General features: G+C 42.5%; 41 protein-coding genes, 2 rRNA genes and 1 pseudogene (1 of these 44 running past the window's edge). 26 read left to right on the top strand and 18 right to left on the bottom strand.

Annotated elements, in window-relative coordinates; genetic code table 11:
- Positions 1-1,349 carry the final stretch of an autotransporter domain-containing protein gene (locus tag AAC852_RS18415; RefSeq protein ID WP_340622237.1) on the top strand. The gene continues 1,849 nt to the left of window position 1, outside the view, so only the last 1,349 of its 3,198 coding nucleotides appear in the window; the start codon falls outside the window, past its left edge; its stop codon occupies positions 1,347-1,349.
- A gap of 105 nt (positions 1,350-1,454) precedes the next feature.
- Here AAC852_RS18415 and AAC852_RS18410 read toward each other — a convergent pair whose 3' ends face one another.
- Positions 1,455-5,180 carry an AAA family ATPase gene (locus AAC852_RS18410; protein ID WP_340622236.1) on the bottom strand — a complete coding sequence of 1,242 codons (3,726 nt, stop codon included), beginning with the start codon at positions 5,178-5,180 and terminating at the stop codon, positions 1,455-1,457.
- 55 nt (positions 5,181-5,235) lie between these two features.
- Positions 5,236-6,519, bottom strand: coding sequence for an exonuclease subunit SbcD (gene sbcD / locus AAC852_RS18405; protein ID WP_340622235.1), 1,284 nt, complete (start codon positions 6,517-6,519; stop codon positions 5,236-5,238).
- Positions 6,520-6,819: 300 nt separating this feature from the next.
- Here sbcD and phoB point away from each other — a divergent pair, with 300 nt between their 5' ends.
- The 3 genes from phoB to brnQ (AAC852_RS18390) all read left to right on the top strand — a co-directional run bounded on the left by phoB (position 6,820) and on the right by brnQ (AAC852_RS18390) (position 10,745).
- Entirely contained in the window at positions 6,820-7,509 is a 690-nt protein-coding gene (gene phoB, locus AAC852_RS18400; protein WP_340622234.1) for a phosphate regulon transcriptional regulator PhoB, read from the top strand.
- A gap of 207 nt (positions 7,510-7,716) precedes the next feature.
- Entirely contained in the window at positions 7,717-9,036 is a 1,320-nt protein-coding gene (gene phoR, locus AAC852_RS18395) for a phosphate regulon sensor histidine kinase PhoR (protein WP_340622233.1), read from the top strand.
- A gap of 374 nt (positions 9,037-9,410) precedes the next feature.
- Positions 9,411-10,745 carry a branched-chain amino acid transport system II carrier protein gene (brnQ, locus tag AAC852_RS18390; RefSeq protein WP_340622232.1) on the top strand — a complete coding sequence of 445 codons (1,335 nt, stop codon included), beginning with the start codon at positions 9,411-9,413 and terminating at the stop codon, positions 10,743-10,745.
- A 30-nt stretch (positions 10,746-10,775) separates the two neighbouring features.
- Here brnQ (AAC852_RS18390) and AAC852_RS18385 read toward each other — a convergent pair whose 3' ends face one another.
- A complete protein-coding gene (locus AAC852_RS18385) occupies positions 10,776-11,660 on the bottom strand; it encodes an IS982 family transposase (protein WP_340619422.1) in 885 nt (294 codons plus the stop codon).
- 620 nt (positions 11,661-12,280) lie between these two features.
- On the opposite strand from AAC852_RS18385, the gene brnQ (AAC852_RS18380) reads away from it, so the two are divergent.
- Positions 12,281-13,621: a branched-chain amino acid transport system II carrier protein gene (gene brnQ / locus AAC852_RS18380; protein ID WP_340622231.1), complete on the top strand. Its 1,341-nt coding sequence runs from the start codon at positions 12,281-12,283 to the stop codon at positions 13,619-13,621.
- Positions 13,622-13,748: 127 nt separating this feature from the next.
- Here the strand turns inward: brnQ (AAC852_RS18380) and ggt are convergent, their stop codons facing one another.
- The 3 genes from ggt to AAC852_RS18365 form a co-directional block, all read right to left on the bottom strand.
- Positions 13,749-15,512 (bottom strand): gamma-glutamyltransferase, encoded by a 1,764-nt coding sequence (ggt, locus tag AAC852_RS18375; RefSeq protein ID WP_340622230.1) that lies wholly within the window; start codon positions 15,510-15,512, stop codon positions 13,749-13,751.
- Between the two features lie 209 nt (positions 15,513-15,721).
- Positions 15,722-16,324, bottom strand: coding sequence for a peroxiredoxin C (locus tag AAC852_RS18370; protein WP_047678367.1), 603 nt, complete (start codon positions 16,322-16,324; stop codon positions 15,722-15,724).
- Positions 16,325-16,492: 168 nt separating this feature from the next.
- Complete coding sequence (locus AAC852_RS18365) at positions 16,493-17,116, bottom strand: acyl carrier protein phosphodiesterase (protein ID WP_340622229.1); 624 nt, start codon at positions 17,114-17,116, stop codon at positions 16,493-16,495.
- A gap of 106 nt (positions 17,117-17,222) precedes the next feature.
- Here AAC852_RS18365 and queA point away from each other — a divergent pair, with 106 nt between their 5' ends.
- The 13 genes from queA (at position 17,223) to AAC852_RS18300 (ending at position 31,839) form a co-directional block, all read left to right on the top strand.
- A complete protein-coding gene (gene queA / locus AAC852_RS18360) occupies positions 17,223-18,332 on the top strand; it encodes a tRNA preQ1(34) S-adenosylmethionine ribosyltransferase-isomerase QueA (protein ID WP_340622228.1) in 1,110 nt (369 codons plus the stop codon).
- 112 nt (positions 18,333-18,444) lie between these two features.
- Positions 18,445-19,569, top strand: a complete 1,125-nt coding sequence (gene tgt, locus AAC852_RS18355; protein WP_340622227.1) for a tRNA guanosine(34) transglycosylase Tgt — start codon at positions 18,445-18,447, stop codon at positions 19,567-19,569.
- A gap of 208 nt (positions 19,570-19,777) precedes the next feature.
- On the top strand, positions 19,778-20,116 hold the full coding sequence (gene yajC / locus AAC852_RS18350) for a preprotein translocase subunit YajC (protein ID WP_340622226.1): 339 nt from the start codon (positions 19,778-19,780) through the stop codon (positions 20,114-20,116).
- Between the two features lie 29 nt (positions 20,117-20,145).
- Positions 20,146-21,993, top strand: a complete 1,848-nt coding sequence (gene secD / locus AAC852_RS18345; RefSeq protein ID WP_340622225.1) for a protein translocase subunit SecD — start codon at positions 20,146-20,148, stop codon at positions 21,991-21,993.
- A gap of 10 nt (positions 21,994-22,003) precedes the next feature.
- A complete protein-coding gene (gene secF / locus AAC852_RS18340; RefSeq protein ID WP_340622224.1) occupies positions 22,004-22,972 on the top strand; it encodes a protein translocase subunit SecF in 969 nt (322 codons plus the stop codon).
- Positions 22,973-23,172: 200 nt separating this feature from the next.
- Positions 23,173-23,622, top strand: coding sequence for a transcriptional regulator NrdR (gene nrdR / locus AAC852_RS18335; protein ID WP_038262912.1), 450 nt, complete (start codon positions 23,173-23,175; stop codon positions 23,620-23,622).
- A gap of 11 nt (positions 23,623-23,633) precedes the next feature.
- Entirely contained in the window at positions 23,634-24,767 is a 1,134-nt protein-coding gene (gene ribD, locus AAC852_RS18330; RefSeq protein ID WP_340622223.1) for a bifunctional diaminohydroxyphosphoribosylaminopyrimidine deaminase/5-amino-6-(5-phosphoribosylamino)uracil reductase RibD, read from the top strand.
- Between the two features lie 98 nt (positions 24,768-24,865).
- Positions 24,866-25,336, top strand: coding sequence for a 6,7-dimethyl-8-ribityllumazine synthase (gene ribH / locus AAC852_RS18325; protein WP_323864363.1), 471 nt, complete (start codon positions 24,866-24,868; stop codon positions 25,334-25,336).
- 29 nt (positions 25,337-25,365) lie between these two features.
- Positions 25,366-25,782, top strand: a complete 417-nt coding sequence (gene nusB / locus AAC852_RS18320; RefSeq protein ID WP_047678391.1) for a transcription antitermination factor NusB — start codon at positions 25,366-25,368, stop codon at positions 25,780-25,782.
- Between the two features lie 101 nt (positions 25,783-25,883).
- Complete coding sequence (gene thiL, locus AAC852_RS18315; RefSeq protein ID WP_340622222.1) at positions 25,884-26,930, top strand: thiamine-phosphate kinase; 1,047 nt, start codon at positions 25,884-25,886, stop codon at positions 26,928-26,930.
- A complete protein-coding gene (gene pgpA / locus AAC852_RS18310; protein ID WP_340622221.1) occupies positions 26,923-27,435 on the top strand; it encodes a phosphatidylglycerophosphatase A in 513 nt (170 codons plus the stop codon). The genes thiL and pgpA overlap by 8 nt, the downstream gene beginning before the upstream one ends.
- A gap of 416 nt (positions 27,436-27,851) precedes the next feature.
- Positions 27,852-30,674 carry an aldehyde dehydrogenase family protein gene (locus AAC852_RS18305; RefSeq protein WP_340622220.1) on the top strand — a complete coding sequence of 941 codons (2,823 nt, stop codon included), beginning with the start codon at positions 27,852-27,854 and terminating at the stop codon, positions 30,672-30,674.
- Entirely contained in the window at positions 30,655-31,839 is a 1,185-nt protein-coding gene (locus AAC852_RS18300) for an MFS transporter (RefSeq protein WP_479715109.1), read from the top strand. Before AAC852_RS18305 ends, AAC852_RS18300 begins: the two co-directional genes overlap by 20 nt.
- Positions 31,840-31,903: 64 nt before the next feature.
- Here AAC852_RS18300 and pcp read toward each other — a convergent pair whose 3' ends face one another.
- The 10 genes and pseudogenes from pcp to rfaH all read right to left on the bottom strand — a co-directional run bounded on the left by pcp (position 31,904) and on the right by rfaH (position 42,452).
- Positions 31,904-32,551 carry a pyroglutamyl-peptidase I gene (gene pcp, locus AAC852_RS18295; RefSeq protein ID WP_340622218.1) on the bottom strand — a complete coding sequence of 216 codons (648 nt, stop codon included), beginning with the start codon at positions 32,549-32,551 and terminating at the stop codon, positions 31,904-31,906.
- A 49-nt stretch (positions 32,552-32,600) separates the two neighbouring features.
- A pseudogene (locus AAC852_RS18290) lies at positions 32,601-33,619 on the bottom strand (DUF979 domain-containing protein).
- On the bottom strand, positions 33,616-34,359 hold the full coding sequence (locus AAC852_RS18285) for a DUF969 domain-containing protein (protein ID WP_340622217.1): 744 nt from the start codon (positions 34,357-34,359) through the stop codon (positions 33,616-33,618). Before AAC852_RS18285 ends, AAC852_RS18290 begins: the two are co-directional and overlap by 4 nt.
- Positions 34,360-34,819: 460 nt before the next feature.
- Complete coding sequence (locus tag AAC852_RS18280; RefSeq protein ID WP_340622216.1) at positions 34,820-35,500, bottom strand: helix-turn-helix transcriptional regulator; 681 nt, start codon at positions 35,498-35,500, stop codon at positions 34,820-34,822.
- Positions 35,501-35,533: 33 nt separating this feature from the next.
- Positions 35,534-36,214 carry a helix-turn-helix transcriptional regulator gene (locus AAC852_RS18275; protein ID WP_340622215.1) on the bottom strand — a complete coding sequence of 227 codons (681 nt, stop codon included), beginning with the start codon at positions 36,212-36,214 and terminating at the stop codon, positions 35,534-35,536.
- A gap of 725 nt (positions 36,215-36,939) precedes the next feature.
- The gene (locus tag AAC852_RS18270; protein WP_340622214.1) at positions 36,940-38,124 is read right to left on the bottom strand and encodes a MalY/PatB family protein; all 1,185 of its coding nucleotides are present in this window, start codon (positions 38,122-38,124) and stop codon (positions 36,940-36,942) included.
- Positions 38,111-39,565 carry a Na+/H+ antiporter NhaC gene (gene nhaC, locus AAC852_RS18265; protein ID WP_340622213.1) on the bottom strand — a complete coding sequence of 485 codons (1,455 nt, stop codon included), beginning with the start codon at positions 39,563-39,565 and terminating at the stop codon, positions 38,111-38,113. Before nhaC ends, AAC852_RS18270 begins: the two co-directional genes overlap by 14 nt.
- A gap of 39 nt (positions 39,566-39,604) precedes the next feature.
- Entirely contained in the window at positions 39,605-40,606 is a 1,002-nt protein-coding gene (locus AAC852_RS18260; protein ID WP_340622212.1) for a LacI family DNA-binding transcriptional regulator, read from the bottom strand.
- A 224-nt stretch (positions 40,607-40,830) separates the two neighbouring features.
- Complete coding sequence (locus tag AAC852_RS18255; protein ID WP_340622211.1) at positions 40,831-41,562, bottom strand: helix-turn-helix transcriptional regulator; 732 nt, start codon at positions 41,560-41,562, stop codon at positions 40,831-40,833.
- 401 nt (positions 41,563-41,963) lie between these two features.
- Positions 41,964-42,452, bottom strand: coding sequence for a transcription/translation regulatory transformer protein RfaH (gene rfaH, locus AAC852_RS18250; RefSeq protein ID WP_340622210.1), 489 nt, complete (start codon positions 42,450-42,452; stop codon positions 41,964-41,966).
- Between the two features lie 566 nt (positions 42,453-43,018).
- Here rfaH and ubiD point away from each other — a divergent pair.
- Positions 43,019-44,491: a 4-hydroxy-3-polyprenylbenzoate decarboxylase gene (gene ubiD / locus AAC852_RS18245; protein WP_340622333.1), complete on the top strand. Its 1,473-nt coding sequence runs from the start codon at positions 43,019-43,021 to the stop codon at positions 44,489-44,491.
- A gap of 10 nt (positions 44,492-44,501) precedes the next feature.
- Positions 44,502-45,203 (top strand): NAD(P)H-flavin reductase, encoded by a 702-nt coding sequence (gene fre, locus AAC852_RS18240; RefSeq protein ID WP_340622209.1) that lies wholly within the window; start codon positions 44,502-44,504, stop codon positions 45,201-45,203.
- Between the two features lie 296 nt (positions 45,204-45,499).
- On the opposite strand, the gene fadA is transcribed toward fre, so the two are convergent.
- Complete coding sequence (gene fadA, locus AAC852_RS18235; RefSeq protein WP_340622208.1) at positions 45,500-46,663, bottom strand: acetyl-CoA C-acyltransferase FadA; 1,164 nt, start codon at positions 46,661-46,663, stop codon at positions 45,500-45,502.
- Between the two features lie 11 nt (positions 46,664-46,674).
- Positions 46,675-48,861: a fatty acid oxidation complex subunit alpha FadB gene (fadB, locus tag AAC852_RS18230; protein ID WP_340622207.1), complete on the bottom strand. Its 2,187-nt coding sequence runs from the start codon at positions 48,859-48,861 to the stop codon at positions 46,675-46,677.
- Positions 48,862-49,132: 271 nt separating this feature from the next.
- On the opposite strand from fadB, the gene pepQ reads away from it, so the two are divergent.
- From pepQ to AAC852_RS18200, 6 genes are all read left to right on the top strand, one after another.
- Complete coding sequence (gene pepQ / locus AAC852_RS18225) at positions 49,133-50,467, top strand: Xaa-Pro dipeptidase (RefSeq protein WP_340622206.1); 1,335 nt, start codon at positions 49,133-49,135, stop codon at positions 50,465-50,467.
- Positions 50,467-51,078 (top strand): IMPACT family protein, encoded by a 612-nt coding sequence (locus AAC852_RS18220; RefSeq protein ID WP_340622205.1) that lies wholly within the window; start codon positions 50,467-50,469, stop codon positions 51,076-51,078. Before pepQ ends, AAC852_RS18220 begins: the two co-directional genes overlap by 1 nt.
- A gap of 37 nt (positions 51,079-51,115) precedes the next feature.
- Positions 51,116-52,567, top strand: a complete 1,452-nt coding sequence (trkH, locus tag AAC852_RS18215; protein ID WP_340622204.1) for a Trk system potassium transporter TrkH — start codon at positions 51,116-51,118, stop codon at positions 52,565-52,567.
- Between the two features lie 35 nt (positions 52,568-52,602).
- Positions 52,603-53,145 carry a menaquinone-dependent protoporphyrinogen IX dehydrogenase gene (gene hemG, locus AAC852_RS18210; RefSeq protein ID WP_340622203.1) on the top strand — a complete coding sequence of 181 codons (543 nt, stop codon included), beginning with the start codon at positions 52,603-52,605 and terminating at the stop codon, positions 53,143-53,145.
- A gap of 390 nt (positions 53,146-53,535) precedes the next feature.
- Positions 53,536-55,078 (top strand): 16S ribosomal RNA (locus AAC852_RS18205).
- A gap of 361 nt (positions 55,079-55,439) precedes the next feature.
- Positions 55,440-57,671, top strand: a 23S ribosomal RNA gene (locus AAC852_RS18200); the annotation flags it as partial.

Below are 57,671 nucleotides of genomic sequence, written 5' to 3'. Positions count from 1 at the left end.
TCGCTCTTCTGAACAGTAATAACCTTCTTTCCCGCGATAATCTTGCTGACGATAAAGCGCATAACCTGACAGGTCGGCAGTATAATATTCTCAGCACAGAAAAAGATGTCAGCGGGCGTTTTGATAAAGTTGATTCTAACTATCTATTTTTGAACACTAATTTGTCATATCAACCCAGTAAAGTGACGCTCAATATAGTACGTAATAATACCGCTTTTGCCGATGTAGCACTGACGCAGAATGAACGTTCTGTGGCTGGTGCTGTTGATTCCCTCGGTGCTGGTAATCCGGTTTACGAGAGTATTTTGCCTTCTACTTCTGCTGATCAGGTTCGTCCTGCTTTCAAACAACTTGATGGACAGATCCATGCGGACATAACTTCTGCTCTGGTGAATGAAAGCCGTTACTTGCGTGATACCCTGAATGCCCGATTGAGGCAGGCTGAAGGTCATTCGTTATCATCCGGTATTTATGTGGAGAATAATAACGTAGATAGTAATCATGCAGATGGTAATCACGGAGAGAATAAGGGAGCCTGGGTTCGTTTGCTTGGGGCATGGAGCCATGGCTCCGGTACGCTTAATGCTACTGGCTATCAGTCCTCCACTTATGGAGTACTACTCGGAACTGACGGTTCGATTGATAATTATAGTCATTTTGGTATCGCTACTGGTTATACCCGTACCTCTCTTGATGGTGGCTACCATACCAGTGCCGACAGTAATAATTATCACATCGCTCTTTATGGTGATCGTCGCTTTGGTGATCTGACACTGCGTACCGGAGGTGGATACACCTGGCATCGCATTGATACCAATCGTCCTGTCAACTATGGCTATCAGCACGATCGCGGGGAAGCAAAATATGGTGGTCGGACGGCACAGTTATTTGTTGAAGCTGCGTACAATCTGCCTATAGCTCCGGTAAATCTGGAACCGTTTATGAATCTTTCTTATGTTGGTTTCCGTAATAATGGTATTAACGAAAATGGTGGCCCCGTAGCGCTTCAGGCCGATAAACAACATACAGAAGCAACGCTTTCCACACTGGGATTACGTGCTAACCATGATTGGCAGACCAAGTGGGGAGCTACTGTTGCCCTGCATGGTGAGTTAGGTTGGCAACACCAGTATGGTGAGCGTGAACGCGCGGTGAGTTCAGCGTTTCGTGGAAGTAACAAAACGTTTGTTACCCACAGTGTTCCGGTTTCGCGTGATGGCCTTGTCTTGAAGGCAAATGCTGAAATGACAGCAGGCAAACATGTGTCCTTTACGCTAGGTTATAGTGGATTGTTATCTTCCGCTCATCAGGACAATAGTGTTAATGCCGGTTTTGTCTGGCGGTTCTGACGATGGGTGTATAACTAATATTCAGAACAATTATCAATATTGCACCGTAAAATCCGTCTCTGGACGGGTTTTACGGCAGGCAAATTCCCTTATGGTCTTGTTATATCAACTCCTGTTATGGCAATGAACACGGAATTCTGGCGATAACTTACTGACCCCTAATCCATTCATTTTTTCTACTTTGATCTGCACAGGGATACGCTCTTTCATCGCTTCAACATGGCTGATAACACCGATGGTTTTTCCTGTTGCATTCAGGTGATCGAGTGCATCCAGAGCGATATCAAGGGTTTCTGAATCCAGAGTACCAAAGCCTTCATCAAGGAACAGGGATTCTATCTGAGTTTTGTTGCTGACCAGATCAGACAGAGCCAATGCCAGTGCCAGACTGACGAGGAAACTTTCACCACCTGAGAGGGTTTTGGTATCTCGAATTGCATCGGCTTGCCAGGTATCGACAATCTGTAACTCCAATCCACCATCATCTTTGCTTTGTCGTTTACGCTGTAAATAGTAGCGGCCGTGTAATTTTTCTAACCGAATATTGGCCAGATAGACTAAATGATCCAATGTTAGCCCTTGAGCAAAACGCCGGAACTTGGCACCATCAGCGGAGCCGAGTAAGTTATTGAGATAACTCCAGTCGTCGTAATTTTGTTGTGAAAGGGCAATTTGTGTCAGTAGTTCCTGTTGCTGATGCCGACGATTAGTATCGCTGTTGAGCCGGTTTTTTACTGCGCCTTGTAGCTGATTATTTTGTTTCAGTTCATCGGCGATATTAGCCAAGAGTTCGGTTACTTGTGACGGTTCGTATTGTTCCAGCAGTAACGGTGATTTTTCTCTATGCCGTTGTAATATAACTTCTGATTCATGATATCGTGTTTTAGCTTGCAGGCTCTGTTTGGTAAGTTGTTCTTGTAATTGTTGCAGAGCTTCTCGCTGTTCAGGCTTCAGTAAAGCTTGCGCAAAAGCAGCTTGATTAGAAAAACCTTGTTGTTGCAACCCTTGCTGGAAAGCGTTGGATGTTAATTTACACTCGGTTTCGGCAGTGTGACAGCTTCGTTCAATTTCACTGGCTGCACCCGTTAATTGATTCATTTTGTCCTGTAACTGCTGCAAAGCTGTCGTCGCTTGTTTATAGGCGGTATCCAATTTATTCGTCTTTTGCTGTAATTCCTGACGGGCGGCACTGATGGATTGTTCACCAAATAATTGATAACGCTCTTGTTGTGTTTTTTGCAATAACAGTTTTTGCTGTTGTTGCTGTTCACTCAATGCTTGCAGTTTATCGGTCAGTTTATCTTTTTGCTTTTTCAGTTCGTCAAGTTTACTTTGCAGGGCTGCCTGTTCCCGTTGTAATTGTTGCCACTTTTCTCGCGAAGTGTGATAGTTTTTTAATTCGTTATCACGTAGCTGTAGCCAATTCTCAGCCTCCGGCGGTTCCGGTAATACAAATGGCGTATCATGTAATTCGAAGGTTAGCTGTTCTGTTGTGGCTGTGTATTCTGCTTCTGTCTGGCGCAGTTCATCTGTATTTTCCGTTAATTGTTTCTGATAAGTATCTTGTTTGACCCTTTCCAGCGCGATTTCTTGCTCGTACGATTTGTACTGTTCACGATGATTCGATAGTGATTTTTCCGCAGCCTGATACTGTTTTTCAGCTTGTAATAGTGCTTCGTACTGTTTCTGGTGTTGTAGATAAGCCGCTTTCCGTTGATCAATAAAATGACCTATATCCCCTGTTTCTGCTGATAATTCATCTACTGTAAATTCAGAGGATTGTAGCTGTTGATAATGGTACTGCCATTGTTTAATTATCTCTGCCAGTTGAGATGTGAGGTGTGCAATGGATTGCTGTAATTGTTCACTTCGCTCTCGCTGAAGCTGCTGTTTTTGCTGTAAAGCAGAGCGTTCTCCTTGTAGCTGTTCTATTTTCTGGCTCAGAACTTTCAAGCGCTCTTCTGATTTTGGCAGGGTGATATTTTGGTATTCGGTGATCAAAGGGTGATGTGTTGCCCCACAAAGCGGACAGGCTTCGCCTTCCTTCAATTGGTTGCGTTCTTGTTCCAGGCTGATGATCCGCTGTTCCAGGCGAATACGTTCAGCCAAATCCTGATGATGTTGCTGTGCTTCTGTTAATTGCAGTTCAAGAGCGGTTATCTGAGTGGGTAAAGGTTCCAGTAATGCCTGAGTTTGTGCGAGTTGTGTCTGATTATCTGAAATCGTTGCCTGTAATTGCTGGATCTGGGACTGCAAAATCTCCAGTTGGTTTTGTGAACTGAGTTGTGATTGGTAATCTGATAACTGTTTTTGTAATTGTTCCAATGGGTGAATTGCTTGCAAGCTACTCAGTTCTTTTTCGGCAAGGATCAGTTCATCCTGTAATGGCTGGTTTTGTGCAGCTTGTTGTACCAGCGTCGTATTTAAGGCATTCAGATGCTCATTCGTACAGGTTAGCTCAGTGGTAATTTGCTGGTTTTTTTGTCTGAGTCTGGTTATCTGAATTTGTTTTTCTTTCTGGCGAGAAAAGAGCTGTTTCCATTCAGGTAGTTTACTCTCCAGCTTACGAAAATAAGCGTGTTCTTCATAGTATGTTTCCAGCGTTTTTTGTTCTTTATTCAGTGTGATGTACTGAGTTTCCGTCACTTGATATTGAGACAATATTTCTGTCAGTTCACGATTATATGCAGTAACCTCTTTCTCTTGAGTGAGCAAATCTTTCGATTGAATTTCAATCTTATGATCGAGTGGCACAATGTGCTCAGCAATCAGTTTTTCCTGTCGCATATGATGCTGTATATGCTCTTTTTGGGCATTTTCCAGTTCAACCTGCTTTTGCTGGGCTGGTTGTAATAAAGAACATTGTTGTTCAATCTTATGTGCTATTTTTCTGTGTTGCTCATCCAGCCGCTGCTTTTCATTAAAAGCCCGATTTTGAGCATCCCACAATGGGCGAAGTTTTTCGGCAGGTTCACTGGCAGCCAGTTGTTGTAATTGGGGGTAGGCATCTTGCATAGCCTGCTCCGCCTGTTGAAAAAGTAATTTGTTATTAGTTAATGCTTGCTCTAATTCATGTTGTCGTACGAGCCAATGTTCAGTTGTCTGTAAGTCTTTAAGTTGTTGGTTGAGATGAGTTTCTGCAGCGATAAGCTGGTGTTGCTGATTTTGGTATTCTTCGATCTGTGCCGGCGTTAATAACTCAATTGAAGAAGCCTTTGCTTGTTGGATAGTTAATTCAGATTGGGCTTCTTTGTGGCGTTGATAAATTTCCTGCGACAGGATGCCGTAAATTTCTGTACCAGTTAGTTCTTCCAGTAAATCGGCACGGTCTTTATCATCTGCATTTAAGAATGCAGCAAAATCACCTTGTGACAGGAGGATAGATTTAGTAAAGCGGTCGAAATCAAGACCCGTTATTTCAGCAATTTTCTCTTTTTTATCCGGTATCTTGTCAGCTAGAATCTTGCCTGTTTTTTTGTCTGCTAATTCTCCTTTCGGGGGCTGGAGTTTGCCGTCAGCTTGATTGCGGGCACGACGCTGGCTCCAGAAGGCACGATAAGCAACCCCTTTAACTTCGAACTCAACTTCTGACAAGCATTCGGCTGTATGGCGGGTCATTAATTCATTCTGATTGGCTGAAATGGTGTTGAGCCGCGGGGTTTCGTGATATAAGGCGAGGCAGATAGCATCCAATAGGGTAGTTTTTCCTGCACCTGTCGGACCAGTAATAGCAAATAATCCGTTGCTGGCAAAAGGCTCTGCTGTGAAATCAATTTTCCATTCACCCTGTAGGGAATTAATATTTTTTAGCCGTAAGCTAAGAATTTTCATACTATTGCATCCTACTATTTTTTCTGAGCCATTGTTTTTGAGCGATTGTTTTGAACTATTGTTTTGAACTATTGTTTTGAGTTCTAGTTTCCGAGCTATAGTTTTTGCATTGCTGTTCCTGAGTATATTGCTGAGCAATATCGTCCAGTGTTTGCCTGAACAGGGTTATCAGGCGTTGTTTCTGCGGTTGATCGTCAATTTCAGCTAATGCCAGCCGTCTTTCGAAAACTTCGTATACACTCAATTCGGTAAGTGTCTCTTTGTTTTTTTCCGACAGTAAGATTTGCCGTGTGGTTTTACTACGCCGTAGCAGGATAATTTCGACAGGCAGATCGACAACCATAGACTGAATGCGTTTCTGAATATCATGCAGATAATCTTGAGTTGCAACTTCAATATCCAGCCAAACAGGACGTTCTCCCTGATAGTCACTGAAAGTTTGTAATTGTTCCTCTATTTGCTGCAAATTCCCCCGAATTAATTGCATGGGCTGATAAGCAGGAATGGGTAACAGGGTGACTCCATTGAACTTGCCCTTCTTAAATTCAACCAAACAGACGCTTTTCTCTTGACCGACTTCATCGAAACTTAAGGGGATGGGTGAGCCGCTGTAACGAATATGTTCAGCCTGATTGATCAGTTGTGGGCGATGAATATGCCCCAGAGCAATATAGTCAGCAGGAGGAAAGGCCTGAGCGGGGAAGGCATCCAGTGTGCCAATATAAATCTCCCGGACAGAATCCGAGGTAGAAGCCCCTACAGTGGTCAGATGCCCGGTTGCGATAATAGGCAGAGGGTGACCGAGTTGTTCCCGTAATAGACGAGCCTGCTGATAGAGCTGATGATAGTGTTCCGTGATAGCATCTTGTAGTGCCTGCTGTTTCTGGATGGCTGATTGCCCCGCTTGACTTATCATGATATCCCGTGGGCGCAGATAAGGAATGGCACAGAGAATGGCGCCAGGTTGACCATTTTTGTTATTCAGTAACTTAATTTGTTGCTGGATATCAGTTTCTGCACAAGCAATGACGGTGGTATTCAGGTAAGAAAATAAGGTCTTTGATTCATTGAGTGTGGCGACGGAATCATGATTTCCACCAAGAATAACGAGCTGACAGCCAGTGGGTTGTAAGTCCACGACAAACCTGTTGTATAGCTCACGGGCATAACTGGGTGGAGAGCCCGTATCAAAAACATCTCCGGCAATAATCAGGGCATCAACTTGATATTCATTTATTTGCCCAATAAGCCACTGTAAGAAGTGCTGATGCTCTGCAGCACGATTTTTGGTAAAGAAATATTGCCCAAGATGCCAGTCTGACGTATGAATGATTCGCATGTTTTTTTACTCTGTTCTTCTTACTTTTCTTGTTTTGCTGTTTCAGCTTTCCGCTTATCCGTCCGGCTATTAATTATAATGAGTGCTCAAAGGATGTCGTGTGTCATTACGATTTCATTCGCAGGTTTTCGAGCAGCTTCGCAATCACAATGAAATATGGCAGCTATGTAATAAATTCCCTGCAATGTTGATTACAGTTTTATGATGAAGACAGAAGGAATTCATAAAACTGTAATAAAATTGACTCACAATGAATTACTGTGAGTTTTGCTGACGTCAATAATATTGGCAGGATTAACCATGGTTAGACGTATTTTGGTTGTTGAAGATGAAACCCCTATTCGTGAAATGGTGTGTTTTGTGCTGGAGCAGAATGGGTATGAACCTGTTGAAGCAGAAGATTATGATACAGCTATCGGGCGTCTGTCGGAGCCTTACCCTGATTTAGTGTTATTGGACTGGATGCTGCCTGGTGGCTCAGGAATACAAGTTATTAAACAAATGAAGCGCAGCAATAATACCAAAGATATTCCTGTCATCATGGTGACTGCAAGGGGGGAAGAAGAAGATCGGGTTCGTGGGCTTGATGTTGGCGCAGACGATTACATCACTAAGCCATTTTCTCCGAAGGAATTGATTGCTCGTGTTAAAGCTGTGCTGCGTCGTATATCTCCCATGGCAGAGGAAGATATTATCAATATGGACGGGTTAATGTTGGATTCCGTATCTCACCGAGTTTCTAGTCAGGGGCAGGATGTGGATATGGGGCCAACAGAATTCAAACTGCTCCACTTTTTCATGACACATCCTGAACGTGTTTATAGCCGTGAACAGTTACTCAACTATGTATGGGGAGCGAATGTTTATGTGGAAGATCGTACTGTTGATGTGCATATCCGTCGATTACGTAAGGCGCTTGAAACCGGTGGACACGATAAAATGGTACAAACTGTTCGTGGTACAGGTTATCGTTTCTCCACCCGTTATTAATCTGTCTGGTTTTTATCGCTTGGATTTTTGTGGATAGATTTTGTGTGGATAGATCTTATGTGGATAGGTTTTATGTGGATAGGTTTTATGTGGGCAGATTTGTTGAATATCACTTAGTGAACAAAATCAGATGAAAAAAATCAGGTAAAAATCTAAGTAAACCAAATGATTATGATAAGCATTTAATTTCATGCTGGAGAGAGTCACGTGCTGGAGCGGTTATCCTGGAAGCAGTTAGTACTGGGGCTGTTTGTTTTTTGTCTGCCTGCGATTATTTTATCTTTCTTTATTGGTCGTCTGGCGTGGTTGCTGGTGGTTGCATTATTGCTGGCTCTGGTATGGCATGGTTACAACTTGCTGAAATTATCAGACTGGCTCTGGCTGGATCGCAGTATGTTGCCTCCATCAGGTCGTGGAGGGTGGGAACCCATATTTTACGGCATTTATCAGTTGCAGCAACGTAACCGTAAGCGTCGTCGCGAGTTGGCATTACTGATAAAACGGTTCCGTAGCGGGGCAGAATCATTACCGGATGCACTGGTGATGATGACAGTGGAAGGTAATATTTTCTGGTGTAATCGCTTAGCTCAACATTTATTGGGGTTCCGTTGGCCTGAAGATAATAGGCAGCCTATTTTTAATTTGCTTCGCTATCCTGATTTCAGTCGCTATATGACTGCGGGCGATTTTACTTACCCTCTTTCCATCGAATTAAATAATAGTCATCTGGTGGAATTTCAGTTAATGCCATATGCAGAAGGGCTACTATTGATGATTGCCCGTGATATTACACAAAAGCGGCGATTGGAAAATTTCCGACGCGATTTTTTTGCCAATGCCAGTCATGAGTTGAGAACACCATTAACAGTACTGCAAGGTTATCTGGAAATGATGCAGGATCAGGAGCTGAGTAGAGAAACAAACCAGAAAGCGATCAGGATAATGCAGGAACAGATCCGAAGAATGGATGGTCTGGTTACACAACTATTGCATCTCTCCCGAATTGAAATCGGATCGCAGGTGGATATGCATGATGTTGTTGATGTGCCTGCTATGTTGGCTTTATTGCAGCAGGAAGTGCTGACACTGGCAGATAATCGGTATGATATTGCGTTTGATATCGATGAAAAACTGCGGGTTTTCGGGAATGAAGAACAACTGAGAAGTGCAATGTCGAACCTCGTTTACAATGCGATAAACCACACAGTGGAAGGTACTCGTATTGTAGTTAGTTGGTCTAGATCCTCTCAGGGAGCACTGTTCAAAGTCGAAGATAATGGTCAAGGGATCAGCCAAGAGCATTTACCCCGCCTGACTGAGCGTTTTTATCGGGTTAATCGTGCTCGTTCACGACAAACAGGTGGAAGTGGGTTGGGGTTGGCGATCGTGAAACATGCTTTGCATCATTACAATACACATCTCGATATTTCAAGCACTGTAGGGCAAGGCTCAACATTTAGTTTCTTGTTGCCTCAGCCGCTTATTGTCTCTGATATAGGTAAACTGATTAAAAAATCAAAAGGTTAATGCAATTTAATGGTAATAACACGGGCAAAAAAATGATTTATTAATCAATGTGAATAAAAAAAGTGCAAATCATATAGTGTGTATTCAATGATAGATGATAATAATCACTAGTTTTAAAAATTAGTTTGAGATATTACTCTGCTTTTTGGTTTGTTGCTTGCCTTTTAGCGCTATAAAAGTTTTACTTGGGGGCAGTTGTTGGCGATTCTGGCTGTTCTTACCACTACCATTCTGTGTCTTGCGAGTATCAAGGAATATGATACTTATCACTGACTGTTAAACCAGGATCCTGTTTCGCCAGTGAAAATTCAAGTATTTGCAATAGTTACTATTGCATATGCAATTCTTTCAGTAACAATAAGTTAACAATCACTATGACATACCGTTTATCATCTAAGGATATTTGGGCATTAGGCTTTATGACTTTTGCTCTGTTCGTTGGTGCGGGAAATATCATTTTTCCACCTATGGTTGGCTTGCAGGCAGGGGAGCATGTTTGGGTCGCTGCCGCTGGCTTTTTGCTTACTGCTGTAGGTCTACCTGTCATTACCGTTATTGCTTTGGCGAAAGTAGGGGGCGGGATTGAAGCACTGAGTTCCCCTATCGGTAGAACTGCGGGTTTAATACTAGCGACTGTCTGTTATCTGGCTGTTGGCCCGTTGTTTGCAACACCGAGAACTGCGACCGTTTCTTTTGAAGTAGGTATCGCTCCGTTAGTAGGTTCCGGAGAACTTCCGCTTTTCATTTACAGCATAATCTATTTTTTATTGGTGGTTCTGGTTTCACTTTATCCGGGCAAATTACTGGATAGCGTTGGACATGTGTTGGCACCCATCAAAATACTGGCATTGGTAATTCTGGGCGTTGCAGCCGTGTTATGGCCAGCGGGCCATTCTATTCCTGCTATTGAGACTTATCAGGAAATTCCGTTTTCAAATGGTTTTGTGAATGGATATTTAACTATGGATACACTGGGCGCAATGGTATTCGGTATTGTTATCGTTAATGCTGCGCGTTCCAGAGGGGTGGAATCTTCTTCATTGCTGACCCGCTATACCATGTGGGCTGGTTTGATCGCAGGGCTTTGTCTGGCTCTGGTTTACCTTTCTTTGTTCAAATTGGGGGAAGGTAGCGGCATATTAGTACCAAAAGCTGACAATGGTGCGACTATCCTGCATGCTTATGTTCAGAGTGTTTTTGGTAACTATGGAAGCTTTTTCCTTGCGGTATTGATCTTCATAGCCTGTATGGTAACCGCAATAGGCTTAACCTGCGCTTGTGCTGAGTTCTTCAGCCGTTATCTGCCGCTCTCCTATCGCACACTGGTTTTGAGCCTGGGGTTGTTTTCCATGCTGGTTTCCAATTTGGGTTTGAGCCATCTGATTACATTTTCAATTCCAGTGCTCACAGCAATTTATCCGCCTTGTATTGTACTGATATTATTGAGTTTTACGATCCGTTGTTGGCATAACTTCACCCGTATTCTGGCTCCCGCTATGCTGGTCAGCTTGGTGTTTGGGGTTTTGGATGCCATTAAATCATCTGGGTATTTATCACACTTACTGCCTAAATGGGCAACTCATCTGCCGTTGGCAAATCAAGGGCTGGCATGGTTAATACCGACTCTGTTGTCAGTGGTAGTATTTGCTATTTATGATCGCATTGCGGGAGAAAGCAAACTTCCAAAGCATGAAATCCAGCGGGGATAATGTTGATATACTAATTAACCCCAATTCCGCTTAAGCTATTACTGAAATATCTTCTTCTGAGTAGAAAATTTTCAGTGATGGCTTTTTCTCTTTAAGGCAGTAAGCAATCAATCCCGTTAAAATGGTTAACAAAAAACCGGTTATACTTCGGTGACGAGAATGTTCTAATTGAGAGCCGTTTTTTAATTGTCCATTAATCGTTTCAATGATAAAACGCTTTTTAAGCATAACCTTATCCCACTCAGCCAGTGCAAGCGCTTTCATGTTGCGGCGCTTTTTCGTGATAAAGGTGATATCCGTTTTAGCTAAATCATCCGCCAATTCCTGACTCAGATATCCTTTGTCGCCGTAAAGAGAACCCGTGAGATCTTTTGATAATTCGCGTACAGGCTCCCTATCATCCACATTACCCGGGGTCACTTTAAGCGCTAAAATTTCGCCCAGATGGTTAATAATCAGGTGTAATTTGAACCCATAGAACCATCCCATTGAGGTTTTTCCGCGTTGCGCTATGCCCTGAAAGACCTTATGACGAGGAATACGGATGTTATGACAAACGCGCAAACTCGTGGAGTCGATAAAAGCAATGCCTGTCGGTTTTCCTTTTAATTGAGTCAGATAACTGGATAAGGGGACCAAAACGGACGGGGCAACGCTGATAAAACGGGTATAACTGAGCAAGGAGGGGAAGTCGCGGTGATGGTATTGCCAGATATGCTCCAAATAAAAGTTTTTAAAATCACGGTAATGCGACCGCTGAAAGAGGATTAAAATTGTCATGATTTCACTGGGATACATGCGGCCTTGTCTGCGGCGCAGGCGGTATCCGTTATCGAGACAAAACTGCGCCCACTGGGGGATGAAAAGACGACAAAAGTCGTCGACATCGCAGAAAATTTCAACTAACTTGTCCATGGCCTGTTCCTCCCCGGAGTCGTTTTAGGCTTTCACCAAAACTTTCAGAATTCAGGTTAATTATTAATTCTTCTGTAAGAAAATAATTCGGGCGGCATAAATCAATGCCGCTCTGATGCCTGTTGGCTCTGTCTTTCCTATAAAGTAATAACAATATCTATCAATAAATATAAAACTAAATTCCACTAGATATATCTAATAAATTTGTTGTTGATGAATTCAATAATTATTAGAAGATGCTTGGTTGGTAAATTCGGGGTTATTGATGAAAATGAATAAAAAATGCAAATCATATATTATGTATTCAATTATAGATAATAATAATCACTATTTTTAAAAACTAGTTTAGGATATTATTCTGCTTTTTGGTTTGCCACTTGTCTTTTGGCGATATAAAAGCTTTACTTATGGTCAGTTATTGGCGATTCTAGTTGTTACTATCATTTTGTATCTTACGGGTATCATTGAATATAAAACGCTCCCCACATTAAAGTAAGAATTTAGTCTCACCAATGAAAATTTCAGTAATTGCGATAGTTACTTTATTTACATGCGTAACTAAATATATAGCATTTACTATTTCATATTTAATATTTAACAATAATTTATTATCAAACACTATGGCACATCGTTTATCATCTAAAGATATTTTGGCATTAGGTTTTATGACCTTTGCCCTGTTTGTTGGAGCGGGGAATATTATTTTTCCGCCTATGGTTGGTTTGCAGGCGGGTGAGCATGTTTGGATTGCTGCTGCTGGTTTCTTGATTACTGCGGTAGGCCTACCAGTCATCACCGTTATTGCTCTGGCGAAAGCGGGGGGCGGAATTGAAACGCTGAGTTCTCCTATCGGTAAAATAGCGGGTTTAATACTGGCGACTGTTTGCTATCTGGCTGTTGGACCGCTGTTTGCAACACCAAGAACTGCAACTGTTTCTTTTGAAGTGGGTATTGCACCGCTGACAGGAGACGGTAAGCTTCCGCTTTTTATTTATAGCGCCATCTATTTCCTGCTGGTGATCCTCATTGCACTTTATCCGGGGAGATTACTGGATAATATCGGACGTATACTGGCACCTGTCAAAATGCTAGCGCTGGCTATCCTGGGTATTGCAACATTATTGTGGCCTGCTGGTAGCCCTATCCCTGCCTCTAATACTTATCAGGAAATCCCATTCTCAAATGGTTTTGTGAATGGATATTTGACTATGGATACACTGGGGGCAATGGTATTCGGTATTGTTATCGTTAATGCTGCGCGTTCCAGAGGAGTGGAATCCTCTGTATTGTTGACCCGTTACGCTATGTATGCGGGTTTGATTGCGGGGCTTTGTCTGACTCTGGTTTACCTCTCTTTGTTCAAATTGGGGGAGGCGAGTGGAACGTTAATACCAACAGCTCAAAACGGTGCCGAGATCCTGCATGTTTATGTTCAGAATACTTTTGGAAATTATGGGAGCTTCTTACTGGCGATATTGATTTTCCTTGCCTGTATAGGAACAGCAGTCGGTTTGACCTGTGCTTGTGCTGAGTTTTTCAGCCGTTATCTGCCGCTCTCTTATCGTACTCTAGTTTTAAGCCTGGGATTGTTCTCTATGCTGGTTTCTAATTTGGGTTTGAGCCATCTGATTGCGTTTTCAATTCCGGTGCTTACGGCAATTTATCCACCTTGTATTACACTGATATTGTTGAGTTTTACAAATCGTTGGTGGAATAACTTTACCCGTATTCTGGCTCCCGCTATGCTGGTTAGCCTGGTATTTGGGATCCTGGATGCGGTTAAAGCGTCTGAGTATCTGGTTCACTTATCGCCAACATGGGCAGAATATTTGCCATTGGCAGAGCAAGGGCTGGCATGGTTAATGCCGACTCTGGTGTCTGTCATGGTGTTTGCTATCTACGATCGCGTCGTAGGCTCAACAAAAATCCCAAAGCATGAAGTTCAGCAGGAGCAGCTTTGACAGTCGATAAAACTATAAATTGGTCTAACTAAATTGGTCGCAATCTGATTGAAGTTCATTCGTTATTTTAGGGGCATTTATTGCCCCTAAAATAATTTATTAATTGTTCTTCTTTAGTTGCTAATAATTAGTAGCCAATAGCTGCGCCAGCAGGTCGGCGTACATCATTGGCACCATAGATATATCCTTCACGAACTTTGCCTGAGACGGAGGAATCATTGCCTGATGAATTGGCTGGAGAAACACCGACAGCACCCGGTAAACCTATCATAATTAATTCAGTTGCACCCCATGGAGTCTGCTCTACCATTTTGTACCCCATTTTTTTCAGTAAATTTAAGGTGTCTTGCGAAAGGCCACGTTGTTCATAATAGACTTCATCTGGCAGCCATTGATGATGAATACGTGGGCTATTAACCGCTTCTTGTGGAGGCATACCAAATTCGATGATATTCAAGGCAGCCTGTAAGGTGATAGAGATAATTCTTGAACCACCCGGAGAGCCTAAGATCAGAAAGATTTTATTATCTTTGGTCACTAGTGTCGGGCTCATGGATGATAGTGGGCGCTTACCAGGGGCGATGGAGTTGGTTGCTCCTTGAACCAATCCATACATGTTCTTTTCCCCAACCTTAGTCGTGAAGTCATCCATTTCATCGTTCAGGAAAAAGCCAGTACCTGGAGCGATGACAACAGCACCAAAGCGCCCATTAATGGTATAAGTTGTTGATACTGCGTTACCATCTTTATCTACGACAGAATAGTGGGTTGTTTCTGGTTTTTCGTGTGGGCCAATACCTGGTTGAACCAGTTTTGACGGTGTTGCTTTGTTTGGCTGGATCGCTTTTCTGATAGATTCTGCATAGCTTTTACTTAATAGACGATCAAGCGGATTTTTGATAAACGCAGGATCACCAAGGTAAGTATTTCTGTCTATGTAGGCGTGACGCATAGCTTCCGTCAATGTATGGATATAGGCGGCAGAGTTGAATCCCATGGATTTGAGATCGTAACCTTCAACAATGTTCAATATTTCGCACAGTGTGACGCCACCGGAGCTGGGAGGAGGAGGAGAGATGAATTTATATCCGCGATAGCTACAGGTGACGGGTGTGGTTTCGGTGATAGTGTAATTGGCAAAATCAGTTGCTGTAATGATCCCTCCAGATTTCTTTGAGGTTTCCTCAATGACTTGTGGAATTTTACCGTGATAAAAAGCATCTGGCCCTTGTTTGGCAATCATCTCCAGCGTGTTGGCTAAATCAGTCTGAACCAGTTTGTCTCCTGGTTGAAAAGGTGTTCCATCTTTGCGCAGGAAGATGCGGGCAGCTTCTGGATCTTGAGTAAAGCGTTTGACAGTGGTGTCCATAATATCCGTATCACCGCGGGTCAGGATATAACCTTCACGTGCCAGCTTGATTGCCGGTGCCATGACTTGCTCTCGGGTTAACGTACCGTATTTTTGCAGTGCGGTATCCAGTCCCATAACTGTGCCGGGCACACCGATGGCTTTATAACCATATAAGCTGGCACTTTTAATAACATTACCCTCTTTATCCAGATACATATCGGCACTGGCAGCCGCGGGTGCTGTTTCACGAAAATTAATGAAAGTATCTGTACCATCTGCCAGATGGATGGTCATAAAACCCCCTCCACCGATATTCCCGCAGCAGGGGTTGACCACAGCTTCTGCATAGCCCACAGCAACCGCGGCATCAATAGCATTACCTCCCATTTTGAGGATATCAACACCAACTTGTGATGCCAGATGTTGTGCACTGACTACCATGCCTTGTTTGGCTTCAACAGCAAGTTCGGAAGCAGCATAAAGAGTAGAGGATACGAATAACGAGACAGCGATGAGCGGGATTTTCCATGTCTTGGACATTTTTGCTCCTTATCTTCGGTTTGTTGAATAAAAGCCCTAAAAAATTATAAGGTCTTTGTTAATTATTTGTGATATTACCTTATAGAAAACCTGGGATTTTGGGAAGGTGAATTTTTGAGCGCCTGTCAAAAAAACCAGCCGATAGTACGGCTGGTTTGAAGGCTCCGTTAACAATGTGAAGCTATTAACGGATTGAATACTGACGGAGATTACAGTTTGTCAGCATTCTTGGTCAGGTATTTAGCTACGCCTTCTGGGGAAGCGCCCATACCTTCTTGACCTTTGGCCCACTGTGCAGGGCAAACTTCGCCATGTTCTTCGTGGAATTGCAGCGCATCAACCATGCGCAGCATTTCGTCAATGTTCCGGCCCAGTGGCAGATCGTTAACAACCTGATGACGAACAACACCATTTTTATCGATCAGGAAAGAGCCACGTAAAGCAACACCCGCTTCTGGGTGCTCAATACCGTATGCTTTCATGATGTCACGTTTGATGTCAGCAACCATTGGGTATTTGACTTCGCCGATACCGCCTTCGTTGATTGGGGTCTTGCGCCATGCGTTGTGAACGAATTCAGAGTCGAAAGAAACACCGATAACTTCAAAACCACGTTTTTGGAATTCTTCATAACGGTGATCGAAAGCAATCAGCTCTGAAGGACAAACGAAAGTGAAGTCCATTGGCCAGAAAAAGATAACGGCTGGACGACCATTCAGATGTTTTTTCAGGTTGAAGTTATCAACAATCTCACCGTTACCGAGAACCGCAGCAGCTGTAAAGTCAGGGGCTTGGCGGGTTACTAAAACCATAATTGACTCCTGTGATTTTAAAAGATTCTACCCTTAGGTATTTGTGGAAACGGGCTACAGCATAAGGAATTAGGTTATAGCAATAAAGGATAAAATACCAATTAATATAATAGGTTTTACCTATTGATAATCTATTTTTAATTCCTTTTCACCTACAATAAGATAAAACTATTTGGTAAAAGTGCAAGGTTCTGGAGAAATTTTCTGTTCCAGTAAGCGCTTGTCTGCGGCTAAGACCATCATTTGAGGGTAAAACTGCCAAAATAGTGCTTCAAAATCAGAGTAATGATGTTCAACATCTTGGTACGATCCCGCCAGTGCTGATAATTTCGGTCGTCTCCTAGCCATACCTTGCAGGACATTAGCAATACATGTCAGATCAGCGTAACGGATCAACAAATTTTGTGACCAGAGATATTGGTTCAATTCCTGAAATTTTTCAGGAGTGGAATCGAGATGGGGCTTTATTTGGTGGTGGGCAAGGTGAACAAATTCCGGTAAAGAGTAATTTTTTTCAAGTTTATTCCAGTGTCGGGATAGAAAATGATCCCAGGTGATATCAAGAGTTATAGGTGCTACACGCCGATATTCACTACGGAATAACGTCCGGGCTTCGATGACCAAAGGGTGATTATCGGTCAGGCTGTCTATTCTACGGTGCAGACGAATACCCGATACAATATCGGCGCTGAATAAGCCTTCTGGGGAACCACGGACAAAATCTGCCATTAAATTACCCAGTAAAGAGCTTTCGGATAATGCTGCCAAATGCAGGTGTGCGAGAAAATTCATGGGGAAGAGTATAGCGTAAATAGTGAAACTAATATGCTTCTTTCTTGCACCATTGTCTGTGCAGCACTAGACTAGTCCGCCTGTTTTTTTGAATGATACAGATAAAATGCGTGTCGCTGATTTTACATTTGAACTGCCAGAAGAGCTGATTGCTCATTATCCCCAATCACAGCGCAGTGGCTGCCGCTTGCTCTCCCTTAACGGGGAAACAGGCGAGCTGACACACGGCATTTTTACTGATGTGCTGGATAAATTGGAAGCGGGAGATTTGTTGGTTTTCAATAATACCCGAGTTATTCCTGCCCGCTTGTTTGGTCGTAAGGCAACAGGTGGCAAATTGGAAGTTTTAGTAGAAAGGATGCTGGATAATAAGCGAGTACTCGCTCATGTTCGTGCATCTAAGGCACCAAAAGAAGGTGCAGAGTTGATCCTTGGCGAGGATAAAGCGCTTGGTGAGAATGCTTTTGGGGCAAATAACGGCATCAAAGCGACAATGTTGGCACGCCACGATGCTTTATTTGAAATTCGTTTTGATGACAAGCGAGATGTATTGACCATTTTAGATGAAATCGGTCATATGCCGTTACCGCCTTACATTGCTCGCCCTGATGAAGAGGCGGATCGGGAATTATATCAAACGGTATACAATGAACGTCCGGGAGCGGTTGCTGCACCAACCGCCGGGTTGCACTTTGATGAGCCACTTTTGGCTGCCTTGCGTGAAAAAGGCGTAGAAATGGCTTTTGTCACCCTGCATGTGGGAGCAGGAACTTTTCAGCCTGTACGTGTAGAGACAATCGAAGACCATGTTATGCATGCTGAATATGCAGAAGTACCACAGAACGTTGTTGATGCTGTACTGGCGTGCAAAGCGCGTGGCAATAAAGTGGTGGCAGTGGGAACAACGTCAGTTCGTTCGTTGGAAAGTGCAGCCCGTGCTTGTCAGGATGGTCTTATTGCTCCATTTTTCGATGATACCCAAATCTTTATCTATCCGGGATTTGAATATCAGGTTGTTGATGCACTGATTACTAATTTCCATTTGCCAGAATCTACATTAATCATGTTGGTTTCTGCATTTGCGGGTTATAAAAATACCATGGATGCCTACAAAGCAGCAGTAGCTGAGAAATATCGTTTCTTTAGTTACGGTGATGCGATGTTTATTAATCGTAATTCTCTGGCTGCAAAAGAACGATGGCTCCAAAAGAAATAAATTATGGCTTCAAAAAAATAGTAGCAAAAAAAAGTTTCGTCACTCCAGCTCTGCTGGTTTGAACAATTTTTAAACATCGCATCGGACTGTTTTTCTGATGTCTGGAGGTTAAGTGAAATTTGAGTTACAAAAGACGGACGGGCACGCTCGCCGTGGTCGCCTGATTTTTGATCGAGGCTTAGTAGAAACACCAGCGTTTATGCCTGTGGGAACTTACGGCACAGTCAAAGGCATGACACCGGAAGAGGTTAAAGAGACAGGAGCTCAAATCCTGTTGGGAAATACTTTCCATTTGTGGTTACGTCCAGGCCAGGAAATCATGAAACTGCATGGCGATCTGCATGATTTTATGCAGTGGCAGGGCCCGATCTTGACTGATTCTGGCGGCTTTCAGGTCTTCAGTCTTGGGGCAATGCGTAAAATCAAGGAAGAAGGCGTGCATTTCCGCAATCCTATCAATGGAACGCCCGTTTTCCTCAGTCCGGAAAAATCGATGGAAATCCAATACGATCTGGGTTCCGATATCGTCATGATTTTTGATGAATGTACACCATACCCTGCGGATTGGGATTATGCCAAACGCTCTATGGAAATGTCATTGCGCTGGGCAGCACGCAGTCGTCAGCGTTTTGATGAGCTAGGCAATAAAAATGCGCTGTTTGGTATCATTCAGGGCAGTGTTTATGAAGACTTGCGTGATGTCTCTGTCAAAGGGTTGGTGGAAATTGGCTTTGACGGTTACGCAGTGGGTGGTTTAGCTGTGGGTGAGCCAAAAGAAGACATGCATCGCATTTTAGAACATGTTTGTCCGAAAATTCCACAAGATAAGCCACGCTATTTGATGGGAGTGGGTAAACCAGAAGATTTGGTTGAAGGTGTTCGTCGCGGTATCGATATGTTTGACTGCGTTATGCCAACTCGTAATGCCCGAAATGGTCATCTTTTTGTGACAGACGGTGTGATCAAGATCCGCAATGCGAAACATAAAGAAGATACATCTCCATTAGATGAGCATTGTGATTGCTATACTTGCCGAAATTATAGCCGTGCGTATCTGCATCATCTTGATCGCTGTAACGAAATTCTTGGTGCAAGGCTGAATACAATACATAATCTAAGGTATTATCAGCGCTTGATGGCCGGGATCCGTAAAGCCATTGAAGAGGACAAACTGGAACAGTTTGTTGAAGAGTTCTATCAGCGGATCGGTAAACCCGTTCCAGCGTTAAATGTATAATTTGGCGTGACTAACCAGCCTCAATGTGTGTAGCATATTGGGCTGGTTTTTGATCGAGCCATTATCGATTTTCGATGGCAAATTTTTCGAGAACTATTTTTTCGCAAACCATTTTTCGGAAACCACTTTTTGAAACTTGTTTTTGAAAACTATTTTTTAAAATACATGCTTCGCAAATGATGTTTTCGATAACAATGAGGGATATTTGATGAGTTTTTTTATTTCTGAAGCTGCGGCAGCTGCTGGTGCGCCAGCGCAAGCTCAGGGAAACCCATATTCTCTGATTATCATGCTGGTTGTTTTCGGTTTGATTTTCTATTTCATGATTCTGCGTCCGCAACAAAAACGCACCAAAGAACATAAAAAACTGATGGATTCCATCTCCAAAGGAGATGAAGTACTGACTTCTGGTGGTTTGGTTGGTCGTGTCTCTAAAGTGTCTGAAACTGGCTACATTGTAATTGCCCTGAATGACACTACAGAAATAACTATCAAACGTGATTTCGTCGCTGCCATTTTGCCGAAAGGTACAATGAAGGCTATTTAATTTTCCGATTTTCCCGAAGGGAACTTGCCGTGTTGAACCGTTATCCTTTGTGGAAGTATCTGATGCTGATCGCTGCGATCCTCATCGGTCTGCTTTATGCACTTCCCAACCTTTATGGTGAGGATCCGGCTGTGCAAATCACTGGCGCACGAGGTATCGCCGCCAGTGAAAAAACGCTGGACCAAGTCCGTAATGTTTTAGATAAAGAACAGATCAAGAGCAAATCCATTGCACTGGAAAATGGGGCAATTCTTGCTCGTTTCAATAGCCAGGATATTCAACTCCGTGCTCGTGAAGCTTTAGTTTCTGCATTGGGTGAACAGTATGTTGTGGCATTAAATCTTGCCCCTGCGACCCCAATCTGGCTAAACACAATTGGCGCTGAGCCGATGAAGTTGGGCTTAGACCTGCGCGGAGGAGTCCACTTCCTGATGGAAGTGGATATGGACACTGCCATGAGTAAACTTCAGGAACAGAATATTGATAGTCTGCGTTCTGAACTGCGCGACCAAGGCATTGCTTATTCCACTATCCGCAAGGCTGAGAATTACGGTGTAGAAATTCGTTTCCGTGATAATGATGCCCGCTCGAAAGCAGAAAGCTATCTTGTACCCCGCCACCGCGACCTGGTGTTTTCGACAGGCGCTAACAGTACCTTGAAAGCAGTCATGAGTGATGAACGTTTGCGTGAAGCTCGTTCCTATGCTGTACAGCAGAACATCACTATCCTGCGTAACCGTGTTAACCAACTGGGTGTTGCTGAACCTTTGGTACAGCGTCAAGGTGCTGACCGTATTGTCGTTGAATTACCAGGTATTCAGGATACTGCCCGTGCGAAGGAAATTCTTGGAGCAACTGCAACGCTGGAGTTCCGTTTGGTAAATACCAACGTTGACCAAAGCGCTGTTGCATCAGGCCGTATTCCGGGTGATTCAGAACTAAAATATACCCGTGATGGTAGCCCTGCTGTGCTGTACAAGCGTGTTATCCTGACGGGTGATCATATTACCGATTCAACATCGGGTACTGATGAAAACGGGTATCCCCAGGTTAATATCTCCCTGGACAGTGCCGGTGGTACTGCAATGTCTAACTTCACCAAAGATAACTTACAGAAGCCTATGGCAACGCTGTTTGTGGAGTATAAAGACAGCGGTAAGAAAGACGCTAACGGCCGGGCAATTCTGGCTAAGCACGAAGAAGTTATCAACATCGCAACTATTCAATCCCGTTTGGGTAATAATTTCCGTATTACCGGGATTAATAACCCGAATGAAGCGCGCCAATTGGCATTATTGCTGCGTGCAGGTGCTCTGATTGCCCCAATCCAGATTGTGGAAGAGCGCACAATTGGGCCAACTCTTGGTATGCAGAATATTGAGCAAGGTCTTGAAGCCTGTTTGTGGGGATTGATTTCTTCTGTATTGTTCATGGTGATTTACTATCGTAAATTTGGCTTGATAGCGAGTAGTGCGCTGTTGGCAAACTTGGTCTTGATCGTCGGTATCATGTCCTTGCTACCGGGGGCGACACTGACGATGCCGGGTATTGCAGGTATTGTATTAACTTTGGCTGTTGCGGTGGATGCGAACGTTTTGATAAACGAACGTATCAAAGAAGAACTGCGCAACGGGCGTAGCGTACAGCAGGCTATCCATGAAGGTTATAAAGGTGCTTTTTCCAGTATCATTGATGCCAACCTGACGACGCTGATTACCGCCGTTATCTTGTATGCAGTAGGAACGGGTTCTATCAAAGGATTTGCGATCACAACCAGCATCGGTGTAGCGACGTCAATGTTCACTGCCATTGTAGGAACACGCGCAATCGTGAACCTGTTATATGGTGGTAAGCGTATCAATAAGCTGTCAATTTAAGGAGCACGTTGTGGCACAGGATTACTCTGTTGAACAATTAAACTATGGGCGTAAAGTCATCGACTTTATGCGCTGGGACAACGTTGCCTTTACTGTTTCGTTTCTGCTGTTAGTTGCTTCTATCGTAATGATAGCAACTCGCGGGTTTAACTGGGGGCTTGATTTTACCGGAGGTACGGTAATTGAGATTAACCTGAGTAAACCGGCTGATCTGGATAAAATGCGTGAGAGCCTGACGAAAAATGGTTTTGCAGATCCACTTCTGCAAAACTTTGGCAGCAGCCGTGACGTAATGGTTCGTATGCCGCCAGTGACTGGTAATGCAGGTCAGGAGCTAGGCAATAAAATTATCTCGGTCATCAACGCAGAGATTGATAAAGATGCGGCTGTTAAGCGAGTTGAATTTGTTGGCCCAAGTGTGGGAAGCGAGTTAGCGCAAACTGGGGCAATGGCGCTATTGGTGGCACTGATCTGTATCCTGATTTATGTCGGATTCCGCTTCGAATGGCGTCTGGCGTTAGGGGCCGTTATTGCGCTTGCTCATGACGTTATCATTACATTAGGTATATTGTCGTTATTCCACATTGAAATTGGCCTGACCATTGTGGCATCGTTGATGTCCGTTATCGGTTATTCATTGAACGATAGTATTGTTGTCTCGGATCGTATTCGTGAGAACTTCCGTAAGATACGCCGTGGTACGTCATATGAGATCGTAAACGTTTCTCTGACTCAGACTTTGAGCCGTACGATAATGACTTCAGCAACAACATTATTGGTGGTGCTGATGCTTTATATCTTCGGTGGCGAGATGCTGAAAGGCTTTTCACTGGCGATGTTAATTGGGGTTTCCATTGGTACAGCATCTTCTATCTATGTTGCATCTGCGCTGGCGCTGAAACTCGGTATGAAGCGCGAGCATATTGTTGTGCAGAAAGTGGAGAAAGAAGGGGCAGATCAACCTTCCATTCTTCCTTAATCACTTTTTCTGTGATGACATAGTTTTTGTGATGACATAGTTCTTACTGGCTAGTTTTTAATGACCAGCTTTTAATGAGCGGTTTTTAATGAAATAGTTTGTCTTATTCAAACACCCTGTGAGTACTTACTGACAGGGTGTTTTTCATTATCACTTCAAGGTAAACTGTCTATCTGTTCGGTTAACTGTCAGGAAACAATATGCATTGCCCATTTTGCGCAGCCGTTGATACTAAAGTTATTGATTCCCGTCTGGTAGGAGATGGCTCACAAGTGCGCCGCCGCCGTCAGTGTCTCGAATGTCATGAACGATTCACCACGTTTGAAATTGCAGAACTGGTGATGCCAAGAGTCATAAAAAGTGATGATATGCGGGAGCCTTTCGACGAAGAGAAATTGCGTCGTGGCATGCAGAAGGCACTGGAAAAGCGCCCTGTCAGCTCTGATGATGTGGAAATGGCGATTAGCCACATTAAGTCACAGGTTCGGGCTACGGGAGAGCGTGAAATTCCGTCTAAAATGATCGGCAATTTCGTAATGGATGCGCTGAAAAAACTTGATAAAGTGGCTTATATCCGTTTCGCATCTGTTTACCGTAGTTTTGAAGACATTCGGGAATTTGGTGAAGAGATCGCCAGACTACAAGATTAAAGGCCATCACTATGACTCTTGATGAAACATATATGTCCTGGGCGCTGGAACTGGCGTATCAGGGGCGTTTTACGACATCCCCGAACCCGAACGTGGGTTGTGTCATTGTCAAAGATGACCAAATAATAGGGGAAGGTTTTCATTTACGTGCGGGTGAACCTCACGCAGAAGTTCATGCTCTTCACATGGCTGGTGACAAGGCAAAAGGTGCAACGGCCTATGTTACCCTTGAGCCATGCAGCCACCATGGTAAAACTCCTCCTTGTGCTGATGCTTTGATTGCCGCAGGTATAAGTCGTGTTGTGGTGGCAATGCAGGATCCTAATCCACAAGTTGCAGGACGTGGTTTATATAAATTGCAGCAGGCAGGTATTGCGGTTGAACATGGTTTAATGATGGAACAGGCCGAAATACTGAATAAAGGATTTCTCAAGCGTATGCGCACTGGATTTCCCTATCTGCAATTAAAACTGGGAGCCTCATTGGATGGGCGTACTGCATTGGCATCGGGTGAAAGTAAATGGATCACTTCATCGGAAGCACGGCAGGATGTACAGAAATTGCGCGCACAATGCAGTGCTATCCTGAGTTCCAGCGCGACGGTGTTAGCAGATGACCCTTCACTGACGGTTCGCTGGAATGAACTGGATGCAGAAACTCAGTCTGTTTATCCTCAAGAACTCTTGCGTCAACCGGTCCGTATTATTGTGGACAGTCAAAATCGTGTGATGCCACAACATCAAGTTGTTCAACAATCAGGGCAATGTTGGTTAGTGCATACTGACTCGGTAGATTCTGAAAAAGATGAACAGTGCTGGCCTGAAGATATTGAGCGGGTTATTGAAAGGATAGTATTGCCGGCACACGGCGCTGGTGTTGATTTGGTTCTGCTGATGATGCAGCTTGGCAAACGTCAGATAAATTCGGTCTGGGCTGAATGTGGGCCAATGCTGGCAGGTGCTTTGCTGTCTTTGGGCTTGGTTGATGAGCTGATCCTCTATATCGCTCCAAAAGTATTGGGAAACAGCGCTCGTGGGCTGTTTGCTATCCCTGAACTACAAAAATTATCGGATGCGCCAGAATTTACGCTGCTGGATGTACAACAGGTTGGGCCTGATGTGCGTCTTCGTTTACGACCGCGCTAAGTGCTCTGATTTAACTTTGAACATAAATCAAGACGCAGAGAAAAAGAATGTGATAAGATCCGCCCCCCTGCGGATATTAATAAGATATAAGGAAGGCTATGAACATAATCAAAGGTGTTGTTGCAGCTCCTGAAGCACGCATTGCGATTGCGATTGCCCGCTTTAACAACTTCATTAATGACAGCCTGCTGGAAGGGGCCGTGGATGCGCTGGAACGCATCGGTCAGGTTTCTTCAGACAATATCACCGTAGTATGGGTTCCGGGAGCTTATGAGCTGCCGTTGACAGTTAAGGCACTGGCTGAATCCGAAAAGTATGATGCGGTTATTGCTTTGGGCACTGTTATCCGTGGCGGTACGGCTCACTTCGAATATGTTGCCGGTGAGTGTAGTTCTGGCTTGTCCAGTGTGGCAATGTCCAGCAATATTCCTGTCACGTTTGGTGTTCTGACAACCGAAAATATTGAACAGGCGATTGAACGTGCGGGTACTAAAGCGGGCAATAAAGGAGCTGAAGCTGCCTTGACCGCATTGGAAATGATTAATGTAATTAAAGCCATTAAGGCTTAAGTTTTTTAGTTTTAATTAAGGGGAATTTTGTGAAACCTGCTGCTCGTCGTCGTGCTCGTGAGTGTGCTGTTCAGGCAATTTATTCATGGCAATTATCCAAAAACAGCATCGCTGATGTTGAATTGCAGTTTCTGTCAGAGCAGGATGTAACCGGTGTTGATGTCACCTATTTCCGTGAATTGTTGTCCGGGGTCGCGGTGAATGCTGCAAAATTGGATGCCTTGATGGCTCCGTATCTTTCCCGCCAGCTTGAAGAGTTAGGTCAGGTGGAAAAAGCTATCTTGCGCGTTGCGATGTTTGAACTAAGCTTTCGTGATGATGTTCCCTACAAAGTGGCTATTAATGAAGGTATCGAATTGGCAAAAACGTTTGGTGCCGAAGATAGTCATAAATTCGTGAATGGGGTATTGGACAAAGCTGGCCCGGTAGCACGTAAAAAAAAGTGATTGCTTGCCAATAGCCCCTATTATAACTAGATGATTTTAAACATAAGGCCGGTTTCCCCGGCCTTATGTACACATCGTCAGTCACTTTTTGGAATTCTATTATGGCATGTGGTGAATTTGACCTCATTGCACGTTATTTCAATCGCCATGTTATCCGCCGACGTGATGTGAATCTAGGGATTGGTGATGATTGTGCGCTGATGACCGTTGCAGAAAAGCAAGAGCTGGCAGTGACAACGGATACGTTGGTTTCTGGTATTCATTTTCTTCCTGATATTGCGCCGGAAGATCTGGCGTATAAGGCTCTGGCTGTCAATATCAGCGATCTGGCTGCGGTAGGAGCAGATCCTGCCTGGGCATCGTTGGCGCTGACTTTGCCGGCTATCAATGAGGATTGGTTAAAGCGGTTTAGTGATAGTCTGTTTGAACAACTGAACTATTACGGAATGCAGTTAATTGGTGGAGATACGACCAAAGGCCCGATGAGTTTGACTCTGACTGTACATGGTCTGGTTCCGGCTGGCAGAGCATTACGTCGTACCGGTGCCAAAAACGGTGATTGGATTTATGTGACAGGAACTTTGGGTGATAGTGCAGCAGGGCTTGCCTTATTGCAGGATCGCCTGACAATCGAAGAGACAGCAGTCCAAAACTGGCTTCTCAAGCGTCATCTCCGTCCACAACCTCGGGTTTTGCAAGGACAGGCATTGCGTGATTTAGCCTCTTCTGCTATCGATTTATCCGATGGCTTGATTTCTGATCTGAACCATATTCTGATTGCCAGTCAATGTGGTGCGCGTATTAACCTGGATGCACTGCCTTATTCTGAGGCGATGCAGAAATATGTCCCGCCACAGCAGGCATTAAGTTTGGCATTAAGCGGTGGTGAAGATTACGAGTTGTGCTTTACTGTGCCTGAACTGAACCGTGGTGCATTAAATATGGCTTTGGCACATACAGGAGCCAGTTTCTGCTGTATCGGGCAGATCAGACCAGAATCAGAAGGTATTCGCTACTTTAATCATAATGAAGAGATCGAGCTGGATCTGAAAGGATTCGACCATTTTAAAACCGAGAAAAAGCCGGTAGAAGATTGCCAGGCATCTGAGCGTGAAAAGAATGACCAAACGGAGGGAACTCATGGATGATGCAAAACGCCGTTTGAGGATGAGTAATCCGTGGCACTTGCTGGCTACCGGATTCGGCAGTGGTTTATCGCCGATTATTCCGGGCACTATGGGCTCAGTTGCTGCTATCCCATTCTGGTTATTGTTGGTACAGTTACCTCAATGGGGGATCTGGCTGGCTATTCTGTTAGGCACAATTATTGGCTGTGTTATCTGCCAGAAAGCAGCCGATGCTATGCAGGTTGAAGATCCGGGGTGTGTGGTCTGGGATGAGTTCATCGGAATGTGGATCACATTAATGGCGATCCCTGTCCTCAACTGGCAGTGGGTTTTAACGGCTTTTGTGATATTCCGCGTTTTCGATATGTGGAAACCGTGGCCAATTCGCTGGTTTGACCGTTACGTCAAAGGTGGGGTTGGTATTATGCTGGATGATATTATCGCAGCGATTTTTGCCGTGATTGTTATCTGGTGGCTGAATTTTTATCAACTATTGACCTTTCTGAACCTTCCATTTTTAGTGTAGTGATAACTAATTGATTAGCCACTGTGTGCAGTGGCTAATTTACTTCTAACATTTGTCTTATTCTTTAGTTGAAGGATGTTAGGAATTATCAATTCTGTTAAATATAATTTGTTGTTATTTTATTTCTTAGAAATTATTTCTTAAATCTTTTTATGTTCTTAATTTTCATTCGAATCAGGTTATCAAAAAATAAACTATCTTATAAAATAACAATAATAAAAGACAAATAACTCGTTGACTTCAAAAATCATAGGCGTATTATTTTTTTCAGTTGAATCCAAACCACAACAACCTTATTAAATTTTGTTATATTTATTTTCATCGAAAATGGTTTGAGGATGAAATAATCGTATTTTTAATCTAGTTTATATCCGTTGCAAAAAATATATAATCATTCGTATAGGAGTTGATTATTTATGAAATGGTATGTTACGGAAGCATCAGAAATACATGATACAATTCCCTACGGAAAGGAAATCAATATTGGTGCTGGATTTGGTCCAACAGGAATTCCTCATATAGGAACACTTTGTGAAATAATTCGTACCAATTTAGTAAAAAAAGAACTCAACAAATTGGGTAGAAAAGTTAATTTTTATCTTATTTCAGACGATTTTGACCCGTTCAGAAGAATACCAACTAATGTACCTAATTCAGAAAAGTTAAAAAGTTATTTAGGTCTGCCGGTAAATAAAGTTCCAGACCCATTCGGCGTATACTCTTCATTCTCGGAGATGGCGGAAAAACGATTATTGGAATTTGTCAAAGAGTATGATATAGATTGCAATATAATAAATAATTCTCTGGCTTATAGTAATGGAGACTATAACGATACAATTAAAGTGTTTCTGAGAAATTTTTCAATTATCAATCAGATATGCAAAGGGTCTACAGGTTATTTAAGGCAGAGAACATATAACATCATAATGCCTATTTCTGAAAAAACAGGGAAAGTACTTGAGCATATTGTCATAACAAATGTAAATCCAGATGATGGAGAGATAACCTATTATATACCTTCAGAAGAAATAGTGAATAAACCTGGGTATGAATATGGTGTAGAACTTCGAGAGCTTTATCAGGATGAAATATTAGATCAAGAGCAAACAATTTCAATATTAAATGGCAAATCTAAACTCCAATGGAAAGCTGACTGGAGCATGCGTTTGCTGCATAGAAATATTCATTTTGAAATGCATGGAGAAGACCTGACAGGTTCAGCAGTTGTTGCTCGTCAGATTTTCAGTGCATTACATAAACCTACTCCACGTTTTTACAAATATGGACTTTTTCTTGACTCTTCTGGGGAAAAAATATCTAAATCAAAAGGTAATGGCTTCTCTCTGAGTGATGTCAGAAATCTCCTTACACAAGACGCCATTCAAATTTATTTATCAAAAGATCCTAAAAAAGCCACTAGATTTTATATAGAACAGTTTCCTGGATTGAATGATCAAGTAAATATTTTGAACAAAAATAAAAAACGCTTATCTTTTTTAAAGATATCCAGGATATTAAAAGCATCAAAGCCAACCAGCCTTGCATCAGCAAGAAAATTTCTTGATTTATATAAAAGAGATGGGGAAATTATATCGGAAAATGAACTAACAATTAGCTATAATTATTACTTAAAAACCAATAAAAATGATAACAGAGGGTTAACAACAAACAAAGAGAAGCAGTATTTTTCTGTTATCACAGAGTCGATAAAATCAGGAAAATACTTTTGTAAGGAAGATATAATAAAACTTATATTTGATACCTACGAAAATCATTTCCCAGAAAAGGATAAACCACAAATATGGAATTTACTTTATAGGGGGTTATTTGGTGATATCTGTGGCCCAAGAATAAAGACATGGATAGCAGTAAATGATATAAAAGAAATAATTGAATGTTTTGATAATCCACAAAAAATAAAAAAAGAAAATGAAACAAAAGAAAGTGGTGCGATAAAAACAGAATCATCTATTGTAAGAAATTTGTATAAGGATGAAAAACCACATATGACAAAATTATTCGGTGAAATTAATTTTCATCAAATTAGGGAAAAATGTAATGTTTTATCTCATGAGTTGAAAAAACAGACAAGCTCCCTAATTGACGCTTTTTCTGAATACCAATGTAAAATCGTCACTGAAGATGAGATTTATCGCGCAGTAGATCTTTTAGAAAATATTGAAAAAAACGAAAAATTTTTTCAAAAGAAAGTCTACGGCATTACATCATTTCTTCCTCTGAACCAACCAATTTATGCTTCTGTGTGTTTTGGTTTTATACCTTCTCTTATGGCTGAAAATATTTGTATTCGTCCACCTACAGCGATGCATCCCCATTATAAAAAATTTGAAAATGTTATTGATCTATCGAAAATATCTGAATCATTTTCAGTTTCCTATGAAGATAAAGAGTTATTTTTAAGTAAAAGAGTAAAAATAACCGATGCTGTTATTTTTACCGGTACACCAGAGAATGCAATTAAAGTTCGCAAACATTTTAGAAAAAACACATTGTTTATCTTAAATGGGGCAGGACATAATCCTCTTATTGTATCAAAGGATGCGGATATAGATTTAGCTATCGAAAGTGCCAAACGAGTTGTGCTCTATAATCAAGGGCAAGATTGTGCCGGTCCCAATTCTATATTGGTACACAATGATATATATGATGTGTTTAAGGATAAATTAATTTTTAGTTTGAAAGGAATTGAAGATAAAGTAGGTCCTTATTCTGATTATGAAAATATAGTAGGCCCTAACAGTGATATTGATCACAGTATAAAGATTGCATCAATATTTAAAATGAACAGAAGTTATTGTACCTATGGTGGAGAAATAAATCCTATAAATGGTATGATAAAACCGACTGTATTTGAAAAACCTCTCGTTTTAGGCGGTAATTACAAAGAGTTTTTTGCTCCTGTTTTCTTTTTGCAAAGATATCAGCTAGATCAAGAATTAATAGATTATTTTTCTCATCCAAGTTACTCTGCTAATGCTATGTACATTTCTTTATTTGGTACAAGCGATTATATTAGCTATGAATTAAGCAAAAAGTTACACTTACCGGATAGTATTCTCCACAATACTGATTTACATTTGGAGGAACATGGTTATCTTCCATATGGTGGACAGGGACCCGCTGCATCATGCCTTTGGTATGATGGTAATAGAATTAATGGAAGTACATTGCCGCAAAGGGATATATATCAGTATTTGGTTGAACCGTACAACAGGTAAAAAAGTAAAAATGACTGCCAGCATTAATAAATCATATATGGTATCCATTATATTGGGAGCATCTCTCGTAGGATTAGCAATGGGATATACATTGCCAATGGTCAGTTTAAAGCTGGCAGGACAAAATCACGCTTCAACGACTTTGGGTATAGTGTCAGCATTACCTGCGGTGGGAATGCTGATTTCTTCTATGATTATTCCAACATTGACTCGTTTATTTAAATTAAATAATTTATTGATTTTTGTTTTATTATTACTTGCCGTTTCTACTTTATTTTCCACTTACATAAACCAAGTATATTACCTTGCTATTCCCCGATTCTTGATGGGGTTTGCTTGTGGTATCATTGTGGTGGTTGGAGAATCCTGGATCAGCGATAATGCTAGTGATAACTATAAAGGAACATTGATGGGATTATACACCTCAGTATTTACCGGATGTCAATTACTGGGGCCATTATTGATTTCTATCGTTGGTATTATCTCACTTATTCCTGCAACATTACTGAGCTTATTCTCCATTGTTTGTATTGTAATTATTTTAATAAATCCTTCAGCATCCTTATCACAACGGACAGAAAAAAATCAAGAAATAAAATATTCTGCCTTGCCATTAATTATGTCTGCGCCCTGTCTTATGATTGGTGTTTTTTGTTTTTCGTTTTTTGATGCAGCGACATTATCCATGTTTCCACTATATGGTTTTTCATTGGGAATTCAAGAAAAAGTCACCATTACTCTGATAACAGTAATTTTTCTTGGTGATGCAATTTTTCAAGTTCCTATAGGGTGGCTTGCAGATAAAACTAATCATCAAAGAATGCATATTATTTGTGGAGTGGTTTTTATTCTTACCTTATTAGCATTACCATTTACTGTAAATTCTATATTTTTATGGCTTGATATTATCATCATGGGAGCATTCGGTGGCGGGATTTATACCTTATCATTAGTGAGAGCAGGGAAAAAATATTCAGGCCAGACACTAATTACTATAAATTCTCTATTTGGCATTATTTGGAGCATTGGCAGTCTTATGGGACCTTTAATGACGGGTATCTCAATGGATATATTTAACGAAAAAGGGTTTATTATTGTCCTTGTTCTGGTCGGATTAATGTTTATATTTTCACACTTGATCCCTAAAAACCTGTATAGCTTATAAGCCTCAAGTTGCAGCCAATCAAAGCTGCAGCTTGAAATAGAGGGCATACAACGTAGTGGCAAACTTAATGAGTTGTACCACCTGTCACAACAATATCCGATTTATTTTTCCAGGCTATTTCAATGGCTGTTTTCAATGCGATAGTCACTGTTTCCAGAGACATACTTGGCATCTCTATATGCTCTGCTGCTTGTTGCGGTAAATAAGGAACATGGATAAATCCTCCACGAACAGCAGGGTATTTATGTGACAGATAATGTAATAAGCCATACATCACATGGTTACAGACAAAAGTGCCGGCTGTTTGAGAGACAGACGCTGGAATACCTGTTGTCTTCAGTTCATTGACTATTGCTTTGATAGGGAGGCTGGAGAAATAAGCCGCAGGCCCTCCGGCAATAACCGGGGTATCAATTGGCTGTTTACCTGCATTATCAGCAATTCTGGCATCGTTGATATTGATTGCAACCCGCTCTACACTGATATTTGGCCTGCCTCCTGCCAGCCCGACGGAAATCACCATTTCCGGCTGATGCTTATCAATGGCGGCGTAAAGCTGTTCCAGTGAAGTATCAAAAATACAGGAGAGTTGCTGAGTTTCAATACTTGCATCGGCAATTTGGTTGCCTTGCAGTGGTTTTATTGCTTCCCATGAAGGATTGATGGTTTCGTTCCCAAAAGGCTCAAACCCAGTGATTAAAATTGTTTTCATAGCTGTTTCCTGTCGTTATTTTATAAATATGTATTTATAACTAATTGTTTTATATGAACATCAGAAAATAGAGCAAAAAAACATTGGTAATCAGCAAGATACATCCCGTAGGAATTTGTGCCTTAATAACGGCATTTCGATCAGGTAACTCTAATAGCGCGGCGGGGACGAGATTAAAATTTGCTGCCATGGGTGTCATCAACGTACCACAATAGCCGGAAAACATCCCGATTGCTGCCATCACTGCCGGATTGCCTCCATGTTGCAAGATCAGAATAGGAATACCAATCCCCGCTGTCACAATGGGAAAAGCAGCAAAAGCATTTCCCATGATCATGGTCAGTAACGCCATGCAAAATACATAAGCCATTGCAGCGATAAATCGGTTATCGACAGCCAGATAACTCTCTGTCAGATGAGAAATAATCGTGCCCACTCCTGCGGCAGTAAACAATAATCCGAGAGTTGCCAGAATTTGCGGTAAAATGAACACACAGCCGATAGAGTCCAATAATCGGCGAGTTTCTTGCATAGGCTGCATGATTTTTTCATGGGTGATATATATGGCGATGACCAATGCGATCAGACAGCCAAGGCTAATAGAAAACAGTGTGACTAGCGTCGTATGGTTACCTTCGCCGAAAATTGCTTGTTCTAAGCCTGGGACATGATTGAACAGCAGCACGCCAATCATAGTAATAACGGGAATAAGCAGAGCAGGTAAAAATAAGCGATTGCCAAGACGAGCTGCACTTTCCTGCCGCTGTTTTGGTGTGGATTGGTGGTAATTACCTAAACGTACTCCACCAAACCCAGCTAGCAAAGCCATTACAACCACCAGCATTCCTACTCCGATATGAACAGTTCTGTCGCGTGAGTTTCGTTGCTGATCCAGATCTCTAACAGACGGTAGCTCCAGTCTCCCAATAGAAAAATAAAGCCATAAAGTCCCCAAAATAGGCCGGTAGTCAAGCGACGGGGATTGGCTTTATCGCGCCAGGACATCACAGTAATAATAAGTAAAATAACACCCGCTAAATAGTAGAGATACTGTAATTGAAACATTATCTTGCCTCCTTACTGGCCTGCTTTATCGGGTTTAAAGATGCATGGTTCAGGGAAGCAATTTCTTTGGCAAGCCGATTATCAAGGCGATATAGCCTAATTGAATGAATTAAAAAAGCACAAATAGCGGTCGGAATACCCCACATGGCGATATGCAGAGGTTCAGTCTGGATGCCTGCGGAGTTCAGCATAAAATTATGCATAAAGATAATAGCACCGAAAGCGACAAAAATATCTTCACCAAAAAATAATCCGGTATTATCCGTTGCAGCGGACATAGCACGGATCCGGTAACGGACATGGTCAGGCAAATCACCATATTGATTCTCGGCAGCCCCTTCTGCCATAGGCGCTAACAGTGGACGAACCATTTGTGGATGCCCACCCAGACTGGTTAATCCCAGAGCAGCAGAGGTTTCACGTATAAATAAATAGATGATCAATAGACGTCCTGTTGTGGCGCTCTTGATATGGGCAATTGTACGTTGGGCTTGTTCTTTTAACCCATGCCTTTCCAGCAGGCCGATGATGACTAAGGGTAGTAAAATCGTCAGAGATAGATTCAGTGTATTAAGAAACCCGGAGCCGAGTTTTTCCAGAATATCGAGAATTGGCATACCAGCGGCTAACCCAGTAACCAGCCCTGCAATTGTTACAATTAAAACAGGATTAAGCCTCAGAATAAAACCGACTATGATGACTGCGATCCCGATTAAGGGCCAGAAATTGATTGTGTACTGCATCTTTTACTTCCCCTTTGGATAAATGAAGTGTTGTTCTATTGTTGGTTTAAATTGCATGGATTGTTGTGTAATTGTTTTAAATTGTTGAACAATAAATAGGTCGCGATCAAAGAATGATCAATGCAAATTTGCATCAGATTGCAAAAATGGAATGCAGATCACTTATTGGTTGAAAAACAGTTTATTTAATAGTGCTACTTTGCTAGCTGGCGAGAGGTAAAACATCTGATTGGCAGAAAAGATCCTAAATAGCAATAGCAGAAGAAATATATTCTTTATAAAAATAAAGATATTTTGGGGAAATAATGGTAATCCTCTTTAAGATCAATATCCGTGACATTACACGGACATTCGATATGAGTATTAATACTGTTGCGTATTTTTAGAAATTTTCATTGTAATATAGAGCTATAATTCAGCCTGATTACTTTCTGTTGTGAGTATTGCCAGTATTTGAAATTCAAATGAAAATACGGCTTTCAGGTTGTAAAAACCTTTCAGGTACATAGAGATCGAAATTATTTAATCGACAGTATTCTTCCAATTGTTGAGCGGAGCTAACACCAACTTTTCTATATATTTGTGCTGTATAATTTTCAACAGTACGATAGGAGATATTTAATATTCTACCAATTTGTTTGCTAGTATATTTATGCAAAGAGAGAAAAATGACATCCCATTCTCGTTGAGTAAATAAATGAGTAGGTGGCTGAAACATGATAGAAGCAGGAAGTTTTCCATGATATAAGCGGGTTAATGAATAATCTTGGGCTTTCCATAAGTGGTATATAATTCCTATACAGTCACCATTTTCATGATAAATAGGTGATTTTTCACAGAAGTAAGACGATAATGTTTTCGTTTCTCCCCAAATATGGGTTTCGAGTGAAACATATGATTTTTCTTCAGCCATTACTTTCTGGTCATGGTGAATATATGCTTCTGCAAATTCAGCACCATCCCAGGGAAGCTCGTCATCATAAAATCCTTCAAAATCAAATGAATCAGAAAATCCTTTAATCGCATTCAATGCTTTGTTACCATAAATAAAACATGAGTTTTTATCTTTTATTCCCCAGGGATCGTTACTTGCTGCTAGTGTATTAATTATTTGCGGTGAAATGATGGACTTCTTACTCATATCAATATTCCTTTTTATGCTTGAATAATATGATCAACTTAATCCTATACTACCAATAGTGAGGTGTCTTTCAGGAATATAGTGTTCAAGATTCTGTTCTTTGCAAAATTCTTTCAGATTTACATGTCTTGAAAGATTAAATTTTTGATAAATGGATAGTATATAATTAACAACTTCTTTCGTCGTTATGTTTAATTCTTTGCCGATTTTATTTTCATCCAGAGAACGTAAAAGTAGAAATAGAACCTCCCATTCAGTTTGTGTCAGTATATTATTGGGAGGTACGAATTCTAACGTTTTTGGTGTAACTCTATCGTAATAATAAGAAGCAGAAAAGTTGTGGATTTTGTATAAATGAAGAGTGATACCAATACAATTACCTTTGTCATCATAAAGTGGATCTTTATCACAAAGATACGATTGTTTAATTTTGTCTTTTCCGAATAAATGAGTTTCCATTGTAGTTACGCGTTGCATCGTTTGCATAACCTTTTTATCCTGATAATGGAATTCCTTTTCATATTCCGTAATGGGTGAAGGTAATTCGCTTACATTAAGCCCTGTAATGTTAAAATCTTTAGGTAGATTGAATAGTTGATAAAAGGCAGAATTGGCGTAGATAAAATTTGATTGGAGGTCTTTAGCTCCCCAGGGATCAATGCTTTTTTCCCACATATGAATTAATTGCGGAGTAATATTATTTGATTTTTTCATATTTTATAGGCTAACTATTTAATTATTATAGTAGTATATTAATTGATTTTTTGATGATGGATTGAATGGATTAACTGCATGATATAGAACAATAATTAGCTAGTCAAAACCTATACATTTATTAATTTTGTTATAGGGTTTTTAATATAAAAAACACCATTGCATATTGAAGTTATTACATTAGTTTAAAATTTAACGTGAATATAATTTTATTAACCTAATGAAATGGTAATAGCATAAAATTTATATGCTTTATTTACCTTAAGGTAAAATATCCTCATTAAAGTATTTCATACGCTTCCAACGTTTCCGAAAATGATTAAACTTTTTAAGTATCCCGTTGGATATAAAAGAATCAACATGGATGTTTATTGTTCTACTTTTACTGACAGAATTAATGCGTGAATATTTGATAACTATATATAATATTCCCAATTTGAGAATATTTGGTTGTTATCAAAGGAGATTAATGTCCTAGTATAGATATCTTAGTATCTTATACCAGCACTAACTCCAGGGAAATTTTTTAAAAAATATAAAAATGAATATAAATAAAATATAAAAATAGGGTTGTAATTAATTAATCAATATAAGGGGGGGTAAGATTATTTCTACTACTTTAGTTTTATACAAAGATCACTGAAACTAATAACCTGAAACTTTTCACAAGAAAAGTTTCAGGTATGTTAATAGGATTAAAACAGAGCTATTAACACTTTGTTTTTTTATTTTACAGGAGCTAATTCAGACAAACCTGCGACTGCTTTTTCTAGGTACTGACGGGGGCAGCCTAGGTTAATTCGGATAAATCCTTTTCCTCTATCACCAAAACTACATCCCATTGAAACAGCTACTTGGGCTTTTTGTATTAATACTTGTTGCAACGCATTATCATCTAAGTCTAAATCTCGACAATCCAGCCAGGCCAGATATGTACCTTCTGCTTTGGTTATTCGGCACCAAGGAGCAGAAGATGCTAACGCCTGTTCTAACCAAATACGATTTTCAGCCAGATAATCCAAGAGGTTATCAAGCCATATCTCACCATATTGGTAAGCAGCAGTAGCCGCAGCCATAGATAATGAATTGAACACATCTAGCCCATGAGCATTCAACCGATCATTAAAGGCTTGCCGAATTGCCGGATTTGGAATGAGAAAGTTTGAGATACGCAGTGATGAGAGCCCAAATGTTTTACTTGATGAAGTGGCAACAATAACATGCTCATGCCATTCACTATCCAGATGTAATATTGAGGTGAATTTCCCCCAAGGTAACGTTAAATCCGCCCAGATTTCATCGGAAAGCACTGTTGTACCGTACTTTTTACAAAGTATTAATAATTGGAGTAATTCGTTACGATCCCAACAGCGACCAGTAGGGTTATGGGGATTACATAGCAATAACAGCGGAGGCCTGTGTTGCTCCAAGATATGTTTTAGGTGACCGTAATCAATTTTATACCCTTCTGGGGTTTCAATAAGTGGGTTTTCAATAACTTCTCTGCCGTTCATAGTAGTAATTTTGGCAAACGAAGAATAGTAAGGCCCCTGTATAACAACCCCCTCTCCTGGTTTACTCAACATTTGTATCAATAAAGCTAACCCAGGTATGACACCTTCTATAGAAGTAAACCAATCCCGGAGCAAGGTTAGTTTATGGCGTTTTGCAAACCAGTCTATTGCTGCCTGATAGTAAAGATCGTCGCGTTCACTATAACCGAAAATGCCATGATCGATTCGGGACGATAGGGCTTGCTGGACTTCTTTTGGACACTGAAAATCGTAGTCCGATACCCACATTGGCAGAAGGTCATTTGTGTTTAATTGCAGATAACGATCTAAAAAATCCCACTTAATAGAACCTGTATTGTGGCGATCGATTATCTGGTTGAAATCATATGATTTCACGTTGTGTTTCCTTTTTCTTCCGAGAGTTTTCGGAGGGGATTTTTGCAATACCAAAACCAGTAAAGCCATAAATGAGGGCAAAAAAGATGGCGGTATAGCACTGGATTGCCCAAGGCAGTAACTCTAGCGTACTGACTCCGAGCGTTGTAGCCATGTAAATGCCAGCAGAAGTCCAGGGAAGCAGAGGTTCGATAACCGTACAGCCATCTTCTATGGTGCGTGATAGATTTTTGTTGTCCAGTCCCATCCGGTGATAAGCGCCTTTGAATAGTTCAGCCGGGATAAGAAGGGCCAGTTTTCCATCACAAGTTGCGCCTGTTACCACAATAGTTGTGGTTAAAGTTGCGGCAATGAGTTGGCCGGTTGTATGAACAGCTTTCAGAAGCTGGTTGATGATGATAGTTAGTGCGCCAGTGAGTGTTAAAGCGCCGGCAAACGCGAATGCACAAAGTATAAGCAGTATAGTCCCCATCATTGAGGACATACCACCGCGATTAAGTAAGCGGGGGATATCACTAACGATACCAGTGATATTATGTCCTTGCTCGGAGAACATTGAGAGGTTGAAACCATCAATTAGCGCGTTAAACCCTTGTTTAAGCGTGAATCCTTGAAGAGCTATACCGATCGCAATAGCTAATGCACAGGCAGCCAACATGGTTGGTATCACCGGACGTTTTGTTATAGCTCCCCATAAAACTAATACCGGTGGCAAGATCAGCAATAAATTGAAATTATACAGGCTTTCAAGAGATTGTATGATCTCTGTGATTTTTTCTGGGGGAATTGTACTACCCGTTAAATCTGTATAGCCGACGATAAAGTAAACAATAGCAGCTAAAACAAAGCCTGGAATAGTGGTATATGTTAAGTGCTGAATATGACTGTAAAGATCAGTTTCGGCCACGATTGCAGCAAAATTGGTTGAGTCAGATAACGGCGAGATTTTATCACCGAAATACGCCCCTGAAACAATCGCGCCTGCCGCGGCGGCCAAAGATACGTCAAGGCCGGCCGCTACTCCCATTAGAGCAACTCCTACTGTTCCGGCTGCGCCCCATGAAGTACCGGTACAAACAGAAATCAAGCTTGTGATAAAGAAGGCAGCAATCAGTATGTATTGAGGGCTAATCAATTTTAGTCCCCAATATACCATGTAAGGTATAGTTCCACTGAACATCCAGGTGCCAATTAGACCTCCGACACAAATCAGTATCATTATTACTGGCATAGCTTTGGCTAGTTTTGCCACAATAGAATCCATAATGTCATCCCAGCGATAGCCTTGCCAATATGCCAGGGCTGCTGCTATTACGGCGGAGATAAGTAATAAGGATTCGATACGCAGATTAAATTGACCATAGCCAATAATTAGCAGTAAGAGCATTGATGCAATTGGTAAGATAGCGAGTCCCAGATTAATTTTTTTCTTGTCATCCATTTGAAAATTCCAATTTTATGTAGGGTGTTGAAATAAAATCTATTTTATTAAAAGAACAGAATCTCTGATGACGAGTTCTGCGGAAAACATATTCATTTGTGGAATCGGTTCTTTTTTGGCGCTAAGTTGTAATGCCAGATTAGTAGCCCGTTGAGCCATTTGTTCAATTGGGTTGCGTATGGTAGTTAAGGGAGGATAGAGATATTGGGCTGTAACTATATTATCAAAGCCAATTATCGATAGTTGTTCTGGTAAGCGAATTCCCCGCCGATGTAGGGAGCGCATCATTCCAGCAGCCATCACATCATTAAATGTAACTGCTGCGGTAAAGTTGATGCCGCTGTCTAAGAGCTTTTCTGCTGCTTGTTCTCCGCCTTTTTCGTTAAATGGAACACTGATAACCCAACCGCTGGGTACAGTGATACCCGCATTAGCCATTGCAGAATAATATCCTTCCAAACGGTGTTTTCTATCATCAATTGGTAAGTCTGCTGTTATATAAGCAATTTTTTGATGACCATTTTGGAGAAGGTAGTTGATAGCAGTCTGAGAAGCACTGATATTATCTAACCAGATACATCGGTTAGCGATGGCGGGAAGATATCGATTAATAACCACTAATCCTGGAGTGTGAGCTGCATAACGTAATATATCGGCTTCGCTCATTCTACTGACATAGGCTACTATTGCTTCACATCCTTGATTGATTAAAAAATCCAATGCAGATTTTTCGAGTTCAGCTTGATGCCCGCCACTACAAACCATAAGTTTGGTTTCTTTTTTTCGAGCGATTTTTTCAACTCCCCGAGACAAAAGAGAAAAAAATGGATCAGCTAAATTACCAGTCAGTAACCCCAACATATTGCCGCACCTTTGTGCCAATGCAAGTGCCGCGGAATTACGGTGGTAGTTTAATTCTCGCATGGCTTTTTCTACACGCTCACGTGTACCTGGTTCAACATAAACTGTATTATTAATAACACGACTGACAGTGGCTACAGATACTCCAGCTTTATGAGCGACATCTTTCATAGTGGCCATTGCTCTTTCCCTAGCAGTTATGCAAGCTAAATATGAGGTCGGATCATATCCCAATTTATTCCGATGATCATGAAATGTTTTGTGGCCTTTATTTCAGGCGAGTAACATATATTCGGATCTAGCGAATAGTTTAATGATAGAATGAGAGTTTTATCTCTTCAGTTATTTAAATCGCTTTTTAAAGTGTGTAATATTCTGATCACATAGTTATCTATGTCACATAGTTATCTATGCTCCCAGGAATTTTCTCCCTTATTGTCTCGCTGCATCTTGAAATTCATTGGATGTAGAAAAGTATAGTCTATAGATTTAAGATATTTTGGTGGGATGTATAAATCATAATTGTTTCTTTCACAAAGAGTTTTTAATTCAATCATTGAATTTATTGAAAATTTTTCATAGATGTTTTTAAAATATCTTTCTAATGTACGACATGATATTTTTAATTCATTAGCAATTTTCCTATTACTGATACCTCGGCAGAACAGAAATACTATTATCCATTCTTTTTCTGTTAATATATTGTTAGGAGGGTTGAGGTTAATGGACGCTGTAATATCATTTCTGATATAGTGATGTACTGAAAAATGGTTTATTTCTTTAATGTGACAAACGATCCCGATGCATTTATTCTCTTCACTCATTAATGGGTATTTTTCGCAAAAATAGGGTCTTAGTTGCTTTGATTCGTATTGGAAATAAGAACTAATAGATGATACTCGTTGCATGGATGTTAAGACTTGACGATCATGTTCTTCAAAGAGATGAACAAGATGGTTAAATGGTGTAGGTAATTCTTTTTCAGTATACCCTGTCACATCAAAATCGTCAGACAAATTATTTAATTTAATAAACACCTTGTTTGCATATATGAGATGGAGTTTCTTATCTTTTACAGACCATGATTCATGACTTTTATCCCACATATTTGTTAACTGAGGAGTGATTTGACTCATTATATAACCTTTAATAATTATTGGATATTTTTTGTTATAACTTCAGTTGATTAATTGATCTTCAAACGAAAATATTCTTATTCATACGAGGATAACTAATTCATTTCAGATGGAATGTGAGAAGAGCTTATTATTCATGTAACAGGTTTCATGGCGTGTGAAAATGTGACTGTTGTCATGATTTTTTACCTTGCTTAATTGCCGGGTAAGTAAAAATATTAGTTGTCATGACTCTCCTGGTGTGAAGAGCCAAATATCGCAGGCTGAAATCCTCCAATCACAACTATATTTGGATTTGGTAGTTTAGCTATGTGATTAATGCTTGATGAGAAAAACCGTCATAAATAGCTCCTACTCAAAAATGGAGGTATTTATGACGGTCTGAGAAGAATTCAATTGAATCAGACTTTAATGAACTGTTTATTATCCAACACCTTGGAGACTTCTTTATTGAGTATATTCAACAGAAGAATCGAACGGGTTTCTCCATCCGGTTCATTATAAATGGCCTGAATACCTTCAAAAATACCTTCAGTTATCAGTACTGTATCACCAGAAACAGGGGTTTCTGGTGCAGTAAACTCCTGTTCAGTTGCGCTCATTAACTCATCAATTAACTGTTGTGGAACAATAGCTGGGTACGTGCTGAAGCGGATAAAATGATTGACTCCACGTGTTGAATTGACGGTAGTGGTATGAATAACCTCCGGATCAAAATTCACAAAGAGGTAGTTCGGAAAGAGGGGTTCGGTTACGGTTGCCCTTTTACCCCGAACAATTTTTTCAATTTTGGCTGTGGGTGTCAGGCAAATAACTTCCTGTCGCTCCAGGTTTTCTATCGCCCGAGAGATTTGCCCGCGTTTACAGTAAAGAAGATACCAGTTTCCCATAATATTCCGACCCCATTACACAATGTACTTAGCATAACAAAACCGATATACCAGGATCATCTATAAAGTGAAGCATAACAAAACTGATATACAAGGATCACCTATAAAGTGAAAATGCGTTTAGGGGGGAAAACATGGTTTTATAACCAGTAGGTGTTTGTTACCAGTAAAAGTTCATGTTTTATAGCATTTAACTGTACATTGACCAATTTTATGTATGTTTATGAATTTATTTTGTTTTTATAGATGAAACCAACAAAGGATTTGCTATTAAAATCAATTGAATTATATCAATAGGTATATCGAAGAAATCCATGCTACAAGAATAGTACTATTTTTTAGTGACAGAAATGGAAGGTTTAAAATCTTTCGGCGTAATGTAGAGTTTTCTGAACAATTTGATAAACAGGTGGAGTCTGAGTAATGTTTCATTGTATCCCAGCAACCTAATCCACAAGATTACAATAAACTCATTGATTTTTAGTAGGTTATGGGTTTACCTTGTAACCTTTATGGGAAGGCTTATAATGTCTCTCCCTCCTTGCAAATCGGTACAATTAAATAAGATGAAATACCGCGATTTAAGAGACTTTCTTTCCCTGCTGGAGCAATCTGGTGAATTAAAACGAATTCGTATGGAAGTTGATCCTTATCTGGAAATGACAGAAATCGCGGATCGTACTCTTCGTGCCGGTGGTCCTGCTTTGTTGTTTGAAAATCCAAAAGGATATTCAATGCCGGTTTTATGTAATCTGTTTGGTACACCTAAACGGGTTGCAATGGGAATGGGACAGGATGATGTTAAGGCACTGCACGATGTTGGCAAATTACTGGCTTTTCTTAAAGAGCCTGAGCCACCGAAAGGTTTTCGTGACTTGGTAGATAAGCTGCCAAAATTCAAACAAGTTTTGAATATGCCAACTAAGCGTCTTAGTTCTGCGCCTTGTCAGGAACAGGTCTGGGAGGGGGCTGAAGTTGATTTGACCCGTATTCCTGTGATGCACTGCTGGCCCGAAGATGCCGCTCCTCTAATAACATGGGGGCTGACTGTAACCAAAGGGCCAAATAAAGAGCGTCAGAATCTGGGCATCTATCGTCAGCAGGTTTTGGGGAAAAATAAACTTATCATGCGGTGGTTATCACACCGTGGTGGTGCGCTTGATTTTCAGGAATGGTGTCAGGCACATCCAGGCGAACGATTCCCCGTTGCTGTTGCACTGGGAGCTGATCCTGCCACAATCTTGGGAGCCGTCACCCCTATCCCTGATACGTTGTCTGAATATGCTTTTGCCGGGCTGTTACGTGGACATAAAACAGAAGTAGTGAAATGTTTATCCAATGATTTGGAAGTGCCTGCTAGTGCTGAGATTATCCTTGAAGGGTATATCGAGCCGGGAGAAATGGCGCCAGAAGGGCCATATGGCGACCACACTGGTTATTATAATGAAGTAGATATGTTCCCAGTGTTGACCGTCACACACATTACTCAGCGCCGTGATGCCATCTATCACTCCACTTATACAGGGCGTCCACCGGATGAACCTGCTATATTGGGGGTAGCATTGAATGAAGTGCTGGTACCAATTCTACAAAAGCAATTTCCTGAAATTGTTGATTTTTATTTACCACCGGAAGGGTGTTCTTATCGGCTTGCTATCGTGACGATGAAAAAACAATATGCAGGGCATGCTAAGCGAGTCATGATGGGGGTTTGGTCATATCTGCGACAATTTATGTACACAAAATTTGTTATTGTCTGCGATGATGACATTAATGCGCGAGATTGGAACGATGTCATCTGGGCAATAACGACGCGAATGGACCCGCAACGGGATACTGTCTTAATGGAAAATACACCTATCGACTATCTCGATTTTGCATCACCGGTTTCTGGGCTTGGTTCAAAAATGGGATTGGATGCAACAAATAAATGGCCGGGAGAGACACAAAGGGAGTGGGGGCGTCCGATAGTTATGAGTGATAAAATCCGGACCCGTGTCGACGAGATTTGGGATCAATTAGATATTTTGGAGCGATAAGAGGGAACGCATGACAACACTAAGCTGTAAAGTAACATCGGTTGACTCCATTACAGATACAGTTTATCGGGTTCGTTTATTACCTGATTCGCCTTTTTCTTTTCGTGCAGGGCAATACCTTATGGTGGTTATGGATGAGCGGGATAAACGTCCTTTCTCCATGGCATCACCGCCATCAGAAAAACAGACGATTGAATTGCATATAGGTGCTTCTGAATTAAATCTGTATGCAATGGCGGTGATGGATAGGATCCTGGATCAGAAAGTTATTGATATTGATATTCCACACGGGAAAGCATGGTTTCGTGAAGATAGTAAAAACCCGATGTTATTGGTTGCAGGAGGAACAGGGTTTTCTTATACCCGTTCTATCTTACTGGCCGCATTAGAAAAAGATCCTAATCGCGAAATTGCAATTTATTGGGGTGGTCGCGAATTACAGCATCTCTACGATTTAGAAGAATTGCAGGCACTGAGTGAATGTTATCCTAATTTAACTGTTGTTCCTGTCGTTGAACAGATTGATGAGAATTGGCATGGAAGAACGGGGACTGTACTAAGTGCCGTTCTGGAAGATTTTAGCAGTTTGGCGCCGTATGATATCTATATAGCAGGCCGTTTTGAGATGGCTAAAATTGCCCGTGAACGGTTTTGTAGTGAACGTGATGCTTGCATCGATCGCATGTATGGTGATGCATTCGAGTTTATCTGAGCCAATCGCCATACTTGTCACCACTTTTCAGGTGTCTTGTTAGCACGAGTATTCACCCTCCAGTTACCGAGTATTCATCCCCCAGTTACATAGTTAGCTATGCCTCTGGGGAATCATCGGATTACTATTACTATCCTGATACACAATTTGAATCTATTAAATATAAGAAATAAAAAAAACCCGCCCCTGACAGGCGGGAAACTACGGCAACAACTTATTAGAGTGATGCAATAGATAAGACAGACAAGGGGAAAATACGCATAAATAATCGTCAGATAACTCCAGTAATTTAACAACTAGATTCTTTCAACAATCGTGGCAATGCCTTGGCCCAACCCTATACACATTGTTGCTAACCCGAATTGGACATCTTTACGCTCCATTAAGTTCAGCAAGGTTGTAGTGATACGAACACCAGAGCAACCCAGTGGGTGACCAAGAGCAATAGCACCACCATGTAGGTTGATTTTGTCGTCCATGCTATCCAGCAATTTCAGACCTTTCATACAAGCCAGAGATTGAGCTGCAAATGCTTCGTTTAACTCAATCATGCCAATATCTGAAAGGTTCAAGCCTGCTTTTTTCAATGCCATGTGTGTCGCAGGTACAGGACCATAACCCATGATAGAAGGATCACAGCCGACAACTGCCATTGCACGGATACGAGCACGTGGTGTTAACCCTAATTCACGAGCTTTACTTTCACTCATGATTAACATCGCAGATGCACCATCTGAAAGCGCGGAAGAGTTGCCTGCGGTCACACTACCTGTGACGGGATCAAAGACAGGACGCAGGGCAGCCAAGTCTTTCAGATTAGTATCGGGGCGGATCACTTCATCAAAATCGATGAGTTTTAGATTACCATCAGCGTCATGCCCTTGGATTGGTGCGATTTCACCAGCAAAGGCTTTTGACTCTGTCGCTTGTGCAGCGCGCTGGTGTGAACGCATGGCGAATTCATCCTGCATTTCGCGGCTGATACCGTGCATTTTCGCCAGCATTTCAGCGGTTAAACCCATCACACCAGCCGCTTTTGCTACATTACGACTTAACTTAGGATGGAAATCGACACCATGAGTCATCGGTACATGTCCCATATGCTCAACACCACCAATCAATGCAATGTTGGCATCACCCGTCATGATCATGCGGGCACCATCGTGTAACGATTGCATTGAAGAGCCGCACAGACGGTTTACTGTAACGGCAGGAACTGAGTGAGGGATCCCGGCCAGTAAGGCGGAGTTACGGGCAATATTGAAGCCTTGTTCCAGTGTTTGTTGTACACAGCCCCAAGAAATATCGTCGATATGTTCAGGTTGTACTGACGGATTGCGCTTGAGTATCGATTTCATCAAATGTGCAGAGAGATCTTCGGCACGGATCTGACGGAATACTCCACCTTTTGAGCGCCCCATAGGGGTACGGATACCATCAATAATGACTACGTTTTCCATGTTTTCAGACCTCACGCTGTTTCACCGGGATTAACAGCAAGTTTTGCTGCGGCAGGATAGTAACTTTCATTGCTCTCAGCTTTCGCTTTCAGGCCAGTTGGAACTTGATAAAGTGTGCCTAAATGAGCATAACTTTCAGCCAGTTTCACATAAGCTGCGGTTCCCATCGTATCCAAATAACGGAAAATACCACCGTGGAATGGAGGGAAGCCTAAACCATAAACCAGTGCCATATCTGCTTCCGCAGGGCTGGCAATAACACCTTCTTCCAGACAGCGGACCACTTCGTTAATCATTGGGATCATGGTACGAGCAATGATCTCTTCGACAGAGAAAGTCTGTTTAGGTTGACTAACGTCTGCCAATAATTGATCTGTGGTTTCGTCTTGTTCTTTTTTCGGTTTGCCTTTTTTATCTTGGGTGTATTTATAGAAACCAACACCATTTTTCTGACCATAACGTTGATTTTCAAACAATACATCAATGGCATCCCGGTAATCGCGGCTCATACGGTCAGGGAAACCTTGCGCCATAACACTCTGGGCGTGGTGAGCAGTATCAATACCAACAACATCAATGAGGTAAGCAGGACCCATCGGCCAGCCAAATTCTTTTTCCATGATTTTGTCGATTTGACGGAAATCACCGCCATCGCGCAATAACATGCCGAAGCCAGCCAGATAAGGGAACAGGACACGATTTACGAAAAATCCTGGGCAATCATTGACAACGATTGGCGTTTTACCCATTTTGCTGGCGTAGGCGACAACAGTAGAAATTGTTTTGTCTGATGTTTTTTCCCCACGAATGATCTCAACCAATGGCATACGGTGAACCGGGTTGAAGAAGTGCATACCACAGAAGTTTTCTGGTCGTTTCAGTGATTTTGCCAGTTCAGTGATTGGAATTGTGGAGGTATTAGATGCCAGAATGCAGTCATCATTAATATGGGATTCTGTTTCTGCCAGAACTGCGGCTTTAATTTTCGGATTTTCAACGACGGCTTCAACAACAACTTGTGACTGCTCAATGCCGGCATAATTCAGGGTGGGTTGAATGGATGACAACATCTTAGCCATCTTCATCGCATCTAGACGTCCGCGTTCGAATTGCTTATTCAACAGCTTAGCCGCTTCATTAATACCTAAATCCAGCGCTTTCTGATTAATATCTTTCATCAGCACTGGAACTCCCTTACGTGCTGATTGGTAAGCAATGCCGCCTCCCATAATGCCTGCACCCAGAACGGCTGCGCGTTGAGGTGTGGATACTTCTTTCAGATGTTTTTTTGCCAGACCTTTTACATATTGGTCATTCAGGAAAATGCCGACCAAAGCGCGAGCAACGGAAGTGTGTGCTAATGCAACAAAATTTTCGCTTTCCAGTCTCAATGCTTCATCACGACCCAATGTGGCAGCTTTCTCAATGGTTTTCACGGCAGTAATTGGAGCAGGGTAATGAGGGCCTGCAACTTTCATTACCATACCTTTTGCCACGGTGAAGCTCATGGTGCGCTCAACTTCGTTGAGATTCAGTGGTGACAGCTTAGGCTGGCGGGCAGCTTTCCAGTCCAAGTCACCTTTGATGGCTTGTTCCAAAATAGAAACAGCAGCATCAATCAGTTTTTCAGCAGGGACAACCGCATCAACTAAACCGTTTTTCAGTGCTTCTTCTGCGCTGATATCTTTGCCTGCGGTAATAATCTCAAGGGCATTGTCAGTACCAATTAGGCGTGGCATACGGACGGAGCCACCGAAGCCTGGCATAATGCCCAGTTTAGTTTCTGGTAAACCAATTCGAAGATCTGGTGACGCAATACGGAAATCAGTGGAAAGTACTAGCTCACAACCACCGCCAAGCGCATACCCATTGATTGCGGAGACTGTAGGAACAGGGAGATCTTCAATTCGGTTGAAAATATTGTTAGCGAGATTCAACAGTTCATGAAGTTTTTCTGCTGGTGCGCTGAATAAGGATAAAAATTCTGTGATATCTGCACCAACAATGAAGGCTTGTTTTTCAGAACGTATTAATAGCCCTTTTAATTCAGTTTGTTGCTCAAGGGTAGCAACGGCTTTATCTAATGATGCAACAGTTTTTGTGTCTAATTTATTAATTGCAGATGGCGCATTGAAGATCAGTTCTGCAATGCCATCTTTCAGCCAGTTTACTTGAATAGTTTCACTTAGGTAGAGCATGTCATTCTCCTCAATGAGTGCATACCATCTGGTATGACCAGATGCAGTTGATTGTGATTAGTGTGTTAAGTGAATGCAAATCAATGATTAATTTTTTGTAGGGCAGATCACAGGTAAGATTTATGATATGTAGTGATATTTTTTATTATTGCATTGAAAAATATAAATATTATCAGTTAATTCCTATGAAATAGATTTTCTGCTATGGCACTAAAAAAAAGGAATTGTGATAAAATTTAAATTCCGGCCAGATAACCTAAAGGCTAATAAAATGGAAAAGTTGGCATCTCTGTACCAAGAACATATTAAGATATTGCAAAAACGTGCCAGAGAAATATTGGCACGTAGTCAGCTAGACGCCCTGCTTATTCACTCTGGTGAGTTATTACGAGTGTTTCTTGATGATAGCCATTATCCTTTCAAGGCAAATGCGCATTTCAAAGCATGGGTTCCTGTAACCAATGTACCGAATTGCTGGTTATGGATTGATGGTATTAATAAACCCAAGCTATGGTTTTACTCCCCAGTGGATTATTGGCACAGTGTGGAACCATTGCCTCATGGTTATTGGGCTGAAGAAGTAGAAATGTTTCATTTGGCTAAGGCTGATGATATCAAAGTTGCACTGAATGGGTTACCAAAACAATATACAGCATATATCGGTGAGCAAGTTGATCGTGCAAAATCTCTGGGGCTCTTCGATCACAATATTAATCCTAAAGTAGTTTTAGATTATTTAAGTTACCATCGTTCATATAAAACCGATTATGAACTGGCTTGTATGCGTGAAGCGCAGAAAACGGCTATAAATGGTCATATGGCCGCACATGACGCATTTCTGTCGGGTGTCAGTGAATTCGAAATCAATATGTTCTATTTAATAGCAACAGGCCACCGTGATACTGATGTTCCCTATGATAATATTATTGCTTTGAATGAAAATGCAGCAGTTTTGCATTACACAAAGTTACAACAAACCGCACCTTCTGAAATTCGCAGTTTTTTGATTGATGCCGGGGCGGAATATAATGGCTATGCTGCGGATATCACCCGAACTTATGCCGCAAAACCCAACAGCGAATTCGCCGCTTTGATTAAAGGATTGAATGATGAGCAACAGGCGATTATAGCCACGATTAAAGCTGGTGGTCGATACACCGATTACCATATCAATATGCATCATCGTATAGCCAGGTTGCTGAAAAAACACGATATCATTACTGGAGTTAGTGAAGAAGTCATGGTTGAGAAAGGGCTAACAACGCCATTTTTCCCACATGGACTTGGTCATCAACTTGGCCTACAGGTGCATGATGCTGCCGGGTTTATGCAAGATGATAGCGGAACCCATCTGGCTGCGCCGGAAATGTATTCTTACCTGCGTTGTACACGTATCTTAGAGCCGGGAATGGTTTTGACCATTGAGCCGGGCCTTTATTTCATTGAAACTTTATTGACGCCTTGGCGTGAAAGTGAATACAGCAAACATTTCGATTGGAAAAAAATCGGTATGCTTAAACCTTATGGCGGTATTCGCATTGAGGATAATATCGTTATTCACGATGGAAGGATTGAAAACATGACCAGAGATTTGCAGTTGTCGTAATGAAGCCTTATTTAATTCCTGCGGCTTCAGTTAATTTTACTGAAGAAATAAAGAAAAGTCGTTTTATTACCCTGTTGGAACATACCAGCGGGGTAGATGAGGCGAAAGCATTTATCCAAGGTATCAAGGAACAATACCCTGATGCCCGGCATCACTGCTGGGCTTTTGTCGCAGGTGCGCCTGATGACTCTCAGCAATTGGGGTTCTCAGATGGTGGAGAGCCTACCGGAACTGCGGGTAAACCGATGATTGCACAATTAATCGGGAGTGGTTTAGGAGAGATCACCGCAGTATCAGTTCGTTATTTTGGTGGTATCAAGCTTGGTACAGGTGGATTGGTGAAAGCCTATGGTAATGGTGTTCAGCAGGCACTTAAGCTATTGGAAAAAAAGTATAAAGTACCGCAAAAACTGTATCAGTTACAGTGTGAATATGCACAAATTTCCATGGTGGAACAATTGTTACAGCAATTTTCAGGGCAAGTGCTCGCTAGTGAGTATACTGAAAATGTTACATTGCAAATATCATTACCTGCTACTCTTGCAGAAGAAATAGGTAATAGATTACGTGACTTAAGTCGCGGTACGCTTTTTTTAACGTCAAAAAAATAACTGTTTTGTCATACAGGATTTCGAAGGAACCTGCTGAATGCATTTTCGCACCATAACTCGTATTGTCGGGCTACTTGTTATTATTTTCTCTGTCACAATGATTATTCCGGGGTTGGTGGCATTGATTTACCGAGATGGTGCAGGCAGAGCTTTCAGTCAGACATTCATCTTTGCGCTCTTTATTGGTTTAATACTATGGATACCCAATCGGGAACAAAAACATGAATTGAAACCTAAAGAGGGTTTCCTGATTGTTGTTCTGTTCTGGACAGTATTGGGCAGTGTCGGAGCATTACCTTTTATTTTCTCTGAAAAACCTAACCTTTCGGTTACAGATGCCTTTTTTGAATCCTTTTCTGGCCTGACAACAACAGGGGCGACGACGCTTGTTGGTCTTGATTCCCTTCCTAAGGCAATTCTCTTTTATCGGCAAATGCTGCAATGGTTGGGGGGAATGGGAATTATTGTATTGGCTGTTGCGATCCTGCCGTTGTTGGGCGTCGGTGGAATGCAGCTTTATCGGGCTGAAATGCCGGGACCGTTAAAAGACAATAAAATGCGTCCTCGTATTGCGGAAACAGCTAAAACTCTTTGGCTGATTTATGTCTTATTGACTATTGCCTGTGCGATTGCACTATGGGCAGCGGGAATGTCGATTTTTGATGCGATTTCTCATAGCTTTTCTACCATCGCCATCGGTGGATTTTCAACACACGATGCCAGCGTGGGATTTTTCAATAGCTCGACAATTAATACTATTATTGCGATCTTTCTGCTGATTTCCGGTTGTAACTTTGGCTTGCATTTTGCTGTGCTTTCCGGGCGAAGTTTGACAGTCTACTGGCGTGACCCTGAATTTCGCATGTTTATCAGTATCCAGTTGGCATTAGTCGTACTGTGTACACTGGTCTTATGGCAGCATTCTGTTTATGAATCCAAATTAAATGCACTTAATCATGCTTTCTTTCAGGTTGTTTCAATGGCAACGACGGCAGGATTTACAACAGACAGTTTTGCTAAGTGGCCTCTGTTTCTGCCGTTCTTACTATTATGCTCTGCATTTATTGGTGGATGTGCCGGATCAACTGGTGGTGGTTTAAAAGTCATTCGTATTTTGCTCTTATTTCTACAAGGCTCCCGCGAACTGAAACGTCTGGTGCATCCGAACGCGGTATATACTATTAAATTGGGACACCGGGCATTACCGGAAAAAATTATTGAGGCAGTCTGGGGGTTTTTCTCTGCTTACGCATTGGTTTTCATCATTAGTATGTTGCTACTGATAGCAACAGGTATTGATGAATTCTCTGCCTTTTCGGCTATTGCTGCAACATTGAATAACCTGGGGCCAGGGTTGGGAACCGTAGCGGATAACTTCACTACAATGAATCCGACAGCCAAGTGGATATTGGTCGTTACGATGCTGTTTGGACGTTTGGAAGTTTTCACTTTATTAGTCCTATTCACACCGACTTTCTGGCGCGACTAATTATAAGATGATTCGTTATTTAAAAGGACGTATCTATGAACTACTTACTGCTCTATTCCACACAGGATGGACAGACTAAGAAAATTATTACTCGTATCGCGGAAAATATTCGTCGTGCGGGTATAGGATGTGATTTAAGAGATCTTGCTACAGTCAAGCACATGAATTTGGCTCCTTACCACAAAGTGATGGTCGGAGCCTCAATACGTTATGGTCACTTTAATTCTGTATTATATAAGTTTGTCACGAGCCATCAAAAGCAATTGAATCAATTGCCGACAGCATTCTTTAGTGTCAATTTAACCGCGAGAAAACCAGAGAAAAGTACACCGGAAACGAATGCCTATTTACGCAAGTTCTTGACAAAAAGCACGTGGAAGCCCGATTTGTGTGATGTTTTTGCAGGAGCTTTGCTTTATCCCCGTTATCATTGGTTTGATCGCCTCATGATTCAATTCATTATGCGCATGACGGGAGGAGAAACGGATACAACCAAAGAGGTTGAATACACCGATTGGGCTAAAGTAGATCATTTTTCAGAGATGTTTTTACAGTTAGCGTGTCAAAAAGCGTCTTAAAAGCAATCTATTCGCTGATTTTTGCGTCGTTTTGAGGAAAAAAAACGCGAACAGAAAAAAAGTGCAAAAAAACTATTGTCAGCGCCAGAAAACGCCCTATAATGCGCATCTGTTGTCACGACAAACACACAAATAAGTCGGGATGACAGGAGTGACCGGCCACGAAAATAAAGGCTTGACACGCTGAGAGGAAAGCGTAAGATACGCCGCCTCGCAACCCAGAACGCAGGTTCGGTTGCCCATGCTCTTTAACAAATTAATCAGACAATCTGTGTGGGCACTCGCAAGACACCGTCGAAAGCCGAAAGGCAAAAAGATTAAGTCTTGAAGAGTGACTGAACAGTTAATTCATTACGAACTAACAGTTTAATTCTTTGAGCAGCAAACTTTGAATTGAAGAGTTTGATCATGGCTCAGATTGAACGCTGGCGGCAGGCCTAACACATGCAAGTCGGGCGGCAGCGGGGGAAAGCGTGCTTTCCTGCCGGCGAGCGGCGGACGGGTGAGTAATGTCTGGGGATCTGCCCGATGGAGGGGGATAACCACTGGAAACGGTGGCTAATACCGCATAACCTCTGGGGAGCAAAGTGGGGGACCTTCGGGCCTCACGCCATCGGATGAACCCAGATGGGATTAGCTAGTAGGTGAGGTAAGGGCTCACCTAGGCGACGATCCCTAGCTGGTCTGAGAGGATGACCAGCCACACTGGGACTGAGACACGGCCCAGACTCCTACGGGAGGCAGCAGTGGGGAATATTGCACAATGGGCGGCAGCCTGATGCAGCCATGCCGCGTGTATGAAGAAGGCCTTCGGGTTGTAAAGTACTTTCAGCGGGGAGGAAGGCGTAAAGTTGAATACACTTTGCGATTGACGTTACCCGCAGAAGAAGCACCGGCTAACTCCGTGCCAGCAGCCGCGGTAATACGGAGGGTGCAAGCGTTAATCGGAATTACTGGGCGTAAAGCGCACGCAGGCGGTCCATTAAGTTAGATGTGAAATCCCCGGGCTTAACCTGGGAACGGCATCTAAGACTGGTGGGCTAGAGTCTCGTAGAGGGGGGTAGAATTCCACGTGTAGCGGTGAAATGCGTAGAGATGTGGAGGAATACCGGTGGCGAAGGCGGCCCCCTGGACGAAGACTGACGCTCAGGTGCGAAAGCGTGGGGAGCAAACAGGATTAGATACCCTGGTAGTCCACGCCGTAAACGATGTCGATTTGGAGGCTGTGCCCCTGAGGTGTGGCTTCCGGAGCTAACGCGTTAAATCGACCGCCTGGGGAGTACGGTCGCAAGATTAAAACTCAAATGAATTGACGGGGGCCCGCACAAGCGGTGGAGCATGTGGTTTAATTCGATGCAACGCGAAGAACCTTACCTACTCTTGACATCCAGCGAAGCCTTTGGAGACAGAGGCGTGCCTTCGGGAGCGCTGAGACAGGTGCTGCATGGCTGTCGTCAGCTCGTGTTGTGAAATGTTGGGTTAAGTCCCGCAACGAGCGCAACCCTTATCCTTTGTTGCCAGCACGTTAGGGTGGGAACTCAAGGGAGACTGCCGGTGATAAACCGGAGGAAGGTGGGGATGACGTCAAGTCATCATGGCCCTGACGAGTAGGGCTACACACGTGCTACAATGGCGGATACAAAGAGAAGCGACCTCGCGAGAGCAAGCGGACCTCATAAAGTCTGTCGTAGTCCGGATTGGAGTCTGCAACTCGACTCCATGAAGTCGGAATCGCTAGTAATCGTAGATCAGCATGCTACGGTGAATACGTTCCCGGGCCTTGTACACACCGCCCGTCACACCATGGGAGTGGGTGGCAAAAGAAGTCGGTAGCTTAACCTGCGGGAGGGCGCTGACCACTTTGTGATTCATGACTGGGGTGAAGTCGTAACAAGGTAACCGTAGGGGAACCTGCGGTTGGATCACCTCCTTAACCTATGAGGGTGAACTGTGAGTGTTCACACAGATTGTCTGATGAATGTAAGACGAGCAGCGTCTGCGAAGCGACTTGAAGTCCCCTTCGTCTAGAGGCCTAGGACACCGCCCTTTCACGGCGGTAACAGGGGTATAGCTCAGCTAGGGGACGCCACTTTGCACGCAGGAGGTCGGGTGAAAGGCGCTTAGCTCCACCATCATCGGTATTCTTAAGCGGGCTTTCAGAAAGCCGAGTTTAGCAATACCAGCTCTTTAACAATCTGGAACAAGCTGAAAATTTGAAACACTCAGTAGATGTCAAATGACAACTATTGAGGAGTCTCTCAAAACTCCAGTCCGAAGACTTCTTCGGGTTGTGAGGTTAAGCGACTAAGCGTACACGGTGGATGCCTAGGCAGTCAGAGGCGATGAAGGGCGTGCTAATCTGCGATAAGCGCCGGTAAGGTGATAGGAACCACAATAACCGGCGATACCCGAATGGGGCAACCCAGTGCAATCCGTTGCACTATCCTGGCCTGAATTCATAGGGGCAGGAGGCGAACCGGGGGAACTGAAACATCTCAGTACCCCGAGGAAAAGAAATCAACCGAGATTCCCCCAGTAGCGGCGAGCGAACGGGGAGGAGCCCAGAGCGATCAGCAGTGTCAGCGTCAGGAGAACGGTCTGGAAAGGCCGGCAGTAAAGGGTGACAGCCCCGTATCCGAAGACGCTGGCAGTGTGAGCTCGACGAGTAGGGCGGGACACGTGGTATCCTGTCTGAACAGGGGGGGACCATCCTCCAAGGCTAAATACTCCTGACTGACCGATAGTGAACCAGTACCGTGAGGGAAAGGCGAAAAGAACCCCGGCGAGGGGAGTGAAAGAGAACCTGAAACCGTGTACGTACAAGCAGTGGGAGCACCTTCGGGTGTGACTGCGTACCTTTTGTATAATGGGTCAGCGACTTATATTCTGTAGCAAGGTTAACCGCATAGGGGAGCCGCAGGGAAACCGAGTCTTAACGGGGCGCGAAGTTGCAGGGTATAGACCCGAAACCCGGTGATCTAGCCATGGGCAGGTTGAAGGTTGGGTAACACTAACTGGAGGACCGAACCGACTAATGTTGAAAAATTAGCGGATGACTTGTGGCTGGGGGTGAAAGGCCAATCAAACCGGGAGATAGCTGGTTCTCCCCGAAAGCTATTTAGGTAGCGCCTCGTGAACTCATCTCCGGGGGTAGAGCACTGTTTCGGCTAGGGGGTCATCCCGACTTACCAACCCGATGCAAACTGCGAATACCGGAGAATGTTATCACGGGAGACACACGGCGGGTGCTAACGTCCGTCGTGAAGAGGGAAACAACCCAGACCGCCAGCTAAGGTCCCCAAGTCCTGGTTAAGTGGGAAACGAAGTGGGAAGGCTCAGACAGCCAGGATGTTGGCTTAGAAGCAGCCATCATTTAAAGAAAGCGTAATAGCTCACTGGTCGAGTCGGCCTGCGCGGAAGATGTAACGGGGCTAAACCAGGCACCGAAGCTGCGGCAGCGACATATTAATGTTGCTGGGTAGGGGAGCGTTCTGTAAGCCGCTGAAGGTGAACCGTGAGGTTTGCTGGAGGTATCAGAAGTGCGAATGCTGACATAAGTAACGATAAAGCGGGTGAAAAACCCGCTCGCCGGAAGACCAAGGGTTCCTGTCCAACGTTAATCGGGGCAGGGTGAGTCGACCCCTAAGGCGAGGCTGAACAGCGTAGTCGATGGGCAACAGGTTAATATTCCTGTACTCGGTGTTACTGCGAAGGGGGGACGGAGAAGGCTATGTCATCCGGGCGACGGTCGTCCCGGTTTAAGCGTGTAGGTGGGATAACCTGGCAAATCCGGTTATCTGTAACACTGAGGCGTGATGACGAGGCACTACGGTGCTGAAGTGACAGATGCCCGGCTTCCAGGAAAAGCCTCTAAGCATCAGGTAACAGTGAATCGTACCCCAAACCGACACAGGTGGTCAGGTAGAGAATACTCAGGCGCTTGAGAGAACTCGGGTGAAGGAACTAGGCAAAATGGTGCCGTAACTTCGGGAGAAGGCACGCTGGCATTAGGTGAAGGGACAGGCGCCCGGAGCCAAAGCCAGCCGCAGATACCAGCTGGCTGCAACTGTTTAATAAAAACACAGCACTGTGCAAACACGAAAGTGGACGTATACGGTGTGACGCCTGCCCGGTGCTGGAAGGTTAATTGATGGGGTTATCCGTAAGGAGACGCTCTTGATCGAAGCCCCAGTAAACGGCGGCCGTAACTATAACGGTCCTAAGGTAGCGAAATTCCTTGTCGGGTAAGTTCCGACCTGCACGAATGGCGTAATGATGGCCAGGCTGTCTCCACCCGAGACTCAGTGAAATTGAACTCGCTGTGAAGATGCAGTGTACCCGCGGCAAGACGGAAAGACCCCGTGAACCTTTACTATAGCTTGACACTGAACATGGAGCCTTGATGTGTAGGATAGGTGGGAGGCAGTGAAGTGTGGACGCCAGTCTGCACGGAGCCATCCTTGAAATACCACCCTTGAATGTTTGATGTTCTAACGCCGGCCCGTTATCCGGGTTGCGGACAGTGT

Origin of the sequence: Xenorhabdus siamensis, assembly GCF_037996745.1 — a bacterium.
GTDB lineage: Bacteria > Pseudomonadota > Gammaproteobacteria > Enterobacterales > Enterobacteriaceae > Xenorhabdus > Xenorhabdus indica.
Note: the sequence above shows the minus strand (reverse complement) of the source record. Positions and strands in the feature narration are given on the sequence as shown.

Bases quoted from the DNA above. Each gene is read 5' to 3' on its own strand.
- queA (WP_340622228.1), top strand. From the start codon at position 17,223: ATGCGTGTCGCTGATTTTACATTTGAACTGCCAGAAGAGCTGATTGCT.
- fadB (WP_340622207.1), bottom strand. From the start codon at position 48,861: ATGCTCTACCTAAGTGAAACTATTCAAGTAAACTGGCTGAAAGATGGC.
- AAC852_RS18255 (WP_340622211.1), bottom strand. From the start codon at position 41,562: ATGAGTCAAATCACTCCTCAGTTAACAAATATGTGGGATAAAAGTCAT.
- brnQ (WP_340622231.1), top strand. From the start codon at position 12,281: ATGGCACATCGTTTATCATCTAAAGATATTTTGGCATTAGGTTTTATG.
- AAC852_RS18365 (WP_340622229.1), bottom strand. From the start codon at position 17,116: ATGAATTTTCTCGCACACCTGCATTTGGCAGCATTATCCGAAAGCTCT.
- trkH (WP_340622204.1), top strand. From the start codon at position 51,116: ATGCATTTTCGCACCATAACTCGTATTGTCGGGCTACTTGTTATTATT.
- pcp (WP_340622218.1), bottom strand. From the start codon at position 32,551: ATGAAAACAATTTTAATCACTGGGTTTGAGCCTTTTGGGAACGAAACC.
- AAC852_RS18275 (WP_340622215.1), bottom strand. From the start codon at position 36,214: ATGAAAAAATCAAATAATATTACTCCGCAATTAATTCATATGTGGGAA.
- yajC (WP_340622226.1), top strand. From the start codon at position 19,778: ATGAGTTTTTTTATTTCTGAAGCTGCGGCAGCTGCTGGTGCGCCAGCG.
- nrdR (WP_038262912.1), top strand. From the start codon at position 23,173: ATGCATTGCCCATTTTGCGCAGCCGTTGATACTAAAGTTATTGATTCC.
- AAC852_RS18305 (WP_340622220.1), top strand. From the start codon at position 27,852: ATGAAATGGTATGTTACGGAAGCATCAGAAATACATGATACAATTCCC.
- nhaC (WP_340622213.1), bottom strand. From the start codon at position 39,565: ATGGATGACAAGAAAAAAATTAATCTGGGACTCGCTATCTTACCAATT.
- AAC852_RS18410 (WP_340622236.1), bottom strand. From the start codon at position 5,180: ATGAAAATTCTTAGCTTACGGCTAAAAAATATTAATTCCCTACAGGGT.
- sbcD (WP_340622235.1), bottom strand. From the start codon at position 6,519: ATGCGAATCATTCATACGTCAGACTGGCATCTTGGGCAATATTTCTTT.
- pgpA (WP_340622221.1), top strand. From the start codon at position 26,923: ATGGATGATGCAAAACGCCGTTTGAGGATGAGTAATCCGTGGCACTTG.
- AAC852_RS18280 (WP_340622216.1), bottom strand. From the start codon at position 35,500: ATGAGTAAGAAGTCCATCATTTCACCGCAAATAATTAATACACTAGCA.
- AAC852_RS18285 (WP_340622217.1), bottom strand. From the start codon at position 34,359: ATGCAGTACACAATCAATTTCTGGCCCTTAATCGGGATCGCAGTCATC.
- phoB (WP_340622234.1), top strand. From the start codon at position 6,820: ATGGTTAGACGTATTTTGGTTGTTGAAGATGAAACCCCTATTCGTGAA.
- fre (WP_340622209.1), top strand. From the start codon at position 44,502: ATGACAACACTAAGCTGTAAAGTAACATCGGTTGACTCCATTACAGAT.
- AAC852_RS18220 (WP_340622205.1), top strand. From the start codon at position 50,467: ATGAAGCCTTATTTAATTCCTGCGGCTTCAGTTAATTTTACTGAAGAA.
- thiL (WP_340622222.1), top strand. From the start codon at position 25,884: ATGGCATGTGGTGAATTTGACCTCATTGCACGTTATTTCAATCGCCAT.
- AAC852_RS18260 (WP_340622212.1), bottom strand. From the start codon at position 40,606: ATGGCCACTATGAAAGATGTCGCTCATAAAGCTGGAGTATCTGTAGCC.
- AAC852_RS18370 (WP_047678367.1), bottom strand. From the start codon at position 16,324: ATGGTTTTAGTAACCCGCCAAGCCCCTGACTTTACAGCTGCTGCGGTT.
- rfaH (WP_340622210.1), bottom strand. From the start codon at position 42,452: ATGGGAAACTGGTATCTTCTTTACTGTAAACGCGGGCAAATCTCTCGG.
- brnQ (WP_340622232.1), top strand. From the start codon at position 9,411: ATGACATACCGTTTATCATCTAAGGATATTTGGGCATTAGGCTTTATG.
- pepQ (WP_340622206.1), top strand. From the start codon at position 49,133: ATGGAAAAGTTGGCATCTCTGTACCAAGAACATATTAAGATATTGCAA.
- ribH (WP_323864363.1), top strand. From the start codon at position 24,866: ATGAACATAATCAAAGGTGTTGTTGCAGCTCCTGAAGCACGCATTGCG.
- AAC852_RS18385 (WP_340619422.1), bottom strand. From the start codon at position 11,660: ATGGACAAGTTAGTTGAAATTTTCTGCGATGTCGACGACTTTTGTCGT.
- ribD (WP_340622223.1), top strand. From the start codon at position 23,634: ATGACTCTTGATGAAACATATATGTCCTGGGCGCTGGAACTGGCGTAT.
- hemG (WP_340622203.1), top strand. From the start codon at position 52,603: ATGAACTACTTACTGCTCTATTCCACACAGGATGGACAGACTAAGAAA.
- ubiD (WP_340622333.1), top strand. From the start codon at position 43,019: ATGAAATACCGCGATTTAAGAGACTTTCTTTCCCTGCTGGAGCAATCT.
- ggt (WP_340622230.1), bottom strand. From the start codon at position 15,512: ATGTCCAAGACATGGAAAATCCCGCTCATCGCTGTCTCGTTATTCGTA.
- fadA (WP_340622208.1), bottom strand. From the start codon at position 46,663: ATGGAAAACGTAGTCATTATTGATGGTATCCGTACCCCTATGGGGCGC.